At 69.8% G+C, this 56,405-nt stretch carries 52 protein-coding genes (1 of these 52 running past the window's edge); 26 read left to right on the plus strand and 26 right to left on the minus strand.

Annotated elements, in window-relative coordinates; genetic code table 11:
• Positions 1-40: 40 nt before the first annotated feature.
• A complete protein-coding gene (locus tag FHR90_RS10475; protein WP_246330206.1) occupies positions 41-625 on the plus strand; it encodes a transporter in 585 nt (194 codons plus the stop codon).
• Between the two features lie 71 nt (positions 626-696).
• Here FHR90_RS10475 and FHR90_RS10480 read toward each other — a convergent pair whose 3' ends face one another.
• The 4 genes from FHR90_RS10480 to FHR90_RS10495 form a co-directional block, all read right to left on the minus strand.
• Positions 697-1,416 (minus strand): hypothetical protein, encoded by a 720-nt coding sequence (locus FHR90_RS10480; RefSeq protein ID WP_176624775.1) that lies wholly within the window; start codon positions 1,414-1,416, stop codon positions 697-699.
• Between the two features lie 391 nt (positions 1,417-1,807).
• Entirely contained in the window at positions 1,808-3,745 is a 1,938-nt protein-coding gene (gene thrS / locus FHR90_RS10485) for a threonine--tRNA ligase (RefSeq protein WP_176624773.1), read from the minus strand.
• A gap of 72 nt (positions 3,746-3,817) precedes the next feature.
• Positions 3,818-4,777 carry a glycosyltransferase family 9 protein gene (locus FHR90_RS10490; RefSeq protein WP_183275264.1) on the minus strand — a complete coding sequence of 320 codons (960 nt, stop codon included), beginning with the start codon at positions 4,775-4,777 and terminating at the stop codon, positions 3,818-3,820.
• Positions 4,777-5,982, minus strand: a complete 1,206-nt coding sequence (locus FHR90_RS10495) for a glycosyltransferase family 4 protein (RefSeq protein ID WP_183275201.1) — start codon at positions 5,980-5,982, stop codon at positions 4,777-4,779. Before FHR90_RS10495 ends, FHR90_RS10490 begins: the two co-directional genes overlap by 1 nt.
• 75 nt (positions 5,983-6,057) lie before the next feature.
• On the opposite strand from FHR90_RS10495, the gene FHR90_RS10500 reads away from it, so the two are divergent.
• Positions 6,058-6,822: an alpha/beta hydrolase family protein gene (locus FHR90_RS10500; protein ID WP_183275202.1), complete on the plus strand. Its 765-nt coding sequence runs from the start codon at positions 6,058-6,060 to the stop codon at positions 6,820-6,822.
• A complete protein-coding gene (locus FHR90_RS10505; RefSeq protein WP_176626190.1) occupies positions 6,819-7,292 on the plus strand; it encodes a GNAT family N-acetyltransferase in 474 nt (157 codons plus the stop codon). The genes FHR90_RS10500 and FHR90_RS10505 overlap by 4 nt, the downstream gene beginning before the upstream one ends.
• A 7-nt stretch (positions 7,293-7,299) precedes the next feature.
• Here FHR90_RS10505 and FHR90_RS10510 read toward each other — a convergent pair whose 3' ends face one another.
• The 3 genes from FHR90_RS10510 to fzlA form a co-directional block, all read right to left on the minus strand.
• Positions 7,300-8,121: a class I SAM-dependent methyltransferase gene (locus FHR90_RS10510; protein ID WP_176626188.1), complete on the minus strand. Its 822-nt coding sequence runs from the start codon at positions 8,119-8,121 to the stop codon at positions 7,300-7,302.
• Between the two features lie 38 nt (positions 8,122-8,159).
• Complete coding sequence (locus FHR90_RS10515; protein WP_183275203.1) at positions 8,160-8,486, minus strand: hypothetical protein; 327 nt, start codon at positions 8,484-8,486, stop codon at positions 8,160-8,162.
• Between the two features lie 79 nt (positions 8,487-8,565).
• Positions 8,566-9,234: an FtsZ-binding protein FzlA gene (gene fzlA / locus FHR90_RS10520; protein ID WP_176626655.1), complete on the minus strand. Its 669-nt coding sequence runs from the start codon at positions 9,232-9,234 to the stop codon at positions 8,566-8,568.
• A 145-nt stretch (positions 9,235-9,379) separates the two neighbouring features.
• On the opposite strand from fzlA, the gene minC reads away from it, so the two are divergent.
• The 5 genes from minC (at position 9,380) to FHR90_RS10545 (ending at position 13,532) form a co-directional block, all read left to right on the plus strand.
• Positions 9,380-10,060 (plus strand): septum site-determining protein MinC, encoded by a 681-nt coding sequence (gene minC, locus FHR90_RS10525; protein WP_338082155.1) that lies wholly within the window; start codon positions 9,380-9,382, stop codon positions 10,058-10,060.
• A gap of 81 nt (positions 10,061-10,141) precedes the next feature.
• On the plus strand, positions 10,142-10,957 hold the full coding sequence (gene minD, locus FHR90_RS10530) for a septum site-determining protein MinD (protein ID WP_176622574.1): 816 nt from the start codon (positions 10,142-10,144) through the stop codon (positions 10,955-10,957).
• Positions 10,954-11,277 (plus strand): cell division topological specificity factor MinE, encoded by a 324-nt coding sequence (minE, locus tag FHR90_RS10535; RefSeq protein ID WP_176622572.1) that lies wholly within the window; start codon positions 10,954-10,956, stop codon positions 11,275-11,277. Before minD ends, minE begins: the two co-directional genes overlap by 4 nt.
• Before the next feature lie 61 nt (positions 11,278-11,338).
• The gene (locus FHR90_RS10540; protein WP_176622570.1) at positions 11,339-12,541 is read left to right on the plus strand and encodes an MFS transporter; all 1,203 of its coding nucleotides are present in this window, start codon (positions 11,339-11,341) and stop codon (positions 12,539-12,541) included.
• A gap of 31 nt (positions 12,542-12,572) precedes the next feature.
• Positions 12,573-13,532, plus strand: a complete 960-nt coding sequence (locus tag FHR90_RS10545) for an OmpA family protein (protein ID WP_183275205.1) — start codon at positions 12,573-12,575, stop codon at positions 13,530-13,532.
• Here FHR90_RS10545 and FHR90_RS10550 read toward each other — a convergent pair whose 3' ends face one another.
• On the minus strand, positions 13,533-15,611 hold the full coding sequence (locus tag FHR90_RS10550) for an ABC transporter ATP-binding protein (RefSeq protein WP_246330197.1): 2,079 nt from the start codon (positions 15,609-15,611) through the stop codon (positions 13,533-13,535).
• A 164-nt stretch (positions 15,612-15,775) separates the two neighbouring features.
• Between FHR90_RS10550 and FHR90_RS10555 the strand changes: the two genes are divergently transcribed.
• The 5 genes from FHR90_RS10555 (at position 15,776) to rpoH (ending at position 19,899) form a co-directional block, all read left to right on the plus strand.
• On the plus strand, positions 15,776-16,825 hold the full coding sequence (locus FHR90_RS10555; RefSeq protein ID WP_176622566.1) for a glycosyltransferase family 4 protein: 1,050 nt from the start codon (positions 15,776-15,778) through the stop codon (positions 16,823-16,825).
• A 177-nt stretch (positions 16,826-17,002) separates the two neighbouring features.
• Positions 17,003-17,653, plus strand: a complete 651-nt coding sequence (locus FHR90_RS10560) for an epoxyqueuosine reductase QueH (protein ID WP_246330198.1) — start codon at positions 17,003-17,005, stop codon at positions 17,651-17,653.
• Positions 17,637-17,798, plus strand: coding sequence for a hypothetical protein (locus FHR90_RS10565; protein WP_176622564.1), 162 nt, complete (start codon positions 17,637-17,639; stop codon positions 17,796-17,798). The genes FHR90_RS10560 and FHR90_RS10565 overlap by 17 nt, the downstream gene beginning before the upstream one ends.
• On the plus strand, positions 17,795-18,757 hold the full coding sequence (locus tag FHR90_RS10570) for an RluA family pseudouridine synthase (RefSeq protein WP_266152842.1): 963 nt from the start codon (positions 17,795-17,797) through the stop codon (positions 18,755-18,757). The genes FHR90_RS10565 and FHR90_RS10570 overlap by 4 nt, the downstream gene beginning before the upstream one ends.
• A gap of 254 nt (positions 18,758-19,011) precedes the next feature.
• Positions 19,012-19,899, plus strand: a complete 888-nt coding sequence (gene rpoH / locus FHR90_RS10575) for an RNA polymerase sigma factor RpoH (RefSeq protein WP_246330199.1) — start codon at positions 19,012-19,014, stop codon at positions 19,897-19,899.
• Between the two features lie 73 nt (positions 19,900-19,972).
• Here the strand turns inward: rpoH and FHR90_RS10580 are convergent, their stop codons facing one another.
• The 12 genes from FHR90_RS10580 to FHR90_RS10635 form a co-directional block, all read right to left on the minus strand.
• Positions 19,973-20,437 (minus strand): hypothetical protein, encoded by a 465-nt coding sequence (locus FHR90_RS10580; RefSeq protein WP_176622560.1) that lies wholly within the window; start codon positions 20,435-20,437, stop codon positions 19,973-19,975.
• Positions 20,437-22,383, minus strand: coding sequence for a hypothetical protein (locus FHR90_RS10585; RefSeq protein ID WP_183275206.1), 1,947 nt, complete (start codon positions 22,381-22,383; stop codon positions 20,437-20,439). Before FHR90_RS10585 ends, FHR90_RS10580 begins: the two co-directional genes overlap by 1 nt.
• A gap of 69 nt (positions 22,384-22,452) precedes the next feature.
• Entirely contained in the window at positions 22,453-23,742 is a 1,290-nt protein-coding gene (locus tag FHR90_RS10590; protein WP_176626410.1) for an adenylosuccinate synthase, read from the minus strand.
• Positions 23,730-24,953 carry an ATP phosphoribosyltransferase regulatory subunit gene (locus FHR90_RS10595; RefSeq protein ID WP_183275207.1) on the minus strand — a complete coding sequence of 408 codons (1,224 nt, stop codon included), beginning with the start codon at positions 24,951-24,953 and terminating at the stop codon, positions 23,730-23,732. The genes FHR90_RS10590 and FHR90_RS10595 overlap by 13 nt, the downstream gene beginning before the upstream one ends.
• Positions 24,950-26,155, minus strand: coding sequence for a phosphoserine transaminase (locus FHR90_RS10600; protein WP_183275208.1), 1,206 nt, complete (start codon positions 26,153-26,155; stop codon positions 24,950-24,952). Before FHR90_RS10600 ends, FHR90_RS10595 begins: the two co-directional genes overlap by 4 nt.
• A 170-nt stretch (positions 26,156-26,325) precedes the next feature.
• On the minus strand, positions 26,326-27,819 hold the full coding sequence (locus FHR90_RS10605; RefSeq protein WP_183275209.1) for a hypothetical protein: 1,494 nt from the start codon (positions 27,817-27,819) through the stop codon (positions 26,326-26,328).
• Positions 27,816-29,045 carry a hypothetical protein gene (locus tag FHR90_RS10610; protein ID WP_183275210.1) on the minus strand — a complete coding sequence of 410 codons (1,230 nt, stop codon included), beginning with the start codon at positions 29,043-29,045 and terminating at the stop codon, positions 27,816-27,818. The genes FHR90_RS10605 and FHR90_RS10610 overlap by 4 nt, the downstream gene beginning before the upstream one ends.
• Positions 29,042-29,764, minus strand: a complete 723-nt coding sequence (locus tag FHR90_RS10615; protein WP_183275211.1) for a hypothetical protein — start codon at positions 29,762-29,764, stop codon at positions 29,042-29,044. Before FHR90_RS10615 ends, FHR90_RS10610 begins: the two co-directional genes overlap by 4 nt.
• Complete coding sequence (locus tag FHR90_RS10620; protein ID WP_183275212.1) at positions 29,761-30,705, minus strand: hypothetical protein; 945 nt, start codon at positions 30,703-30,705, stop codon at positions 29,761-29,763. Before FHR90_RS10620 ends, FHR90_RS10615 begins: the two co-directional genes overlap by 4 nt.
• Positions 30,702-32,531 carry a hypothetical protein gene (locus tag FHR90_RS10625; RefSeq protein WP_183275213.1) on the minus strand — a complete coding sequence of 610 codons (1,830 nt, stop codon included), beginning with the start codon at positions 32,529-32,531 and terminating at the stop codon, positions 30,702-30,704. Before FHR90_RS10625 ends, FHR90_RS10620 begins: the two co-directional genes overlap by 4 nt.
• A gap of 92 nt (positions 32,532-32,623) precedes the next feature.
• Entirely contained in the window at positions 32,624-33,754 is a 1,131-nt protein-coding gene (locus FHR90_RS10630; protein ID WP_183275214.1) for a DegT/DnrJ/EryC1/StrS family aminotransferase, read from the minus strand.
• Positions 33,751-35,685 carry a polysaccharide biosynthesis protein gene (locus FHR90_RS10635; protein ID WP_183275215.1) on the minus strand — a complete coding sequence of 645 codons (1,935 nt, stop codon included), beginning with the start codon at positions 35,683-35,685 and terminating at the stop codon, positions 33,751-33,753. Before FHR90_RS10635 ends, FHR90_RS10630 begins: the two co-directional genes overlap by 4 nt.
• An 80-nt stretch (positions 35,686-35,765) precedes the next feature.
• Between FHR90_RS10635 and FHR90_RS10640 the strand changes: the two genes are divergently transcribed.
• Entirely contained in the window at positions 35,766-36,761 is a 996-nt protein-coding gene (locus FHR90_RS10640; RefSeq protein WP_183275216.1) for an MraY family glycosyltransferase, read from the plus strand.
• Between the two features lie 13 nt (positions 36,762-36,774).
• Here FHR90_RS10640 and FHR90_RS10645 read toward each other — a convergent pair whose 3' ends face one another.
• The 4 genes from FHR90_RS10645 to FHR90_RS10660 form a co-directional block, all read right to left on the minus strand.
• The gene (locus tag FHR90_RS10645; protein ID WP_176624864.1) at positions 36,775-37,794 is read right to left on the minus strand and encodes an LLM class flavin-dependent oxidoreductase; all 1,020 of its coding nucleotides are present in this window, start codon (positions 37,792-37,794) and stop codon (positions 36,775-36,777) included.
• Positions 37,795-37,932: 138 nt separating this feature from the next.
• Complete coding sequence (locus FHR90_RS10650) at positions 37,933-38,388, minus strand: hypothetical protein (RefSeq protein ID WP_176624857.1); 456 nt, start codon at positions 38,386-38,388, stop codon at positions 37,933-37,935.
• Between the two features lie 113 nt (positions 38,389-38,501).
• Positions 38,502-38,906 carry a MarR family transcriptional regulator gene (locus FHR90_RS10655; RefSeq protein WP_176624859.1) on the minus strand — a complete coding sequence of 135 codons (405 nt, stop codon included), beginning with the start codon at positions 38,904-38,906 and terminating at the stop codon, positions 38,502-38,504.
• 255 nt (positions 38,907-39,161) lie between these two features.
• Complete coding sequence (locus FHR90_RS10660) at positions 39,162-40,616, minus strand: leucyl aminopeptidase family protein (RefSeq protein WP_246330200.1); 1,455 nt, start codon at positions 40,614-40,616, stop codon at positions 39,162-39,164.
• Positions 40,617-40,794: 178 nt separating this feature from the next.
• Between FHR90_RS10660 and FHR90_RS10665 the strand changes: the two genes are divergently transcribed.
• Both FHR90_RS10665 and FHR90_RS10670 read left to right on the plus strand, forming a co-directional pair.
• Entirely contained in the window at positions 40,795-43,491 is a 2,697-nt protein-coding gene (locus tag FHR90_RS10665; protein ID WP_183275217.1) for a helicase-related protein, read from the plus strand.
• A 5-nt stretch (positions 43,492-43,496) separates the two neighbouring features.
• A complete protein-coding gene (locus tag FHR90_RS10670; RefSeq protein ID WP_221188255.1) occupies positions 43,497-43,787 on the plus strand; it encodes an RNA-binding S4 domain-containing protein in 291 nt (96 codons plus the stop codon).
• Here the strand turns inward: FHR90_RS10670 and FHR90_RS10675 are convergent.
• Positions 43,757-44,686, minus strand: coding sequence for a LysR family transcriptional regulator (locus FHR90_RS10675; RefSeq protein ID WP_183275218.1), 930 nt, complete (start codon positions 44,684-44,686; stop codon positions 43,757-43,759). The genes FHR90_RS10670 and FHR90_RS10675 overlap by 31 nt on opposite strands.
• Positions 44,687-44,787: 101 nt before the next feature.
• Here FHR90_RS10675 and FHR90_RS10680 point away from each other — a divergent pair, with 101 nt between their 5' ends.
• The 10 genes from FHR90_RS10680 to FHR90_RS10725 all read left to right on the plus strand — a co-directional run bounded on the left by FHR90_RS10680 (position 44,788) and on the right by FHR90_RS10725 (position 56,243).
• On the plus strand, positions 44,788-45,570 hold the full coding sequence (locus FHR90_RS10680; protein ID WP_176623102.1) for an SDR family oxidoreductase: 783 nt from the start codon (positions 44,788-44,790) through the stop codon (positions 45,568-45,570).
• A 126-nt stretch (positions 45,571-45,696) separates the two neighbouring features.
• Positions 45,697-46,029 carry a ferredoxin FdxA gene (fdxA, locus tag FHR90_RS10685; RefSeq protein ID WP_176623104.1) on the plus strand — a complete coding sequence of 111 codons (333 nt, stop codon included), beginning with the start codon at positions 45,697-45,699 and terminating at the stop codon, positions 46,027-46,029.
• Between the two features lie 150 nt (positions 46,030-46,179).
• Entirely contained in the window at positions 46,180-46,797 is a 618-nt protein-coding gene (locus FHR90_RS10690; RefSeq protein WP_456305515.1) for a CarD family transcriptional regulator, read from the plus strand.
• A gap of 150 nt (positions 46,798-46,947) precedes the next feature.
• Positions 46,948-47,460, plus strand: a complete 513-nt coding sequence (locus tag FHR90_RS10695; RefSeq protein WP_176623108.1) for a hypothetical protein — start codon at positions 46,948-46,950, stop codon at positions 47,458-47,460.
• The gene (locus FHR90_RS10700; RefSeq protein ID WP_176623110.1) at positions 47,457-49,478 is read left to right on the plus strand and encodes a TonB-dependent receptor plug domain-containing protein; all 2,022 of its coding nucleotides are present in this window, start codon (positions 47,457-47,459) and stop codon (positions 49,476-49,478) included. The genes FHR90_RS10695 and FHR90_RS10700 overlap by 4 nt, the downstream gene beginning before the upstream one ends.
• A gap of 197 nt (positions 49,479-49,675) precedes the next feature.
• Positions 49,676-51,955, plus strand: coding sequence for a putative bifunctional diguanylate cyclase/phosphodiesterase (locus FHR90_RS10705; RefSeq protein ID WP_183275219.1), 2,280 nt, complete (start codon positions 49,676-49,678; stop codon positions 51,953-51,955).
• Between the two features lie 172 nt (positions 51,956-52,127).
• Positions 52,128-53,264, plus strand: a complete 1,137-nt coding sequence (locus FHR90_RS10710) for a Rossmann-fold NAD(P)-binding domain-containing protein (RefSeq protein WP_183275220.1) — start codon at positions 52,128-52,130, stop codon at positions 53,262-53,264.
• A 16-nt stretch (positions 53,265-53,280) separates the two neighbouring features.
• Positions 53,281-53,589, plus strand: a complete 309-nt coding sequence (locus tag FHR90_RS10715) for an NAD(P) transhydrogenase subunit alpha (protein WP_176622615.1) — start codon at positions 53,281-53,283, stop codon at positions 53,587-53,589.
• Entirely contained in the window at positions 53,586-54,974 is a 1,389-nt protein-coding gene (locus FHR90_RS10720; protein WP_176622617.1) for an NAD(P)(+) transhydrogenase (Re/Si-specific) subunit beta, read from the plus strand. Before FHR90_RS10715 ends, FHR90_RS10720 begins: the two co-directional genes overlap by 4 nt.
• A gap of 216 nt (positions 54,975-55,190) precedes the next feature.
• Positions 55,191-56,243 (plus strand): hypothetical protein, encoded by a 1,053-nt coding sequence (locus FHR90_RS10725; RefSeq protein ID WP_218061957.1) that lies wholly within the window; start codon positions 55,191-55,193, stop codon positions 56,241-56,243.
• Positions 56,244-56,310: 67 nt separating this feature from the next.
• Here the strand turns inward: FHR90_RS10725 and FHR90_RS10730 are convergent, their stop codons facing one another.
• Positions 56,311-56,405, minus strand: the end of a protein-coding gene (locus FHR90_RS10730) for a Bax inhibitor-1/YccA family protein (protein ID WP_176622619.1). It continues 679 nt past the right edge of the window; 95 of the gene's 774 nt are visible here — the last part of the coding sequence; its start codon lies off the right edge, out of view; it ends in the stop codon at positions 56,311-56,313.

The following is a 56,405-nucleotide window of genomic DNA, read 5'->3' on the forward strand; positions in this document are numbered from 1 at the left end:
CCGGCAATCGTTCCCGTGTTCGTCGTCATCGTCCTCACCCCTGAGGCGGAGACCGTCCGCTAACGGAGTGTCTCAAACAACCGTGGGGCGGAGGACCTCGACATTCTGGTTCCAGCACGACGCGAAGACCGGCCACTTCTTCGGCATCACGCCGTTCATCACCGCACCGACCGGGCAGTACGACCACAACGCCGCGCTGTCGGTGGGCGAGCATCGGTGGAAGTTCGAGCTCCAGGCAGGCTACATCACGCCCGTCGTGACCCCGAGGCTCAAGCTGATGCTCGCGGCGGGGGTGACGTTCTTCACCCGCAACAACGACTACGGCCCCGCCCGGCAGAGCCTCGCGCAGGATCCGCTCGGGGAGACGCAGGAGTGGCTGACCTACGACCTCACGCCAAAGCTTCAACTCCGCGCTGGATCGTTTCAGTATTTCGGCGGCGCGCAGTCATTGGACGACATCAAGTTGAACGTCTCGCACACGGCGACGGTCAATTTCAAGGTCGGACTATCCTATGCCGTCGCACCCGGCTGGAATCTGCTGGCACTCTACGGACGCGACACCGAGGTGCAGAACGGGTTTCGCGAGGCCTACAGACTGAACTTCCGGATCTACAAGGCCTTCTGACGGACCGGAGGCCCATCCCCGAGGATCGGAACGTGTGACCCGCGACAGGTCGCGGGCCACAGGTTTCAGGCTCAGCTCTGCGGAGTGATACCGACGAAAGTGATCTTGGTGCTGTCGGACAGGGTAATGGTGGTGGCCCCGTTCGCATGGACCTGGCTGGCGAGCGCGGTCTGGATCTGGTTGGCGCCGAAACCCTTGATGACCACGGTATCGCCGAACCCGGCGCCGAACGTGCCCAGGGTGATTTCCGTCACACCGGCCGGCGTGCCGAAATCGAGCGTGAAGCCAGTCAGATGCGAGCCGCCGGGCAGCGAGCTGGCGTCGGGAATGAAGACGTCGCCGGCAGCACCCCCCAGCAGGCTGACGCTCACCGAGCCGGCATTGAACACCGCGCCGGTGACCGAGCCGCCATGGGCGGCCGCCTCGCCGTACAGCCCCATCAGCCCGCCGGTGCCGGTGAAGGTCATCGGCGCGGACAACGCGCCGCTCACCGTGATGTGGCCCGTCACCGCCGTGATGGTGTCGCTGCCCGCGGGGAGCGAGGCAGGGTTGTACATCATCGGCAGGCCGGCCTGGGACATGACTTCACCGATTCCGCCGACGATGCTGGCCGCACTGCTGACCGAAACCGCCAGCACACTGCCGCCGCCGCTCAACGCCGGACCGGGCGAGATGGTCGTCGACAGCGACTGGGTCACGCTGGAGGCGAGCAGGTCAGCCACGGTGGCAGGCGGCAGGTATAGGCTGATCGAGCTTCCGGTCGATCCGACGACTGATACATAATCTGTCATGTCTCATCCCTCGCTCAGGCTGGAATCATCATCATCGGTGGCGGCGCCACCAAATGTATCGATCTCGTAACGAAGACCTACGTGCGAGCAGGTCATCGCCAGTCAGCGCATCTTGGTGTTTCCAACGAAGCCGAGTGCCGGCGTCTTTCGCCTGATCGTGGTGTCGATGGGAGGGCGCCTCGCCCGACCGCTTCGATCACGAAGCAATTAGGATTGTGCCGCGCAACAAATGTAAAGCATTTTCGGCATCCTGCGTTCGGAATTTGCCGTTTTTTTGGACTTTAGACGAATGAAAGACCGGGATGTCCCCGGCCTGCGCCCTGAAATTCCCTCGAGTCGATACTGCCGCAGCCGAGGTCACGGCAGCGCTGACGCGCCGATTGCCCGCCGTCTACGCGGCCGACAGACGTCGCAGATCGGGCGGCAGCGCTTCCGCGATCAACGCAGCACCGGCCTCGTCGAGCCCGAACACGGTCTGCGCCTCGCCGCCGAGGCGCCGCATCGCCACCGTGCGCGCCTCGGCCTCCTTGCGACCCACGACGAGGATCACCGGCACGCGGGCGAGGCTGTGCTCGCGGATCTTGGCGTTGATCTTCTCGTTGCGCCCATCCACCTCGACCGCGAGACCGCTGGCGCGAAGCCGCGCGGCCACCTCCTGCGCATAGGGCTCGGCATCGGTGACGATCGACGCCACCACCACCTGCACCGGCGCCAGCCAGAGCGGGAAGCGGCCGGCATAATGCTCGATGAGGATGCCCAGGAAGCGCTCGAAGCTGCCCAGCACCGCGCGGTGCAGCATCACCGGACGATGGCGCGCGCTGTCCTCGCCGATATAGGAGGCGTCCAGACGCTCGGGCAGCACGTAGTCGACCTGCAGCGTGCCGCATTGCCAGTCGCGGCCGATCGCGTCGCGCAGCACGAACTCGAGCTTCGGGCCATAGAATGCGCCCTCGCCCGGATTATGCTCGTAGTCCACGCCGGCAAGGCGGCAGGCCTCGATCAGCGCCGCCTCGGCGCGGTCCCAGGTGGCATCGTCGCCGGCGCGCTGCTCCGGACGGTCGGCAAACTTCACCCGGAAGCTGTCGAAACCGAGATCGCGATAGGTCTCGGCCAGCATGGCGACGAAACGCGCCGTCTCGGGGGCGATCTGCGCCTCGGTGCAGAAGATATGCGCATCGTCCTGTACGAAACCTCGCACGCGCATGATCCCGTGCAGTGCGCCCGACGGCTCGTAGCGGTGGCAGGCGCCGAACTCCGCCATCCGCCACGGCAGCTCGCGATAGCTGCGCAGTCCATGACGGAAGATCTGCACATGGCAGGGGCAGTTCATCGGCTTGAGGGCGAGGGTCTTGTCCTCGTCCTCGACGGTGGCGATGAACATGTGCTCGCGATACTTGTCCCAGTGCCCGGACGCCTCCCACAGCGAACGGTCGACGAGCTGCGGGGTGCGGACTTCCTCATAGCCACCCCGGATCTGCGCACGGCGCATGTAGTCGATCAGCGTCGAATACAGGCGCCAGCCCTTGGGGTGCCAGAAGATCTGTCCGACCGCCTCTTCCTGGATGTGGAACAGGTCCATCTCGCGGCCGATGCGGCGGTGGTCGCGGCGCTCGGCCTCCTCGAGCTGATGCAGATGGGCGGCGAGTTCCTTGTCGTCGCGCCAGGCGGTGGCGTAGATACGGGTCAGCATCGGGTTACGGTGATCGCCGCGCCAATAGGCGCCGGCCACCTTCATCAGCTTGAACGCACCCCCGACATCGCCGGTCGACCGCATGTGCGGACCGCGACACAGATCGAGCCACTCGCCCTGTCGGTAGATCGAGATCGACTCGCTCTCGGGCAGATCGCGGATCAGCTCGGCCTTGAAGCGCTCGCCACGCGCCTCGAAGAAGGCGATCGCGTCGGCGCGCGGCCAGACCTCGCGCTCGAAGCCGGCGTTGCGCGCGATGATCTCGCGCATCTTCGCCTCGATGGCCGGGAAATCCTCCGGCGTGAACGGCGCATTGCGGTAGAAATCGTAATAGAACCCGTTCTCGATCGCCGGACCGATCGTCACCTGGGTACCGGGCCAGAGCTCCTGCACCGCCTCGGCCAGCACATGGGCTGCATCGTGACGGATCATCCCCAGCGCCTCGGGATCGCGCCTGGTGATGAAACGCAGATGCGCGTCATGGTCGATCTCGCTGGCGAGATCGCGCAGTTCGCCATCGACCTCCATCGCCAGTGCTACGCGCGCGAGGCCGGGCCCGATCGCTTCCGCCACCTGCGTGCCGGTGACGCTGCGCTCGAAGCTGCGAACGGCGCCGTCGGGCAGGGTGATGGCGGGCATGAAGGCGATCCTCGGCAACAATGGAGCGCTTCGTATGGCCCTTGCGCCAGGGGCGATCAAGAGACTGGCCGGTCAGGCCGCATGATCCAGCAGACGCGCGACCTCCGCACAAACGCGCCCGACCGGCAGGTCGGCCAGCACCGCCTCGCGCAGAACCGCGAGGCGTGCGGGGTCCGGCCCGACCGGCGCCGACAGGGCCGGATCGGAGGCGGACGAGAACAGCGTCAGGCAGCGCGTGCCCATCTGCGCGGCGAGATGCATCGGTCCGGTATCGTTGCCGACCGCGAGCCGGGCGCCAGCGACCAGGGCGGCAAGCCCCGGCAGCGAGGTGCGCCCCGTCAGATCGACCGCGCCCGGCGTCGCGCCGACGATCGCCTGCGCGAGCCCGCGTTCGGCCTCGGTGCCGACGACGACCGGAACCAGGCCGCGCGCGACCAGCATCTTCGCAACCTCGACATAGCCGCCGCTCGGCCAGCGCTTGACGTTGCGATGCGCCGAGGCGCCCGGGATCAGCACGGCGTAGGCATCGGCCGGCAGCACCGTTTCGCTGCCCAGTTCGGCACCCAGCCGCGCCTGCCCGGCGGCGCGCAGCCAGGACAGATCGGCCAGCGGCACTGCGCCGATGCCGGCATCGCGGAGCTGGCCACGCTGGCGGTCGATGCTGTGGCGGAAGTTGCGGTCGGGGTCGCGGTCGGGATGCGAGGCCAGCGGTGCGATGCCGGACCAGCGCGGCCGGCCGGCGAGCAGGTGATAGAGGCTGGAGCGCGACGAGGTCTGCAGGTCATAGACGAAATCAAAGCCGCGCAACTGTCGGCGCAGCCGCATCGTCGCCACCGGCTGCCACCAGCGCGGCCGGCGATCGATCTCGACACGGTCGAAATACGGGCTCAGCGCACCGAGTTCGGCGAATGGCGCAGTGGTCAGCAGGGTGATCGCAGCGTCGGGATGGGCCCGCCGGATGGCCGCGAACGGGCCGAAGGACAGAACGAAATCACCCAGCGCGCCGAGCCGGATGACCAGCACGCGCCGGATCACGACGCAGCACCCGCCACCACCATCGCATCCTCGTCCTGCGCCGGCGGACAGGCCGCAAGACGTGTGCCGAGCAGCTCGTCATAGACCGCCAGCGTCGCCTGCTGCATCGACGCCGTGGTATAGCCGGCATGCACCGCCCTCCGCCCGGCCTCGCCGACAGCCGCCACATCGTCGGCGGGAAAGCCGAGCACCGCGTCGAGGGTCGCGGCCCAGGCTGCCACATCGCCCGGCGGCACCGTCCAGCCGGTCTGCCCGTCGGTGACGGTCTCCATCGCCGCCCCGTGGCGGGCGACGATGACCGGCCGCGCCATCGCCTGCGCCTCGACCACCACCCGGCCGAACGGCTCCGGCTTCAGCGACGGCACCACCACCAGGTCGGCCAGGGCGAATGCGGCCGGCATGTCGGCACAGTGCCCAGCGAAGCGGACTCGCTCGGCAACGCCGCTCCTGCGCGCCAGATCAAGCAGTTCGCGCACGAAGCGCCGACCGGAGCGGCGGTCGGGCGCGGCGCCGACGAACAACGCGATCGCCCGGCGGTCGCGCATCCGCGCGAGCGCCTCGACCAGCAGCGCGTGGCCCTTCCAGCGGGTGATGCGGCCGGGCAGCATGATCACCGGCGCGTCCTCGGGCAACTGCCAGTCGCGCGCGAGGCGGTGGATACGCTCCCCCCAGACCAGGGCCGGATCGAACTGGCCGATATCGGCGCCGCGCGGGATCACCCGCAGCCGCTCGGGGGGCACGAGGTAGTCCCCGGCCACGCGGGCCGCCACGAAGCGGCTGATCGCGATCACCCGCGCCCCACGCGCCATCACCGCATTGTAGCGCCGCTTGCCGGGCAGATTCTCGCTGTAGACGCCGTGCCAGGTGGTGACGAACGGCGTGCGCGTCAGCTTCGCCGCCAGCCAGGCCGACCAGGCCGGCGCGCGCGAGCGCGCATGCACCAGATCGACCCGCTCCTGCCGGATCAGCCGCGCGAGACGGCGCGCATTGAGCAGGATGGTGACCGGGTCGCGGCTCATCAGCTGCATCCGCGCATGCAGCCCGCCGGCGCGCTCGACCAGCGGCACCAGCCGCCCGCCCGCGCTCGCCACCAGCGCGCGGCCGCCGGCAGCGGTGATCGCCTGTGTCATCTCGATCGTGCCGCGCTCGACGCCGCCGCTTTGCAGGGCCGGCAGCACCTGGAGGATGGTCGGGGCATTCATGGCGTTCCGCCTACAGCATCGGCGCTGGTTGCGGAAGCGACTGGACCATGCGGCCGGCTGTGCTAGCCAGACGGCATGAACCTGTTCGACACCCCCGCCCTGCACCTGCACAGAGACGACGCCCCGCACCTCGCCTGGCGCCATCGCCCGGCCGGTCCGGGGCGCCCGACGGTGCTGTATCTGCACGGGCTCGGCAGCGACATGGCGGGCGACAAGGCACGCGCCATCGCCGCTTGGGCGGAGGCCGGGGATGCGGGGATGCTGGCGCTGGACTACCGCGGTCATGGCCAGAGCGGCGGCCGGTTCGAGGACGGCGGCCCGGGGCTGTGGCTGCGCGATACGCTCGATGTGCTGAAGGCGGCCGCGGTGGCGGGGCCGGTGCGGCTGGTCGGCAGCTCGATCGGCGGCTGGGTGACGCTGCTGGCGGCCCGCGCGCTGGGGCAGCGCTGCGACGGGCTGGTGCTGATCGCCGCCGCCCCCGACATCACCACACAGATGCAGGCCGGGTTCTCCCCCGAGCAGCGTGCCGCCCTCGCCCGCGACGGGGTGGCGGAGGTGCCCACGCCCTGGGGGCCGCCGTTCAGGATCTCGCAGAGCATGCTCGACGACGCGGCGGCGCATTTCGTCATGCGGCAGAAGCTGATGATCACCGCGCCGGTGCGGCTGCTGCATGGCCAGCGCGACGGCGAGGTGCCCTGGCCGCTCTCGCTGGCGATCGCCGAGCATCTCGAGGCCGACGACGTGAGAGTGCTGCTGGTCAAGGACGGCGATCACCGGCTGTCGCGACCCGCCGACCTCGCCCTGCTGTGCGAGGCGCTGGCGTCGCTGCACCCGGCATGACCTCGGAGATTCGCATCGCCGATCTGGAGGCGCCCGAGACGCTGGCGCTGCTGGACCTGCATCTGCGCGGCATGCACGCCTTCTCGCCGCCGGGCAGCGTGCATGCGCTGGATGTGTCGGCGCTGCATCGGCCGGGCGTGACGGTGTGGGGGCTGTATCGGGACGGCAGACTCGCCGGGATCGGCGCGCTGCGTCTGCTCGACTGCTCGCAGGGAGAGGTGAAGTCGATGCGCACGCATCCTGATTTCCTGCGCAGCGGGGTCGGTGCCGCCCTGCTCGAGCACATCATCGGCGAGGCGCGGTCGCGCGGCCTGCGGCGGCTGTCGCTGGAGACGGGCACCGGGAATGCGTTCGATCCGGCACTCGCGCTCTATCGGCGCCGCGGTTTCGAACCGGGTGCGGCGTTCGGTGGCTATGCGGAAAGCGACTTCAACCGCTTCCTGCATCTCGATCTGCCGGCCGAACCATAGCGGCCTCTCATCTGCCGAGCTTGCGGAACTTCAGCACGAAATTGTCAGCCTCCCCGACCGCAGCATAGCGGTCGTGGTCCTGCGTACCGAGGGCGTAGCTCGGCGGCAACGTCCACACACCTTTCGGCCAATGGGTGGTGTCGCGCGGGTTGGCGTCGATCTCCGACGAGCCGACGAGCTTGAACCCGGCGTTCTCGATCAGCGCGATCGCGTAGTCCTGACGGACATAACCGTCGGCGGCCTGCGGATCCTGCTTCTGGTCGGGACGGGCGCGGTGGTCCTCGATGCCAAGGATGCCGCCCGGCTTCAGCGCGGCATGGATCGCGTCCAGCATCTCGGTCGCGTCGTCCGCCGCCATCCAGTTGTGCAGGTTGCGGAAGGTCAGCACGACATCGGCGGTCCCCGGCGGGGCGATGACGTCGTGGCCATGCGCGAGCTCGGTGAACCGGATATGGTCGAACAGGGCGGGCTCGGCCTTGATCTTTTCCGCCAGCCGCGTCGGGATCCTGGCGAACGCCGCCTCGGTTCGATCGCCCTCGGCGTCACCCAGAGCGACATGATAGGTGCCGTGATCGTGCAGATAGGGGGCGAGGATTTCAGTCCAGTAACCGCCGCCCGGCCAGATCTCGACCACGTTCGAGCTGGGGGTGATGCCGAAGAATTCGAGTTCGGCCTGCGGATGGCGCGCCGCGTCGCGCGCAACGAGGCTGGGGCTGCGCACCGGCGAGGCGACAGCCTCGGCGAGGCTGTGCGGCGGCGCGGTCTGCGCCGAGGCCGGGCCTGTCGCGACGAGCAGCAGGGTCGCGAGAGCGGCCGAACGGAACGCCATGCAGCAGATGTCCTTCAGCGGGGGTCGCCGGGCCGGTCTCAGGCCGCCTCCCCGACCAGCTTGACCCGATTGGTCTGCCGGTCAGGCAGGGAGAACGCCGCGGGCGCGCGCCTGCGTTCGCTCGGGGCATCGATATCGACACCGGCGATGACGCGCGCCGCCTGACGCATCAGCCCATGCCAGAGCCCGGTCTGCAGCGGCGTCAGCACGACGCGCGGCCGTGCCGGCGTGACAGCCGCAGCGACGCCGGCGGCGTGCAGACCGGTCACAACGCTGCAGGTGCTGGCCATCGCCGAGGCGGCCAACGGCTGCCCACAGGCCAGGCCCAGCATCACCATGCATCCGGGGCTGAGAAAACGCTTCATCGCTGGGTCATCTTTGCGGACATCTCGACGAGTTTGCCCATGAAGGATCGCCCATACTGATGAAAAAACCGTGAACCGGTCAGAAATCGAGGTCGGCGTAATGTTCCGGCGGACTCATGCCGGTCACCCGGTCGTTGAGCAGGGCGCGGAAGCAGGGGCGCGACTTGACCTTCGCATACCAGTCCTTGGCCGCCGGGTTCAACGACCAGTCGACATCGCCAATGTAGTCAAGGGCGGAGAGATGCGCCGCGGCTGCGAAATCGGCCAGCGACAGCGACCCGCCCGCCAGCCAGCGCCGGCTTTCCGACAGCCAGCCGATATAGTCGAGATGATGGCGCAGATTGGCATAGCCGTTGCGCATCGCGGTGCCGTCGGTGGTGCCGCGACCCATCAGGCGCTTGAAGTATTTCTCGCCAAGCAGGTTGTCGGTCACCTCGCGGGCAAATTTCAGATCGAACCAGGCCACCAGCCGGCGCACCTCCACCCGCTCGCCCAGGGTGCGGCCGAGCAGCGAATTGTCAGGGTAGGCTTCCTCGAGATATTCGCAGATCACCGGCGCCTCCGGGATCGCGAGCCCTGTTTCCTCATGCAGCACCGGCACGGTGCCGGCCGGGTTGAGAGCCAGGAATTCCGGCCGCTGCTCCCAGGTCTTCTCCGCACGCAATTCGAACGGCAGACGCTTCTCGGAGAGGGCGAGCCGCACCTGACGGGCGCCCGGCGAGAGGGGCAGGTGGTAGAGAATCCGCATGTGGCGCAGATTATGGCATCCTCCGCCGCGCCGCCATATGGCTTCCGAGCGGATTCGGAGGCCAAATACCTGACACGAAACCGAAAAGACCGCGCCCTTGCCCCCTCCCGCCGATCGCGACCCTTCCACGAGCCCCACGGCGACGCTGCCGCAGATTCGGGTACGGGGGCGCTCATTCATGGCGCTGGTGCTGTCCCCGGAGCCGATGATCGCCGATTGGCTGACAGCGCTCGACGCACAGATCGCCCGATCGTCGGCGTTTTTCGCCGGCAAACCGGTGATCCTCGATCTCGGCCTGCTCGCCGCCGATGACGAGGGGCTGGACGGGCTGGTGCCGGCGCTGACGGAGCGCGGCATCCGGCTGATCGCGATCGAGGGCGGCAGCCCGGACTGGGAGGCGACGCGCGGCTGGGACTGGCCCGACGCGCTGACCGGCGGCCGTGCGGTCGGCGCGCTCGACATCCCCGAGGAGGAGGCCCCTGCCCCGCCGGCGGCCCCCGGATCGCTGATCCTCGACGAGCCGGTGCGGTCGGGCCAGTCGATCGTCTATCCGGAGGGCGACATCATCGTCATGGGTTCGGTCGCCTCGGGCGCGGAGGTGGTCGCCGGCGGGTCGATCCATGTCTACGGCGCGCTGCGCGGACGAGCGGTGGCGGGGCTGTCGGGGCGGCCCGAATCGCGCATCCTGTGCCGACGGATGGAGGCCGAACTGATCGCGATCGACGGCTATTATCTCACAGCGGAAGATATTCCCGCAGCCCTGACCGGGCAGCCGGCGCAGGCGAGGCTGCACGACGAGAACGTTCTGGTGACGCGACTCGACTGACGGGTTTCCAACTGCCTCCGCTTCTGCGTAAGCAGGACGAATCGGGCAAATAGACTACCGCCGACGGGGAGGCGCAAACGCATGGCCAAGGTTCTGGTCGTTACATCAGGCAAGGGCGGCGTCGGCAAGACCACCTCGACGGCGGCCATCGGTGCGGCGCTGGCAAAGGCCGGGCAGAACGTGGTGGTGGTCGATTTCGATGTCGGCCTGCGCAATCTCGACCTGATCCTGGGTGCGGAGCGCCGGGTGGTGTTCGACCTGATCAACGTCGTCAACGGCGACGCGAAGCTCAACCAGGCGCTGATCCGCGACAAGCGCGTCGACACGCTGAGCCTGCTGCCGGCCTCGCAGACCCGCGACAAGGATGCGCTGACCCCCGACGGGGTCGAGCGGGTGATCGGCGAACTGCGCGAGAAGTTCGACTGGGTGGTCTGCGACAGCCCCGCGGGCATCGAGAAGGGCGCGCAGATGGCGATGCACCACGCCGACGTGGCGGTGGTGGTCACCAACCCCGAGGTCAGCTCGGTGCGCGACAGCGACCGCATCATCGGCATGCTCGATTCGACCACCGAGAAGGCGGTCAAGGGCGAGAAGATCGACAAGCACCTGCTGCTGACCCGCTACGACCCGGCCCGGGCGGCGCGCGGCGAGATGCTCAAGACCGAGGACGTGCTGGAGATCCTGTCGATCCCGCTGCTGGGCATCATCCCGGAGAGCGAGGAGGTGCTGCGCGCCTCGAATCTCGGTGCGCCGGTCACCCTCAACAACCCCGACAGCGCGCCTGCGCGGGCCTATTTCGATGCCGCCAAGCGCCTGCAGGGCGAGAGCCTCGAGATGGTGGTGCCGACCGACCGCAAGGGCTTCCTCGACCGGCTGTTCAAGCGGAGGGTGGCATGAGCCTGCTGAGCTTCTTCACCCGCAAATCCTCGTCCGCCCCCGTCGCGCGCGACCGGCTGCAGATCCTGCTCGCCCATGAGCGCGGCGGCGGTGGTCTCGCCGGACAGAGCGATCTCGTGGCGAAGCTGCAGGAAGAGATCCTCGCGGTGATCGCCAAGCACGTTGCCGTCGATCGCGACAAGGTGCTGATCAAGCTCGATCGCGGTGCGCAGGTCTCCACGCTTGAGATCGACATCGAGGTGCCGGATCTGATCAAGACGGCGGGCAAGTCCGCCGAGGCGCCGAAGCCCGACCCCAAGACGGTGCTGCGCGCTGGCTGAGCCGGCCCGTTCGCGGCTGGGCTGGTCGCCGGTCGTCATCGGGCTGCTCGGGCTGGCCGGCATGCTCGACTATATCGACCGGCTGGTGTTCTCCACCGCCAACGATGCGATCAAACACGAACTGGGCCTGTCCGATGCCACCATCGGCCTGCTGGGCGGCACCTCGTTCGCGCTGCTCTATGCGGTGATGGTGATCCCGTTCGCGCTCGTCGCCGATCGCGGCTTCGCGGCCCGACTGGCCAGTGCGGGGATTGCGATCTGGAGCATCGCCACCGCCCTGGTCGGCCGCGCGCATGGCGTCGCCGGCATCGCCTGCGGCCGGATCGGGGTCGGACTCGGCCAGGCGGCGTTCTCACCCACCTCGTCCTCGCTCACCGCCGCCTACTCGACCGAGGCAAGCCGGGCGACGGCCTTCTCGGTGACCTACGGCATCTCGACCCTGGGCTATGTGATCGGGCTGGCCGGCGGCGGCTGGATGGTCGGCCATCTCGGCTGGCGTAAGACCTTTATCCTGCTTGGGCTGGCCGGACTGCCGGTAGCGCTGCTGATGGCGCTGTTCGTGCGCGAGCCGCAGGCCGCGTCAGGCGGGCTGCAACCCGGCTCCTGGCGCGAGCTGCTCGCCAATCGCGACCTGCGCGACCTGCTGCTCTATGGCCTGACCAGCCAGATCGTGAATTATGGCATCACGCTATGGAGCGTGTCGTTCTACATGCGCTCGTTCGGCCTGAGTGCGGCGCAGGCCGGGCTGTGGTTCGGGCTCGGCATCGGTCTCGCCTACATGGCCGGCAGCTTCGCCGGCGGTCCGCTGGCCGAGCGGATGACGCGCGGCCGCGGCATGGGCGGCATTCTCCGCTTCGCCTTCTGGGCCTACCTGCTCGCGCAGCCGCTGGGAGTGGTGCAGATGGCGACGCACTCCCTGGCACTGTCACTGACGATGCTGGTGGGGACTGCCACGATTTCCTCGCTTGCCGTGGGTCCGGCCTATGGCGCCGTGCCCTCCGTGGTGCCCCCCGAGCGCCGCGCCACCGCTTCCGCCCTGTTCAGCCTGGCCTGCAATGCCGCCGGTATCGCCATCGGACCGCCGCTGTTCGGCTGGATCAGCGATCTGCTCACCCCGCATTTCGGCGAGGGCGCGCTGCGGGTGTCACTGCTGGTCGCCTCCATCCTCAGCTTCTGGCCGGCGGTGCATCTGTTCGTCCTGCAGCGACGGCTGAACGCCGGTTCGGGTGCGTCTCGACCGGCGCTGGAGAATGTGCTGCGCTGAAAGACCTCAATCGCAGGAAGTGCAGGTCGGGATGTGGTGGCGTTCGGGACGGACGGTAGCGGTCTCGCTGCTCGCTGGATGGTTCAGCATCGTGCCGATGGCCCTGGCGGAAGACGTCAAGGGCAGCAGCGACCACGCCTTGCTGCCGCGCTTTCCCGGGGCCACGATCAAGGCCTACAAGGCCGCCAATTACGACGAGGCAGAGCTTCCCAACAGCCGGATCGACAGCCGGGACGCACCGTTGCTGCAACTCGCCGGCAGGGTGACGCAGATCGGCTACGAGGTGCCCGCGACGACTTCGGTCGCCGAACTCGCGGCGAACTATGCCAGCCTTCTCGACAGGGAACACTTCACCAAGGTCTTCTCCTGCCGGGGCGATGCGTGCGGAGAACAGTTCGCCTCCGTCGTCGTCAATAGCGGCAAGGTGATGCCGGATGCCTTTCCGGTCGCCTTCAACGACAAGGCACGCGCCTATCTCGGCAAACGCAGCGATGCTGCGGGCGACACCTGGGTGTTTCTCTACCTCACCGATGGTTCGAGCTCGAACGAGCGCAACAACATCTACGAGGAGATCGTCGAGCCGAAGGCGCTCGATACCAACCAGATCAGGACGATCGATGCCGCGACGCTGAAGGGCGACATCGCGCGTGACGGTCGCGTGGCGCTCTATGGCCTGTATTTCGACACCGACCGCAGCGAGGTTCGCGCCGATTCGAAGCCGCAGCTCGACCAGATGATCGCCGTGCTGCACGACAATCCGGGCTGGCGGGTCTATATCGTCGGCCATACCGACAATCGCGGCGGCCTCGCCCACAATCTCGCCTTGTCGCAGGCCCGCGCCGATGCCGTGACCAAGGCACTGGTCGAACAGGGCAAGATCGGCGCGGACCGGATCGTCGCGCGCGGCGTGGCCTCGCTCGCGCCGGTCGCCTCCAATGCCGACGAGGCCGGACAGGCTCGCAACCGGCGCGTCGAGATGGTGCTCCAGTAACTACTCGACGGCCTCGAGATTCATCGCCTGACGCGACAGCAGGTCGCGATAGGGGCCCGGGGTGCGCTCCAGCACCTCGGGCGGACCGTCCTGGAGGATCTTGCCCGACTGCATCACCACGATGCGGTCGAAATCGCGCAGGGTGGAGAGGCGATGGGCGACGGCGATCACCGTGCGACCCTGCATCAGCCGGTTGAGCGCTTCCTGGACCTTGAACTCGCTCTCGCTGTCGAGTGCGGAGGTGGCCTCGTCGAGCAGCAGGATCGGCGAGTTGCGCAGGAAGGCGCGCGCGATGGCGAGGCGCTGGCGCTGGCCGCCGGAGAGCTTCACCCCGCGATCGCCGACCTCGGTGTCGAAGCCCTCGCTCATCGCCTCGATGAACTCGCGGCAGCCGGCGGCCTCGGCGGCGGCCATCACTTCGGCATCGGTCGCCTCGGGCTTGCCGTAGCGGATGTTGTCCATCACCGAGCGGTGGAACATCGACACGTCCTGCGGCACCACCGAGATCGCGCTGCGCAGCGCATCCTCGGTGAGCCTGGCGATGTCCTGGCCGTCGATACGGATCGCGCCGCCCTGGATGAAGCGCATACGCTGCAGCAGCTGCAGCACGGTGGTCTTGCCCGAGCCCGAGCGGCCGACCAGCCCGACGCGGGTGCCGGGACGGATGTCGAGGTCGAATTCCTCCAGCACCGGCTTCGGCGCGCCGGGGTAGCTGTAGGTGACGTGGTCGAACACCACCGAGCCGTTCGGCACATGATCGAAGCCGACCGCGTCCGTCGCGTCGACCATGTCGTGCGGGGTGAGCAGCGTGGTCAGCGCCTCGGACAGGCGCGCGACGTACTGGATGGTCTCGACCAGGGCGACGGCCAGATCTCGGGTCCCGTGCAGGATGTTGAAGCCGAGCGTGGTGACCATCACCACATCGCCGACCGTCGCCTGGCCGGACTGCCACAGCAGCACCGCCCAGGCCAGCAGCCCGGCGGTGAGCAGCGCGGTCAGCACGGCATGGATCAGGCGCAGGCGCTCGAGATAGCGCAGCGAACGCGACCGCGAGGTCATCTCGCCCTCGAGCCGTGCGGCGAAGCGGTTGCGCTCGCGGCGGAAGGCGCCGAACACGCGCACCAGCGGCATGTTGTTGATCACGTCCAGCAGCTCGCCGTCGACCTGGGCGGCTTCGGTCGCATAGGCGTGGTGCAGCGGCCGGCCGGCAGCGGCGAGGCGGAACATCAGGAACGACAGGGCTGCGGCGAGGACCACCAGCGTGCCGGCCATCAGCGGGCTGACGGTGATCATCAGCAGGATCGAGAAGCCGACGTTCAGGCAGGGCGGCATCACGTTCCAGGTGATGAGGTTCTCGACCGTGAACATCGACTGAGCGGTGGCCGAGATGCGCGAGGCCAGCGTGCCGGGCATGCGCTCGGCGAAATAGGACGGCGCATGGCCAAGCAGGTGGCGGAACAGGTCGCGGCGGACATCGCCCGTCACCTGAACGAAGGTGCGGGTGGAGATGAAGCCGCCGACGCGCCAGGAGAGGTTGTCGAGCGTGATCAGCAGGGCGAGGAAGGCGGTGGTGGACCACACGCCGAACATCGCGCCGTGCAGCGCGCCCTGCACCGAGCGCGCCTCGGGCGAACCCTGGGCGCCATAGTTCTGGGCGATCTTGAGCGTGTCGACCAGCCGGTTGACGGCATAGGACGAGCCTACCGCGCAGCCGACCGCACACAGCACCGACAGCAGGATACAGAAATGTGCCAGGGGCCGGCGGCGGACATAGGCCCACATGAACGAGATCGGCCGGCCGGCGATCGCCACCAGCTCGGCGGAGCTCAGCGTGATGCGGTCGGTCTCGCTGCGTGACTCGGGCGCGGGCGGCGGAGTATCGGGCGGAAGCGGGACCGCGGGCCCCTGCACGATGGGCGGCGGGTCGCCCGGATCCGGCTCGCGGTGATGGCCGTCGGTGACCATGCCCTGTCCGGGCATCAGCCCCGGCGGCGGCGAGGAGCCGGCATCGGGCTCGTGCGCACGCGGTGTGTCGTCATGCGATGCGGCCATCGAGGATTCCTGGGTCGGGCTGGTCATGCAGTCTGGCACTTTATGCGTCGGTGGACGAACGACCAAATCGCCCCATCCGCGTTAACGCGGCGATAAAGAGCCGCGACCACCGCGAAACGGTCGCGCGGATGCCCATAAATCGCCAAGATCACGGTGTTGAACAGGGTCATATCCTGCGGGAGATTGAATAGATGCGTATTGCCCAGATTGCACCGCTCCACGAGGCGGTTCCGCCGAAACTCTACGGTGGCACGGAACGCGTGGTCTCGTTCCTGACCGAGGAGCTGGTCGCACTCGGCCATGATGTGACGCTGTTCGCCTCGGGCGACAGCAAGACCTCGGCGAAGCTCAACGCGAGTTGGCCGCGCGCCCTGCGTCTGGATCCGGCGATCCGCGATCCGATTGCCCCGCACATGCTGATGTTCGAACACGTCGCCCGCATGGCCGACCAGTTCGACATCTTGCATTTCCATATGGATTACTGGCCGTTCACCCATTTCTCGCGCCAGCCCACGCCGATGGTCACCACCCTGCACGGCCGCCTGGACCTGCCCGAGCTCAAGCCGGTGTTCCAGACCTTCTCCACCGTGCCGGTGATCTCGATTTCCGACAGCCAGCGCCGCCCGCTGCCGGAGGCGAATTTCGTCCGCACCGTGCTGCATGGCCTGCCGACCAACCTGCTCACTCCGCAGGACGGCCCGCGCGACTACCTCGCCTTCCTCGGCCGCATCTGCCCCGAGAAGGGTTTCGACAAGGCGATCCGCATCGCCAAGGCCGCCGGCATGAAGCTCAAGGTCGCCGCCAAGGTCGATCGTGCCGATGCCGAATACTATGAGCAGGTGATCAAGCCGATGCTCGGCGAGGGTGATGTCGAGCTGATCGGCGAGATCAACGACACCCAGAAGCCCGGCTTCCTGTCGGGCGCCAAGGCACTACTCATGCCGATCGACTGGCCGGAGCCGTTCGGCCTGGTGATGATCGAGGCGATGGCCTGCGGCACCCCGGTGCTCGCGCTGAACCGCGGCTCCGTGCCGGAGGTGCTAGAAGACGGTTTGACCGGCATCATCGTCGAGGACGAGACCAGCGCGATCGGCGCGATTGACCGCATCCACGCGATGGACCCGAAGAAGATCCGTCAGCGCTTCGAGGAACGCTTCACCGCCAAGCGGATGGCGGAAGACTACCTCGCGGTCTACCGGCAGATGATCAACAAGGGCCAGCCCGCGCTACGGGCGGTGTAAGGCTACCCCGGGGCTCTGCCCCGGACCCCGGCAGGAGGCGCGGCTTCCTGCACCTGCGGTTTTTTGCCAGAGCGTAGCCTTATCGGATCGCGGGTGCAGGGGCCCGAGGCCCCTGCCGGGGTGCGGGGCATCGCCCCGCATGCTACAGACCCACCCGAAACCGCGAGGGAGGCCCGCATGATGACGCAGCGACCGGTATTGACGCCCCCCGGCGGCGAGAAGCGTGTGCTGCTGCATTCGTGCTGCGCGCCGTGTTCGGGCGAGGTGATGGAGGCGATGACGGCCTCGGGGATCGATTACACGATCTTCTTCTACAATCCGAACATCCATCCCGAACGCGAGTACCTGCTGCGCAAGGACGAGAACATCCGCTTTGCGGAAACGCATGGCGTGCCGTTCGTCGATGCGGATTACGACAAGGACAACTGGTTCGCACGCGCGAAGGGTATGGAGTGGGAGCCGGAGCGCGGCATTCGCTGCACGATGTGCTTCGACATGCGCTTCGAGCGGACCGCACTCTATGCGCACGAGCACGCCTTCCCGGTGATGACCTCGTCGCTGGGTATCTCGCGTTGGAAGAACATGTCGCAGATCAACGATTGCGGCGTGCGGGCGGCAGCGCCCTATGAGGGCCTCAGCTACTGGGAGTTCAACTGGCGCAAGGGCGGCGGGTCGGACCGGATGATCGAGATTTCCAAGCGCGAGCAGTTCTACCAGCAGGAATATTGCGGCTGTGCCTATTCGCTGCGCGATACCAATGCGCATCGGCGCAGCCAGGGGCGGCCGGCGATCGAGCTGGGCAAGGTGTATTATGGACGAGAGGACTGACCCGCTGGCGCCTCGGGGCGTCGCGGCGGTCACGCCGGTCGGGTCGCGCTTCGTCTGCCGGGCGGTCACCGACGATGCGGACGAGCCGGAGTTCGAGTTCGACGACGAGGATGGGCCGGGCTGCCCGTGCTGCCGGGTCAGGTGATCGAGATCGTTGCCGACGCCTCCGCCTCGGGACAGCGGCTGGATCGGTTTCTGGCCGAGTTGAGCGGACTGTCCCGCTCCCGGGTGAAGACGCTGATCGAGGCCGGATATACCAGTGTCGATGCGGTGACGGTGCGCGAGCCGGCGGCTTCGGTGCGGGCCGGCGCATGCTACCGGCTGGACCCGCCGCCACCTGTGGCCGCGACCCCCGAACCACAGGCGATCGGGCTGAACATCCTGTTCGAGGATGACGATCTGATCGTGCTCGACAAGCCGGCCGGGCTGGTGGTGCATCCGGCACCGGGCAACGAGGACGGCACGCTGGTCAACGCGCTGCTGGCACATTGCGGCGACAGCCTGCCGGGCCTGGGGGGCGAGAAGCGGCCGGGCATCGTGCATAGGTTGGACCGCGACACCTCCGGGGTCATGGTGGTGGCCAAGAGCGAGATGGCGCTGGCGGCACTCGGTCGGGCGTTTGCCGAGCGGAGCATCGCGCGGCATTATCTCGCCTTGGCCTGGGGCGTGCCCTCGCCTACCACCGGCGAGATCGAGGGCGATATCGGGCGCGACCCGCGCGACCGCAAGCGCATGGCGGTGGTCACGCGCAACGGCAAGCCGGCGCTGACCCGGTATCGGACGCTCGCGAGCTATGCGGGTGCGGCAAGCCTGCTGGAATGCCGACTGGCGACGGGGCGGACGCATCAGATCCGGGTGCATCTGTCGGCGCGCGGGCACCCGCTGCTGGGCGATCCGGTCTATCTGCGACGCACGCCCGCCGCGGCTCGGATGCTGCCCGCACCGATTCGTGATGCCTGCCTCGATTTTCCGCGCCAGGCGCTGCATGCGGCCAGCCTGGGCTTCATTCACCCGCGCAGCGGGGCCGAGCTGCTGTTCGAAACCGAGCCGCCGGAGGATTTCAAGTCCTTGAAAGAGCTGATTTCTGCTCCGTCAGACACGTGATCTCGATATGACCGGCCGATTTCCGGAAGGCTCGTTCCGGAATTCTTGACAGGACCGTGCTGGTCCTGTATCAACGTCGAGGGCGGAGTTCGTGCTGCAGCCCGCCCTGCCACAGAGGGAACCGACGCCGCTTCGGGGCGTGATTTTCCAAACGTGACACCGACCGATGCACACAAGGGGCCGTTCTCACGCCTGCGCTTGCCGATCTGCGGGAGCGCATCAGGCGGGCGGAGCGCCCGAAAGGAGCCGTCAACATGGCCGCACTCGGCATCAACATGGCACCGGAAGGCAACCTCACCCGTTACCTTCAGGACATTCGCAAGTTTCCGATGCTCGCCCCGGAGGAGGAGTTCGACCTGTCACGTCGCTGGCGTGACAAGGGCGACACCGAGGCAGCACACCGTCTGGTGACCTCTCATTTGAGGTTGGTTGCCAAGATTGCAATGGGTTATCGCGGCTACGGGCTGCCGCTCGGCGAGATGATCAGCGAGGGCAATGTCGGGATGATGCAGGCGGTCCGCCGCTTCGATCCCGAGCGTGGCTTCCGTCTGGCGACCTACGCAATGTGGTGGATCCGCGCCTCGATCCAGGAATATATCCTGCACAGCTGGTCGATGGTGAAGATGGGCACCACCGCGGCGCAGAAGAAGCTGTTCTTCAACCTGCGCCGGCTGAAGGGCCAGATGCAGGCGATCGAGGACGGTGACCTGCATCCCGAACAGGTCAGCAAGATCGCCACCACGCTGGACGTGCCGGAAGCCGACGTGATCAGCATGAACCGTCGCCTCACCGCGCCGGACCACAGCCTCAATGCGCCCGTACGCGCCGATGGCGATGGCGAGTGGCAGGACTGGCTGGTCGATGACGCCGAGAGCCAGGAAGAGACCTTCGCGGAACGCGAGGAACTCAGCGGGCGGCAGGCGATGCTGGGCGAGGCGCTCAAGACGCTGAAGGATCGCGAGCGCCACATCTTCACCGAGCGCCGGCTGAGGGAGGAGCCCACCACGCTCGAGGAGCTGTCGCAGGAATTCGGCATCTCGCGCGAGCGCGTGCGGCAGATCGAGGTGCGCGCCTTCGAGAAAGTTCAAAAGCACATGAAGGCACAGGTCACCAGCCGCAGGGTCGAGCAGATCGCCGCCTGACCACCTGCGCCGATGTGCAACGACGCCCGCCCGGCCCTGCCGCGGCGGGCGTCGGCGTCGGTGGCCGGCTGGCTCATTCGCCCCATTCTGCCAGAAGCGTCTCTATTTCCGAGCGATGACGTGTCTCCGCCATCCGGGCGGAAATCTCGAAGGCCAGACGCAGCACGATCGATATCACCTCCAGCAGCAGCCAGGCGGCGCCGATGGCGAGCCAGCCGCACAGCAGGCTGCGCGGATCACGTGCCATGGCGATCGCTGTGGCGACGTCGCCACCCGACGACCACAGTGAAACCAGCAATCGCAGGCTGGCGGCCAGGGCGAACAGGATGGCCGTGCGTGTGGTGGCTCTCGATGGGCTGGCGTCGGTCGCGACGATGGCGACCAGCGGTGCGAACAGCGCGGCGATGACGATCATCGTCGCCGGCGAGACCATCAGCACCGCGCCGCACAACACGCCCTTCAGCCACAGGAAGGCCGGCAGACGTCTGGCACCAGGTGCCGGGGCGGTTCGGGCGCGAGGCGATGCAGCGCGGGCCATCAGGTGATGAACACGACAAAGGCGGTGGCGGCGAGGGCGAGCAGCCCGGTCCCGATGCCGATCTCGCCGGCCAGGCGCTGGGCCCGCGCCGCGAAACCGGCACGCCCGTCGCGCAGCAGTTCCAGCTTCCGGCGCAGCTCTGCGACCCGCTCACGCGCTGCGTCCTGCGCCGCCGTGTCGAGCTGGACGCGCCGCTTGTCGGCCATCGCCGACATCATGCGGGGCAGATCGCCTCTGGCGGCATGCTGCTCGACCTCCGCGATGATCGCCGCACGGCGCGTGCGGCCGGGACGGCCCTGCAATGTCTCGCGCAGGGGTGGCAGCAGCGTGCGCGCGAGCTGGGGGCAGGCGACGCCGCGATGACGCGCCTGCAGGCCGGCGAGCAGCGCGAGATCGGCACCGCCCGCCACGTGACGGGCGGCATCGACATCGCTGCGCAGCGCGGCGACATCGTCGCGCGCGGCCAGGAAGGCCGCGACATGGCCGTCGATCCAGCCTCGGCCCGCGTCCACCGGCAGCCGGCCGTCGGCCAGCCCGGCCTCGATGGCGGCGATCATCTCCGTCGGCGACACGATGCGCAGCACCTCCAGCACCGGCGACAGGCAGGGCAGCCTGGGATTGAGCGTGTAGAACAGCCGCAGGATCGGATCTGCGACCCCTTCGCCGCGCCAGCTTCGAGCCCGCTGCAGCCAGCCACCGAGATCGACCTGCGAGGCGGGTCGGCCCGTGGCGTGGCCCCAGCGACCGATCGCATCCGCCCTGAGGGCGCGACGCACGCTCTCGATCGCGGCGGTATCGCGCGACAGCACGGCGGCATAGAGGATCGCACCCATGGCGTCGGGCCACAGGAAGCGGCCCTCCCACAGCAACGGCGCCTTGGGATCGAGAATGACGGCGGCGCGCAGGGCGAGCAGGCTGTCCGCGCCGTCATGGTCGGCGTCGGGCGCAGCATTGATCAGTTCGTCAAGGCGCGCGGCGATGGCCGGCGATTCCATGGCACGACGCAGCCACTGACTCACGGCGCCTGAGCGCAGCAGTCGAACCCCGTCATGCGGCGAGCGGCCGATGGCGAGGACGAGCATCGGCAGGTTCCACGCCGCGCACTCGCCGATCTCGAGCGGGCGCAAGGCTCTCGCGGCGACCCGGCGCACGCCGCGCCGCTCCCGCCGCACCGCCAGATCGGCGAGCGTCGCCGCCGCGGGCCGCTGGTCCGGATCGTCGGCAAGCATGCTGCGGAGCAGGTCGGCAAGGCCTGGCACGATGCGTTCATCGGCCGTCATGGCGCCGAAGCTGCCGAATTCGAGCTTGCGCTCGATGATGACGGAATCGGGCAGGCCGGGCATCGGCTGATGACCGAGGTGAAGCGCGAGCGCGAGGGCACCGAGGGCGTAGACGTCATCGGCAATGGTGCCTTCGCCGCGTGCCTGCGGCGGACAGACGGCAACCCAGGGCGATTCGGCACGGGCGTCCTGCCCCGACGCAGCGCTGCTGGTCCAGCACGGCCCCAGGACCGCCGGCTGGTCGGCACCGCCGAACACGTTGTCGGGCCGGATGGCGCGATGGGTCAGTCCCTGCGCCTGGAGGGTGACCAGGCACGCGGCCACGGGCCGGATCAGATGGGTGATGATCTGCGCCTCGCTCCAGGGCGCCGTCTGGGCACCGAGCGCCGGCGAGGCCGGCTGCCCGACCACGAACCAGGACGCCGCGGCCGAGACATGCTGGGCGGCGGGCGCAATCAGCCCGGCCCCTGCGCCTGTGAACGCCGCGGCGCGCCCGCGGGGCGGAACCCCGTTGCCGACGCGCAGGGCGACGAACCGGCCGCTGCCGCCGCGGTGCGTGACCTCGACGGCATCGACGCCGCCGATGGAGGGCGCCGGCCGCCGGGTGGCGACGACGAAGCGCTCATCGATGACGAGTTCGGCCGGATCCTCTGCTGCCTGGCTCATGCGGGCAGCATGGCAGCAGAGGGTTAATGGAAGGTTATGTCGGCAGCAGCGGCCCCTGCCCGCGCGGGATCAGTCGGCGAACGGATCGCGCATCAGGATGGTGTCGTCGCGCTCCGGGCTGGTGGAGAGCAGCGTGACCGGCGCCTCGACGAGTTCCTCGATGCGGCGGACATACTTGATGGCCTGCGCCGGCAGCTCGGCCCAGGACCGCGCCCCGCGCGTGGTCTCGCTCCAGCCGGGGATCTCCTCGTAGACGGGCGTGACCCGTGCCTGCGCCGCCTGGCCGGCAGGGAAATGCGACAGATGCGCGCCGTCGAGCTCGTAGCCGGTGCAGATGCGCAGGGTATCGAAACCGTCAAGCACGTCGAGCTTGGTCAGCGCGAGCCCGTGCACGCCACCGACCTTGACCGCCTGGCGTACGAGCGTGGCGTCGAACCACCCGCAACGGCGCGGACGGCCGGTGACGGTGCCGAACTCGTGGCCACGCTCGCCGATCAGGCGCCCCGTCTCGTCGAACAGCTCGGTCGGGAACGGACCGGAGCCGACGCGGGTGGAATAGGCCTTGGCGATACCGAGCACGAAGCCGGCGCCGGACGGTCCGGTGCCGCTGCCGGTGGCGGCCTGGGCGGCGACGGTGTTGGACGAGGTCACGAACGGATAGGTGCCATGATCGACATCGAGCATCACCGCCTGCGCGCCCTCGAACAGGATCCGCCGCCCCTGGCGGCGCTGCTCGTCGAGCAGCTCCCAGACCGGGGCGACATAGGGCAGCACCTGCGGGGCGAGCTCGAGCAGCTCGGCCTTGAGTGCCGCCTTGTCGAAGGTCTCCGCGCCGAGGGCGGCGAGCAGGGTATTGTGGTGCAGCAGCAGCTCGTCGAGCTTGTGGTCGAGCGTGTCGGGCTCGGCGAGATCGCACACGCGGATGGCGCGCCGGGCGACCTTGTCCTCGTAGGCCGGCCCGATGCCGCGTCCGGTGGTGCCGATCTTGCGCTCGCCCCGGGCGGCCTCGCGGGCGCGGTCGATCGCACCGTGCACCGGCAGGATCAGTACCGCGTTCTCGGCGATCTTCAACGTCTCGGGACCGACCTCGAGCCCCTGGCTGCGCACGCGGGCGATCTCCGACAGCAGGGCGGTCGGGTCGACCACCACGCCATTGCCGATCACGCCGAGCTTGCCGCGCACCAGACCGCTGGGCAGCAGCGACAGCTTGTAGACCTGATCGCCGACGACCAGCGTATGGCCGGCATTGTGGCCACCCTGGAAGCGCACCACCACATCGGCGCGGCTGGCCAGCCAGTCGACGATCTTGCCCTTGCCCTCGTCGCCCCACTGGGCGCCGATCACCGTCACATTGGCCATGCTTGTCCGTCCCGCAGAATATGGGTGCAGCCGAGACGCGCAGCCTCGGCGATGTCGTCGCCGGGGGCGTCGCTGCAGGCAGCGCCCGAGTCGAAGCCGGCAATGGTCACGAAGCCCTGCGCGCGCAGCGCCTCGGCCTGGCCGATGGCGGAAGCCGGCACCCAGACCCGCGGACGCGCCGGCCGTGCGGGTGCCGCGCGCAATAGCGCCTCGGGGCGAAGGGTGAGGCCGCAGGCAGGCTCGTCGGCGCCGCCGACATACTGGCCGCCGCGGCCGACCTGCTCGCGCCCGGCATAGACCGTGACACTGACGCCGGTATGGTACTGCCAGCCGCGGAAATCGACCGGATCGAGGGTGAGGGTCGCCAGTGGAAGACGGGCGCGGATGGCCTGCACGCTGGCTTCCAGCCGCTCGGCGAGCCGGCGCGCCTCGCCCGCGAGCGGGGCTGCCATCAGCATCGCCAGCGCGCGCGGCACCGGACCGGCGGAGAGCAGCAGGTCGCCGAGCACCCCGGCCAGCGGACCGCCCTCCCGGGCGACGATGGCGGCATCCTTGCGGTCGAGCGCATGCAGCAGGCGGCGGCGCTGGTCCAGACCCAGCTCGGCCTGCTCGATCATGACCGCGGCAAGGCGCGGCAGGGTGAGATCGAAGCTCACGCGCGGCACGTTGAGCGCGTCCAGCGCCTCGGCGGCCACCGCGACGATCTCGGCATCGGCGCGCGGATCGTCGATGCCGATCAGCTCGATTCCGGCCTGGCTGACCTGGCGTTCCGGATCGAGGGTGGCGCCATGCAGCAGCACGCAGGGCCCGGCATAGGCCAGACGCAGCGGGCGCGGGGCGCGCCGTAGCCTGGTCGCGGCGATGCGCGCGACCTGCGGCGTCATGTCGGGGCGCAGGCCCATCATGCGATGCGTGTCGGGATCCATCAGCCGGAAGGCCTGGCCGGCGACCGCGGCACCTGAGCCGCCGAACAGGCTGTCCTCGAACTCCAGCAGCGGCGGCTTGACGCGGTCGTAGCCATGGGCGGCGAAGATGCCCATCATCGTCTCGATGGCCCGCGCCTCGGTCTCGGCCTCGGGCGGCAGTACGTCGCGCAGGCCGGACGGCAGCAGCGCCGCACTCGGCGGCGGCTCGCCACCGCCATCGGTGGCGCGGTCGAACTCGACGAGGGACTCAGGCAGGGAGTCGGGAAGCTGTCCGGGCCGGGTCATGCGTGCTGGCCTTCGATCGCGTCGATCGCCCAGTCGATCCAGGGCAGCAGGGCCGCGATGTCGGAGGCCTCAACCGTCGCCCCGCCCCAGATGCGCAGGCCGGGCGGCGCGTCGCGGTAGGAGGCGATGTCGTAGGCGACACCCTCCGCCTCCAGCAGTGCTGCGACCGCCTTGGCCGCCCTGCCCTGCCCCGCCGCATCGAGGACGACGAACCACGGCGCGGTGATGCGCAGGCAGATCGAGGTGCAGGAGCGCGTGGCTTCGGTGGCGGCGAGGAAGCCGACGCGGCCGGAACGCGCCACCCAGTCGGCGACCAGAGCGAGATTGCCTTCCGCGCGGCCCTTGAGCGCCGGCAGACCGCCGATCCGCTCGGCCCAGGCGAGACTGTCGAGCGCGTCCTCGACGCAGAGCATCGACGGCGTGTTGATCGTGTCACCGGAGAAGATGCCGCCGATCAGCGCGCCAGCAGCCTCGGTCGTGGCGGTGGTGAGGCGGAAGATGCGCGGCAGCGGACGCGGCGCGGGTGCGGCCTCGAGCCGGGCCAGCGCGCGGGGCGACAGCGCGATCATGCCGTGCGCCGCCTCGCCGCCGAGCGCCTTCTGCCACGACCAGGTCACCACATCGAGCCGGTCCCAGGGCAGCTCCATCGCGAAGGCGGCGGAGGTGGCGTCGCAGATGGCGAGGCCGCCGCGATCGGGATCGATCCAGCCGCCATCGGGGATGCGAACGCCCGAGGTGGTGCCGTTGAAGGCGAACACCACGTCACGCGACCAGTCGAGCCCCGACAGATCCGGCAGCGCGCCATAGGCGGCCTTGTGGATACGCGTGTTCGGCAGGGCGAGATGGCGGGCGACGTCCTGCGCCCAGGCGGCACCGAAGCTCTCGAAAGCGATCATCTCCGCGCCGCGCGCATCCAGCAGCGCCCACAGCGCGAGTTCGACCGCCCCGGTATCGGAGGCCGGCACGATGGCGGTCTTCCAGCCTTCGGGAATGCCGAGCAGGGCGGCCGATCGCTCGATCACCGCACGCAGCTTCGCGCGTCCCTCGGCAGAGCGATGCGAGCGGCCGACCAGCGCATCCGACAGCGCGTCGAGGCGCCAGCCGGGGCGCTTCGCGCAGGGGCCGGAGGAGAAGTTCGGATTGGCTGGGCGCTGCGCGGGGCGGATCGGAGCGGGTCGGGGCGGGGCGGAGGGCGTCGGCAACGTCTCGATCTGTGAAATCTGGGGCTGGGACAGGTGAGCCCGCTCGCGGGCGGCGCACCCTAGCAGGGTGCCGCAAGGCTGGACAGGCCGGGCAGGCCACGCCGACGCGCATCTCTCTCATGCGCCGGGAGGATCGACCTGTGAAATCTGGGACCGGGCCTGCCGGAGCCTCACCGATCGGCGGCGGTGATCGCCGCAGAGAGCGACGCGATCGCCGGCGACAGCCGCTCGCCCGGCAGCCCGGCGAGCAGCCCCGGCAACGCCGACCACAGCGGCAACGACGGCTCGGCGAACCACACCGAGGCCACCAGACCGGCCTCCAGGCGCACCCACGCCCAGACCGGTCCGTCCGGCCCTTCCGCCACGCCGAGCCCCTCGCCGCCAATGCCGGCGAAGGCCGGCTTGAGCGGCAGGGTCGCCTGACCGGCCGGGCGCAGGCCCGCTTGCGGATCGAGCCGGTCGAGCGATGCGCCGATCTCGTCGAGGCGCAGCCGCGCGCGCGCCAGCGCATCGCCGCAGGACAGCGCCGCCCCGAGCTGTCGTCCGCCGAGGCGACGCGCATCGAATGCCTGGCCGGAGGCGCGGCCGGCCACGCCGAGGACGCCATGGTCGCGCGCCTCCGACGGGGCGAGCCGGGCGAGACCGCACAGCGCGCCCGACAGGGACGCGTCGAAGCGGCGCGCAAGCCGGGCCCAGCCGGTCCGCCACGCCGCGGCGTGTGCGCCCAGCGACGGCATCGCCGGCGCCGCATCGCCCGGCGAGATCGTGTCGTAGAGCAGCCGGTGGTCCCAGCCATCGGCGCAGGTGGCGCGCAGGCCTTCCAGCGCCTCGGCGAAATCCTCCGCCAGTGCCGCCGCGCCGAGGCTTGCGGCCAGGCGCCCGAGCGCATGCAGATGCCCCGCGCAGCGCTCCAGCTCCAGCAGCGCATCCCGACGCGAGGCCAGTTCGCCGCTGCCTGCCTCGCTGAACCCCGCCACATCCTCGATCGCCCGCGCCAGGGCGAGTGCATGGGTGACGGACGAGCCGGCGTCGATCCGGCCGGCCAGACGCACCGCGGCCCCGACCGGACGGCCCGACAGCAGCGAATCGATGCCGCGATGCGCGAATCCGAGCCTTGGCTCGACCGCCAGCACCCGGCCGCCGGCGACGCTGACGGCCGCCATCCAGGGCGGCTCCGGCGCCTCGCTGCGCGCCGGCCCGTCGATGCGCAGCACGCCGCCGGCGCGCTCGCGCCCCGCGACGGCGGCGAATTCGATCGGTTCCGGCGGGTAGATCGCCGGTCCGGGCCGGGCGGCGCGCGGCGCGGTCAGCCCCCAGGCGCCGTGATCGAGCCAGGGACGCAGGTCGCGCGCACCCATCGCCTCGTGCCCCCACAGGTCGCGCAGGATGCGCTCGTTCAGCACCGCGCCCGGACGGGCCGGCGACAGCGCCTGGTAGCGCTGCCGCTCGATCGCGGTGCTCGCGACCAGAGGCTGCCCGGCTTCGTCGAGAAACAGCGCATGCACCTCCGGCCCATCCGACCACACCGACAGCAGCAGCAGCGGATCATCGGCCAGCGCCGCGACGAGATCGCCCCAGCCGGCCTCGCCGAGCCGATGGCGGCGCAGCAGCCCGGTCGAGGACAGGGCCGGGACCGCGCGGATCAGGGCGGCGGCGCGGCTCATGACGGCCCGCCCGTGGCCGCGATATCGGCCAGCAGCCGCGCCAGCGGGGCCGGCAGCGCCAGCGCTCCGCCCAGCAGCAGGATCAGCACGCACCAGCGCTGCGGATCGCGCCCCGCCGCACCCTCCGGCAGGGACGCGAACGCTGCGAACAGAAGCCCGCCTGCCCCCGCCAGCACCCCGACGAGAGCCGCGGCCGGCACGGCGGCACCGACCAGCAGCGCCGGAGCGAGGGAGGCCGCGATGACCGCCAGCGCCTCACCCCGGCCCAGGCTGGCGGGCAGACAGGCGAGCAGGATCTGCACCATGAGCGCCAGCGCCGCGCCGGACAGGCCGGACGGTCCACCCGCACCGAGCCCGGCGGCGATCAGTCCCGACAGCGCCAGCCAGAGCGCATCGCGCCGCGTGGCCCCGCCGCGCAGGGCCGCCCAGCCGGCCAGGGCGACGGAGGCCGCACCGCAGCACAGCAGCACCACCGCCCCCGGCCCCGGAGCACACGCCGTGTCGAGCAGCAGCACGACCGCGGGCCCGACGGTGCCGGCGGTGATCGCACCGGCAAGCCAGGGCGGGGCGGCGGCCAGCCAGGCGCGGGCCAGCCCGTGCACCGGCGCGACGCCGATCGCCACCGATGCGCCGGCCGCGAGCAGCACCTGCGCCAGCGGCGGCAGGCCCGCCGCATCGCCACCGGCCGGGCCGCCGGCCAGCACCGCCAGCAGGCCGACCCCGGACAGGGCGAAGCCGACCGACGCTCCGAGCGCGACACGCACGCCGCCAAGACGGGTCTGCAGCAGGTCGAACGGCCCGGCGACGGCGGCGCGGGCGCGCCAGGCGACCATCGACAGGCCGGCGAGCAGCAGCACCGCGAAGCCGGAGGCCGGGCGGGCGAGATCGGCCTGCGGACCCAGCCCGGCGAGGGTGACCGCGCAGAAGGCCGGTGCGGCGGCCATCGCGAGACGGCCGCGCAAACCGCCCGGCAGCAGCCCGGCGCGTCCGGCCAGCAGCCGCATTTGGCCGAGCAGGGCGGCGAGGAGAGCCAGGACGGCGAGGCTGGCGGCAGCAGCACCGGAAGCGGGCACGGACTCGACCATCAGCGGCCCAGCGGCGAGCGCCAGTGCAACTCCGCCAAGCCCGCAGCCCACGGCCGACCAGCCGCCGCGTGGCGGCGCCAGCGCGGCGGCGAGCGCGCCGGCGGCGCAGATCGCCGCCCCCTGGAAGCAGGCGAGGGTCATCGCGGCGGGCCCTGGGGCGGAACGGACGGATGGACGCCGTCCCGGAGCCAGTCGCGCAGCACCGCGCTGAGCGCGCACATGGCCAGCATGCAGGCCAGCAGCAGGCCGGCCGGCAGCCCCGCCAGCGCGCAGAGCGGCCACGCGCCCTCCGGCCGCAGCCCGAGACGCAGGCTCACCCAGCCCAGCGCCGCCAGCGCGAGGGCCGCGCCGGCCATCTGCACCAGTCCCGGCCGGCTGGCCTGTGCGGCGATCGCCGCCCCGGCCAGCAGCACGGTCAGTCCGATCGCCAGCACGCCGCGCGGATGCAGCCCGTCGGCGCGGATCCCCTGCACCGCTCCCACGCAGAGCAGCAGCAGGACGAGGAACCCCGCCGCACGCAGCGTCGAGGCGAGGCTGGGGTCGAGACCCGGCTCGCCGGTCGACGGACGGTCAGTCCAGCGCGGCCAGGCGGAGGCGGGCCGGTCCGGGTCGGCCGCCTCGGGCGTCCCGGTGCGAAACAGCGCCTCCACCAGCGCGGCCGACAGCGCGGCGACGGCGAGCGCCGCGACACGCGGCCACACACCCGGCCCGGTCGCGGCACCGCCCAGCCCGACCAGGGCGACCACCACCAGCAGCACCGGACGCGCCACTGCCAGGCGCGGCCAGACCAGCAGCGCCAGCGCCGACAGCAGCAGCACGCCATCCGCCAGATCGGCGAGGGCGAGTTCAGGGGCGCTCATGCGATCCGGCCCGAGATGAACACGAGCAGCGCGGACAGGACGCAGAACAGCAGGCAGGCCCCCTGTCGTCGCAGACCGGAGCGCGCATCGGACCGGCCCGGCGCGACGGCGAGCATCAGCGCCAGCAGGGCCACGGCCAGCTTGACCAGCCAGATCGCGATCGCCACCGGCCAGCCCGCCAGCGACGACCACGTCTGAACCGGCAGCGGCGCCGGCGGCAGCAGCAGCGCGACCAGCACCACCCAGCCCGAGACGCGGATCGCGCGGGCCAGACGCGCACAAGCGAGATCGGGGCCGGAGAGCTGGCGATCGGCCGACGGCGCGGCGAGCTCGGAGGCGGCCAGCAGCACCGCGGCGGCGATCGCGCAGGCCAGCGCCAGTGGCAGCGTCGCCGGGGCTGGGCCGCCGAGCCGGGCAAGTCCGGGCAACGAACCGGGCTGGCTGCCGCCGGCGGCCTGGGCGATCGCGAAGGCCAGCACGGCGGCCAGCACCAGATCGCGCAGGCCCGAGGCGAGTCCGGCCTGTGCGGGCAGCGCGTCGGCGGCGATGCCGGCGCCGAAGGCCGGCACCAGGGCGGCGAGGCGCGAGACGATCAGCAATCCCATCAGCGTCAGCAGGTCGGGCGCGACGGCGGCCGGCCAGAGCCGCACGAAGCCCGGGGTGAGGAGGATGGCGGCGATGGCAGCCACCAGCGAGACGCAGAGCGACGCCACCACCAGCCCGCCACCCGGCTCGGCGCGCGCCGGACTTTTGCGCCACAGCGCCGACCAGCCCTGAAACGGGGCCAGCAGCGTCTGCGAACCGCGCTGGCCGGCGAGCCAGGCCGACAGCCGCCCCGGCAGCCCCGCGCCGGCAACCAGCAGGGCGGCGCATAATCCCAGATGCAGCGCCAGGCCGAGGCCGATGCGCAGCGCATCGGCCAGCAGCGCCCACCCGCTCACAGCGCGACCGCCAGCAGCGACAGGCAGGCCAGCGCGAACAGGCCCGCACCGGCAAGCCCGCGCGGATCGGTCAGGATGGAGGCGCGGCCGTGCATGAGCACACGCAACGCCGTGCGCAGCCGTCGCGACAGCAGGCGCATGGCCGCGACCGGCCCCGGCCCATCCGGCCACGGCGGGCCGGGCCGCAGGAAATCTGGCCCCGGCTGGGTCTGCGGATCGCCGAACGGGAGCCAGGGCGGGGGCGGCGGGGCGCCGTCCTGCCACGCCGCGACGTCGCGTGCCGGGGCGAGCCGCCGCCAGCCGAGCCAGGCCGCGGCCGCCAGCAGCAGCGCCGGCACGACGATGACGGGCGGGGCGAGAACTCCTCCGGCGGGCGAGACGAGGACCGCGCCTCCGCGCCGCACCAGCCCGGGCCACAGCCCGCAGAGCGCCAGCAGGCCGAGCGGCAGCCCCGGCAGCCACAGCGCGATGCCGCCGCGATCCTCCGCCCCGGCGGTGCGTGGCGTGCGCGGGCGGCCGAGCAGCGCCAGCACGACCCCACGCCAGGCGATCGCGGCAAGCCCGGCCAGCGCCGCCGCGACGGCGACCGTGCTGGCCAGCACCACGCAGCGCAGGCCGAGATCACCGATCGCCGGGCTCGCCTCCAGCACCTGCATCAGCGACCAGGCGGCGGCGAAGCCGGCCAGCGGCGGCAGCGCGAGTGGCTGGGCGAGGCTGGCGGCGAGGACCGCCGATTGCCGCGGCATCAGCCAGGCCAGGCCGCCGAGACGGTCGAATCCGTCATGTCCGGCGCCGGCGGTGAGTGTTTCGAGCGCGCACAGCCCGGCGATCCGGGCCAGCATCGCCACCACAGCCCCCAGCCAGGCCGCATCGCGGGCGGCGGCGGCGAGCGCCGGCAGCGAGGCGCCGGCAGCGAGGGCCGCCAGCCCGACCGTCACCCAGACCAGCCCGAGCTGCACCAGGCCGGACTCCGCCAGCGCATCCCGCAGCCCGCCGGCGCGCAGCCCGTGCCAGACCGCGACGGCCGCGACCAGCACACCCGCCCCCAGCATCACCGCGCCATCGAGTCCGGCCGCGCCGCGCAGCGCGATCGCGGCGGGGCTGGCATAGGGCAGCGCGTCGGCCGCCTCCGGCGCGGCCAGGCTCCGGCCCAGCGCCCGCCAGGCAAGCGCCAGCCCGGCGATCAGGCCGATGCCCCCGGCCCAGCCTGCCGCGCGGTCGCCTGAGGCGCGGTCGCCGGCAGCCGGGAGCCAGCCGGCCGTCGCACCGGAGCGCGCCAGAGCGACGGAGAGGATCGTCGCGCAGCCGGTCGCGACCCAGGGTGCGCGGCCGGCACCCAGGCCGAGCGCCGCCAGCCCGGCCGCGACCGGCCAGACCGCGGGGCGCCAGTGCCGCCCGGGCCGCTTGCGGCGGCGTCCCGCCGACCACAGTGCGGCGGCCAGCACCGCGAGCATCGGCGCGAGATGGTCGCGATCGAGGCAGAGCAGTGCTGCGCCGGCGAGGGCGACGGGTGCGGCGAGCGCGGGCTGGCGCGACGGCCGCAACAGGCCGCCGGAGAGCGCGAGCCAGAACAGGGCGAGCAGGAACGGCGCCTGGGCGGGACCGAAGGCGACCACCAGCGTCGCCCCCGGCGCGATCTCGGCATCCGGGCCGAAGGGCAGGTTCAGCGAGGCGACCGGCAGACCGGCCAGCACCACGGCCGCGCAGGCGGCGACGCCGGCGCCGCAGGCGGCCAGGAACAGCGGGCCGCCCCGGCGCAATGCCGCCACCACCGCCAGGCCGCACAGCGCCGCGACCAGCAGGAGCAGTGCGAAATAGCTGGTCATCGCCCTCCCCTTCCCGGCCGGCGCGGCCCACGCCCGTCACGAGGATAGAGAGGTGCTGCCGAGTCGCGAAGCGGCGCCGCGCGGCGCTCCGGTCAGGCGGTGCAGGCGGCGATCACGCGGGCCACCTGGGCATCCGTCAGGTCGGGATGGATCGGCAGGGCGAGGATGCGGGTGGCGAGATCCTCGGACACCGGCAGCGCCGCTCCGTCATGATGCGGGGCATAGGCGGGCTGCAGATGCAGCGGACGCGGATAGTAGATCGCACTCGGCACGCCGGCCTCGCGCAGCCTCGCCGCGAGCCCGTCGCGCGCCGCCTGGTCGGCGAGCAGGATCGCATACACCGCCCAGGCACTGGTGGAGTCAGGCACCCGTCGCGGCGGGGTGATGGCGGGCATGCGGGCGAAGGCGGCGTCGTACTGGCGCGCAATGGCCTCGCGGCGGGCGAGCTCGTCGTCGAAGACGTCGAGCTTGGCGAGCAGCACCGCCGCCTGGAGCGTGTCGAGCCGGCCGTTCATGCCGGTCCGCAACACCTCGTAGCGCGTGGTGCCCTCGCCATGCGTGCGCAGGCTGCGATACAGCGCCGCGCAATCGGCATCGTCGGTCAGCAGCGCACCGCCATCGCCGTAGCCGCCGAGCGGCTTGGAGGGGAAGAAGCTGATGGCGGTGGCGTCCGCCTCGCGGCCCAGACGGCGTCCCGAGAGCGCGCCCCCGAAGCTCTGCGCGCAGTCATCGAGGCTGAACAGCCCTTCCGCGGCGGCGATGGCGCGCAGTGCGGGCCAGTCGGCGGGCTGGCCGAACAGGTCGACGCCGACGATGGCGCGCGGGCGCAGCCGGCCGGCGACACGGGTCTCGGCGATGCGGGCGCGCAGATGGTCGGTGTCGATCTGGAAGGTGTCGGGGCGGACATCGACAAAAACCGGCGTCGCCCCCAGCACCAGCGGCACCTCGGCGGTGGCGGTGTAGGTGAAGGCGGGCAGGAACACCGCGTCGCCGCGGCCGATGCCCTCGGCCATCATCGCGATCTGCAGCGCATCGGTGCCGGAGCTGACGGCGACGCAGTGCCCCGCCCCGCAATAGGCGGCGAGGCGGGATTCGAGCTCGGCGACCTCGGGGCCCATGACGAAGGCGCAGTGATCGAACACCGCGTCGACACGGGCGCGCAGCGCGGGCCCGAGCCGCGCCTGCTGGGCGGCGAGATCGAGGAAGCGGATCGGGTCGGTCATGTCGGGCTTTCGATCGGGTCGGCGACCGCGAGGAGGGGTGCGGCCGCCACGGCGGGAACGGTCTCCGGCGGCCGGTATTCCGGCACCAGCCGGGCAACCAGGACGCGGGCGCGATGGGTATCGCCGGCGCGGCAGGCCTCCTCGAGACGATCGGCGACGATCGCCACCGCCTCGGCATCGGCGATCCGCGGACGGGCGAGCAGCAGGCCGGGATGGCCGGTCGGCACCGGCGGTTCGGCGCCGTGGAACAGCTCCTCATGCAGCTTCTCGCCCGGGCGCGGGCCGGTGAACACGATCGGGATGTCGATCTCCGGGCGCAGGCCGGCGAGCCGGATCAGCTGGCGGGCGAGGTCGACGATCCGCACCGGCGCGCCCATGTCGAGCACGAAGATCGCGCCCGCCGTGGTCTCGGTGCGGGTGCCCAGCGCGCTCGCCTGCAGCACCAGCGACACCGCTTCCGGCACGGTCATGAAATAGCGGGTCATGTCGGGATGGGTGACGGTGAGCGGCCCGCCGCGGGCAAGCTGGCGGCGGAACAGCGGCACCACCGAGCCGGACGAGCCGAGCACGTTGCCGAACCGCACGGTGACGATCCGCATCCCCGGCACCGTCTCGGACATCGAGACCCCGTCCAGCGCCTGGCAGTAGATCTCCGCAAGGCGCTTGGTCGCCCCCATCAGCGAGCTCGGATAGACGGCCTTGTCGGTCGAGATCAGCACCATCGCCCGCGCCCCGGCCCGGCGCGCGGCATCGACGACGTTGCGGGTGCCGCAGACATTGGTGAGGATGCCCTCGAGCGGGTTCGCCTCCACGATCGGCACGTGCTTGAGGGCGGCCGCATGCACCACGAGTTCGGGCGCGAAGTCGCGAAACAGCGTGTCGATGCGGGCCGCGTCGCGGATGTCGGCGATCACCTCGCGGCGCTCGACCAGCGGGGCGGCTTCCCCCGTCTCGATGCTGATCTGCCACAGCGCGTATTCGCTCTGGTCGAGCAGCAGCATCGCCGACGGGCCGAGGGCGGCGATCTGGCGGGTGAGTTCCGAGCCGATGGTGCCGCCGGCGCCAGTGATCAGCACGCGCCGGCCGGCAACCAGCCTGGACAGGCCGGCGCGGTCGAGCACCACCTCGGGCCGGTTGAGCAGGTCCTCGATCGCCACCGGATGCAGCTCGACCGGATCGGCGGGACCGAGCATGGTCGGGTGCGGGGCACGCTGCACCGCCACCCCGGCGGCGGCGGCGCGCTCGATCAGGGCAGCCAGCGGCGCGCCGCGCAGGTCGGGATCGGTGATGACCAGCGCATCGGGGCGTCGCCCCTCGGCGGCAAGGCGCTCCAGCACGGTCTCGACCTCGTCCACCATGCCGAGGATCGGGAAGCCGTGGATCCGCCGGCCCGGCTGGTTGGTGCCCATCGCCAGCAGCCCGTCGATGCGCAGCGGCACCGCCCGGCTGCCCACCGCACGCAGGAACAGGTCGGCGATCTCGTCCGCACCCACCAGCAGCACATGGCGGGTCTCGGCCGGATCGGCGGCCTGACGCGCGCCGGCACGGCTGAGCCGGATGCGCCAGGCAAGGCGCGGACCGCCGAGAAACACCAGCAGGGTCAGCATGTGGATGATCGGGAAGGTCGGGCTCGGCCAGCGCGTGCCGGTCAGCAACAGCCCGGCGGCAAACGCGATCGCGGCGGCCGCGGAACCCTTCGTCACCGCGATCAGGTCGGCGACCGAGGAGAAACGCCAGTAATGCTGCGGCAGCCGGAACGGTGCGCCGGCCAGCACCAGGGTGATGCCGCCGCCGGCAAGAAACCACAGCGGATGCAGCCAGCCACCCCGCGGATCGGCGAGCCAGTGCGCGACGATCGCGGCCATCGCGGCCAGGCCGCCATCCAGCGCGATATTGACGGCAATGCGTTTGACCGAGCGTTGCGAGGGCATCACCGCGCCCCTATAGCCCACGGCGGAGTGCGGGCGATAGCGTCCGGGGGTTGTTGGCGTGATGAAGGATCGGTGAGGCGATGGGCTGGGCGCTGATCACCTGCACGGTCGCGATGGCGCTGGCCTCGGCAGCGATGGTGCGGGCGATGATCGGCCGCGGCGCGCTCGACGTGCCCGGCGCGCGCAGCAGTCACGACACGCCCACCCCGCGCGGCGGCGGCATCGGGCCGGTGGCGACCCTCTGCACGGGGCTGGTCGCGGCGATGGTGATCCTGCCGGGTGCGATACGGCCGGCGGCGGGGTTGCTGCTCGCCTGCCTGGTACTGGCCGCGGTGTCGCATCGCGACGACGTCCGGCAGGGCGATTTCCGCGTCAAGCTCGCGGGTCAGCTCGCGGCAGCGCTCATCGTGGTGACCTGCGGCCTCACCTGGCCGCACCCGCAAGGTGGGCTCGCGGTCGCCATGGCAGCGGTGATGGGTGTGGCGTGGCTGATCTTCGCCACCAACGCGATGAACTTCATCGACGGGCTGAACGGGCTGGCAGCCGGATCGATGCTGCTCGGCAGCCTTGCCATCGCCTCGGTGGCGGGGCCGGGATGGATCGGCTGCGCCGCGCTGGCGCTCGCCGCCGGGCTGGCGGGGTTCCTGCCGTTCAACTACCCGAAAGCCCGCATCTTCCTCGGCGATGTCGGCAGCCAGCCCTGCGGCTTCGCCGTGGCCGCGCTCGGGCTGGCGCTGGGCTCAGGCGGATGGAGCGCGCACGCCGTCCACGCAGCCCTGCTCGCACCGTTTCTGTTCTTCGGCATCTATGCGGACGTGTTCTTCACCCTGCTGCGCCGCGCCCGCGCGGGAGAGCGACTGACACAGGCACATCGCGGGCATCTGTATCAGCTCGCCCAGCGCAGTTTCCTGCCGGCCTGGGCGGTGGCGCTGGTCGAGTTCGGCTTCGTCGGCATCGGCTGGGCGGCGTGGCATCTGTGGCCGGCGAACCCGCTCGCCTCGGTGGCGGTGCTGGTTGTGCCGCAGGTGATCTGGGCGGTGGCGGTGCTCCGTCGCGCAGCCCCGCTGCTGCGCTGAGCCGGAGGCTCGCTCAGCGCCAGCCGAGCGCCGGTGCCACGTGCGTCAGCACCGACTCGATCACATGGGCGTTGTAGTCGACGCCGAGCTGGTTCGGCACCGTCAGCAGCAGCGTGTCGGCCTCGGCGATCGCCTCGTCGCCGCGCAGCTGCTCGACCAGCCGCTCGGGCACGTCGGCATAGGAGCGCCCGAAGACCGCCCGCATGTTGTCGATGTCGCCGATCTGGTCGCCCTCACGGCCACCCCGGCCGAAATAGGCCCGGTCGGTGTCGTTCATCAGCGGGAAGATCGAGCGGCTGACCGACACGCGCGGGGTGCGGGCATGGCCGGCCTTTGCCCAGGCGGCGCGATAGGCACGGATCTGCCTGGCCTGCTGGATGTGGAAGGCCTCGCCGGTCTCGTCCTGCTTTAGGGTCGAGCTCTGCAGGTTCATGCCCTGCTCGGCGGCCCAGATCGCAGTGGCATCCGAGGCAGCACCCCACCAGATACGCTCGCGCAGGCCCTCTGAATACGGCTCGATGCGCAGCAGGCCGGGCGGGTTGGCGAACATCGGACGCGGATTGGGCGCGGCGAACCCCTCGCCGCGCAGCACGTCGAGCAATGCGAGCGCATGCCGCCGGCCCATCTCGGCGTCGGTCTCGCCCTCTTGCGGCTGATAGCCGAAATAGCGCCAGCCCTCGATCACCTGCTCGGGCGAGCCGCGCGAGATGCCGAGCTGGAGACGGCCGCCGGCGATGAGGTCGGCGGACCCGGCATCCTCGGCCATGTACAGAGGGTTCTCGTAGCGCATGTCGATCACGCCGGTGCCGATCTCAATGCGCGAGGTGCGCGCACCCACTGCGGCCAGCAGCGGAAACGGTGAGGAAAGCTGGCGTGCGAAATGATGGACGCGGAAATAGGCACCATCCGCACCAAGCTGCTCGGCGGCGACGGCGAGGTCGATCGACTGCAGCAGGACATCGCTCGCCGAGCGGGTGCCCGATTGCGGCGACGCCGTCCAGTGCCCGAAAGAGAGAAAGCCGATCTTCTTCATCGCCCGTGCCGATCCATCCAGTTGCGTCATGGCGGCAGATATGACGATGGAGGCCCCGACCGGACAGACCGGCGGGTGGCAACCTGTGGTTTCCTCAACACAGCAGCGGGGGGCCAGAGCCCCTCCGCGCAGGTGTGACTACTTCTTGAGTTCGAGGCGGATGCCGCCAGCAGCCGCCTTGAGCTGCGCCCCCTTGGTGACGCCGTCGATATGGATCTCGACGCCTTTCTCATTGGTCAGCCACTGACCGGACACACCGTTGCCAAGCGTCGCCTCGCCGGTGCCCGCGACATAGGTGCCGTCGAAATCGGCGAGATCCTTGAGGTGGAACACCTTGCCGTGGCCGATGACCTCGGAATAGCCGACGGCCACCACATCCACGCCCTTGACGCTGAACGGATAGGCCACGCCCTTGTAGGTCAGGGTGCCGTCGCCCCAGCTGAACCCGACACCGGCATTGGCCGACTTGGCGTCGATCGTGACGGTGCCGGTCGGCGCGCCGTGATGGGAGGCGGCGAAAGCCGGCGCCGCGGCGAGCGAGGCAGAGGCGAAGGAGGCGGCGGCAATGACGCCGGCGAAAGACTTGAGACGCATCTTATGTTCCGTTTCCACGCAATTGCGACTGGAGGCGGAACAACGCAATCAGTTACCGTAAAGTTCGCGACGCGGGCTGGACAAGCCATCCCGCGCACGCATTGCAGCCGTGTTCAGCCCGCCGAGGCGCGGCGCGACACGGGCGCACGCACGATCTCGGCGCTCTTCTCGGTGCGTGCCACCGTCGCGGCCTCACCCATGATCGAGCGCAGCTCGCGCAGGAAGGCCGCGCCCTTGAGCGTGCGCTGCACGAGAACCGAACGCCGATCGAGCGGATCGACCTTGCGGCGGGCGAGATCGAGCTCGCCGAGACGGTCGAGGGCACGGGTGATGGCCGGCTTCGACACGTTGAGATGGGCGGCGAGACCACGCACGGTGTGCGCGCCGTCCTGCAGGTAGCAGGTCAGGAACACGCCGAGCTGACGCGCCGACAGGTCGGGCCCGTCACGACGGACCATGGCGACGACCGTATCGCGCAGGAGCGAGACCTGCTGGTCGGACTGGGTGGTGTTCGCCATCGAAAAAACTCCTCATACTGAGACCCGGTGATCGAAAGCCTGCCACGCTGAGATCAGCCGCAGCATCCGGATCGGCTTGACCCGGATCTGGTCGGGTCGGCAGGCACGCAGTTCGACGTTCGCGTCCCGCCGCCGGCGGTGTCGAAGGCGGATCGTTGCCAACCCGTCCCTGCACCCGGCGACTAAACCAGACACCAAAGAGGAAGTTGCGTCCCCGGGCCGAAATTACAATCGGTCACGTATCTGTCTTCGTGTTTATTCCCGTTCCGCCATCAATGTCCTGACCCTTGCATTAACAAGCCGCAATATTCCGCCTGCGAGTGCAAAAAGCCCCTGGCAGTCTCCGCCCTCCGGGTGCCCGGGCCGGGTGCTGTCGGACCACGCATAGGTGTCGAGATGCGCCCAGGACACCGATTCGGCGACGAATCGGTTGAGATAGAGCGCGGCGGTGATGGCGCCCGCCATCGGTTTCGATGACGCATTGTTGATGTCGGCGACGCGGCTCGACAGCCAGTCGTCATAGCCCGGCCACAGCGGCAGGCGCCACACCGGGTCGCCGCACTCGTGGCCGGCGGCGAGCAGCGCCTCGGCGAGGGTGTCGTCGTTGCCGAACAGCGCCGGCAGGTCCGGCCCGAGGGCGACCCGCGCGGCACCGGTCAGGGTGGCGGCGTCGATCAGCCAGTCGGGCGACAGATCCGACGCCTCGGCGAGCAGGTCGCACAGCACCAGCCGGCCTTCCGCATCGGTATTGCCGATCTCCACCGACAGGCCGCGCCGGGTCGCCAGCACGTCGGACGGGCGCATGGCATGGCCGGAGACGCTGTTCTCCACGCAGCCGAGCCGGAGCTCGATCCGGCACGGTGCGCCTTGCGCGATCAGCAGCGCGGCGACCCCGAGCATGATCGCCGCGCCGCCCATGTCCTTCTTCATCCGCAGCATCGCCGCCGACGGCTTGAGGTCGTAGCCGCCGGTATCGAAGCACACGCCCTTGCCGACCAGGCTGACCAGCGGCAGCTCGTCACCACCCTCGGGCGGCGCCCAGCGCAGGATCGCCACCGCCGGAGGCCGGTCCGAGCCCGCACCGACCGCAGCGATGGCCGGATAGGCCTGCGCCAGCGCCTCGCCACTGATGATCTCCGCCTCCGCGCCGAGCACGCGGCCGAGGCTGACGGCCGACTGGGCGAGTTCGGCCGGACCGAGATGATTGGCTGGCCGGTTAATGAGGTCGCGCGCGATCCAGGCGGCCTGGGCGCGCGCGATGCCGCCGGCCATCGCCTCGGTGGCCAGCAGCCGCGCCGGCGGCCGCCGCGGCGGCACATAGGCGTCGAAATGATAGGCGCCGAGACAGAAACCACAGGCCAGCCCCGCCTCGTCACGGCTCTCCGGCGCCTCCCAGACCACCTCCCACACCCCCTGCGGCAGCCCGCCCGGCAGCAATCCGTAAAGCGCACCCGGTGCACCACGCGGCGCGGCGGCGGCGCCGAGGCAGAGGATCGCCGCAGCCACCCCACCCTCCCCCGGGACCAGCGCCAGCGCCCCGGCCACCGGCCTGAAACCGCTCTGCGACAGCCAGCCGGACGCGCCGAGACGCTCCGCCAGCGCATCGAGCCCCTCGACATGCACGGCATGCACCTGGCGCACCGGCTCCGCTGTCGGCTCCATCTGCATCGCCACCGAAGCGGGATGCCGCCACCACTGGACCATGGTCATCGTCTCCGATCGACTCGCACTCAAGGGCCCGTCCGCCCCCGCCTGCGCAACTGCTATCGCGCTTGCGCCGCGAAGCGAAATCCGACCCGTCCGGGAAGGTCGCGCAGAGACGATCTCGACGGCGTGCCTTGCATTTGGTTGTGGGACTGCCACCATTCATCCCATGTGTGCCTCCCAGATGTTCGATGCCCGCGTCCGCGCGGTGCTCGGACCGACCAACACCGGCAAGACGCATCTCGCAATGACGCGACTGCTCGGCCATCGCTCCGGCATCATCGGCTTCCCGCTGCGCCTGCTGGCGCGCGAGAACTATGACCGCATGGTCGCCGAAAAGGGCGCGCATCTGGTGGCGCTGGTCACCGGCGAGGAGAAGATCGTCCCGCCCGGCGCGCGGTATTTCTCCTGCACGGTGGAGGCGATGCCGCTGGAGCGCGGCGTCGAGTTCGTCGCCGTCGACGAGATCCAGCTCTGCGCCGATCCCGATCGCGGCCACATCTTCACCGACCGGCTGCTGCATGCGCGCGGGCTGGTGGAGACGATGTTCCTCGGCGCGGAGACCATCCGCCCGCTGCTGCAGCGACTGATCCCGGGGGCCGAAATCGAGACGCGGCCGCGTCTGTCGCAATTGACCTATACGGGGGCGACGCGGCTGACCAAGCTGCCGCCGCGTTCGGCCGTGGTCGCGTTCTCGGCGGCCGAGGTCTATGCGATCGCCGAGGCCATCCGCACCCGTCGCGGCGGCTGCGCGGTGGTGATGGGCCGACTGTCGCCACGCACCCGCAACGCCCAGGTGGCGCTGTACCAGAACAAGGAGGTCGATTTCCTCGTCGCCACCGATGCGATCGGCATGGGGCTGAACATGGATGTCGGCCATGTCGCCTTCGCCTCGCTGGGCAAGTTCGACGGCAGCCGGCCGCGCAAGCTGACCCCGCCCGAGATCGCCCAGATCGCCGGACGTGCGGGGCGCGGCATGCGCGACGGCAGCTTCGGCACCACCGGCACCTGCCCGCCCCTGCCCGACGAGGTGGTCGAGGCGGTGGAGGCGCATCGCTTCGACCCGATCGCGCAGATCTACTGGCGCAATTCGGAGCTGGATTTCGCCGCGCCCGACGCGCTGCTCGCCTCGCTGTCGCGCGCAGCACCACTGCCCGGGCTGGTGCCGGGCAACGAGGCGAGCGATGTCGAGACGCTGGCGGCGCTGGCCCGTGAGCCGGCGATCGGCAATCTGGCGCGGGGACTCAGCCGCACCCGGCTGCTGTGGGACGTCTGCCAGATCCCCGATTTCCGCAAGATCGGCGACGACAGCCACACAAGACTGTGCGCGCGCATCTTCGAGCATCTCGCCCGCGACGCGCGCCTGCCCGCCGACTGGCTGGCCGGCAGCCTCGACGCGCTCGATCGCGACGACGGCGACATCGACACGCTGATGCAGCGCCTGTCGGGGGTCCGCATCTGGGCCTATGTCGCCGCGCGCCCCGACTGGACCTCCGATGGCACCGAGTGGCAGGAGCGGGCCCGCGCGATCGAGGACAAGGTGTCGGATGCGCTGCACGAGCGGCTGACCGCGCGCTTCGTCGACCGCCGCGCCGCGCAGCTGATGCGCACGCTCGAGGGCGGCGACGGCGAGGAGATGCTGTCTGCGGTGCGTCCGTCGGGCGAGGTGGTGGTGGAGGGCCATTCGGTGGGCCATGCCAGCGGTTTCGCCTTCATCCCCGACCCGCTGGCCGAGGGGCCGGAGAAGCGGCTGGTGCTGCGCGCCGCCCGCCGCGCCCTGCGCGAGGAGATGCCGCGCAGGGTGGCCGAGGTGGAGGCGGCGGCCGACACCGCCTTCCGTTTTGCCGAGGACCGCCGCCAGATCCTGTGGAACGGCGCACCGATCGCACGGCTGCGGGCGGGTGCGGAGCTGCTGCACCCGCAGGTCGAGGTGCTGGGCAGCGAATTCCTCGACGAGGCGCAGCGAGGCCGCATCCGCACCCGTCTGACCGGCTTCGTCGCCGCCGAGCTGGCACGGGTGTTCGCACCGCTGCATGCCGCGATCGCCGCCGGGGCGCAGGACGCCGCCCTGCGCGGGCCGCTGCATGTGCTGGGCGAGCATTCGGGCATCGCCCCCGGCACGACCGCGACGCTGGACCGCGAGGCGAAGGCGCGGCTGCGCGCCCTGGGCGTGCGCGCCGGCCGGTTCGCCCTGTTCATGCCGGCAATGCTGCGCCCGCAGGCCGCCGCCTGGCGCGCGACGCTGCTGGCCCTGCGCGCAGGGATGAAGGGTGCGCCGAAACTGCCGCGCGAGGGGCTGGTCAGCCTGCCCCGCCAGGACGAGGCGCGCGATGCGGCGCTGTCCGGCGATCCGGCCCGCGCGCCGGCGATGCTGCGCGCACTGGGCTGGGTGGCGGCGGGACCGGTGCTGCTGCGGCTCGACGTGCTGGAGCTGGTGGCGGGCGAGCTGGCCTGGCGGACCCGGCGCCGGCCGGTGGCGCTGCCCGTGCAGCTCGCCTCGCGGCTGGGACTGAAAGGGCCGATGCTCGCCCCGGTGCTGGCCGCGATCGGCTTCCGTCTCATCGAGCCCGCGCCGCTGCCCGAGGGGATGTTCGGCCCGCCCGGCCTGCCGATGCTGAGCGCGCGGCGCCATCCCGGCCCTGCGCGCCCCGCGCAGGTGACGCCGGCCGAACCGGCCGCCGACGCCGGCACGGCGCGCAGGCCGCGCCGTCCCAAGCCGCCCCGCCCTGCCGCCCCTGTGGCGGCGGCCTCGCCGGCAAAGGCCAAACCCGCCCGCCGCCCGCCACCGGTGCGTCCACCGGTCGAGCGAAAGCCATTTGTGCCGTCGCCCGACCATCCGTTCGCCGCCCTGATGAAGCTGCGCGAGCGGCAGGGGGGCTGAGCGGCTTGACGGCACCGGCGCAGGAGTGGCTGCGGCTCGACACCTGGCTGTGGCAGGCGCGATTTCTCAGATCACGCGCCGATTGCGCCCGTCTCGCGGAGGCGGGCGGCGTGCGCATCAACCGGCAGCCGACCGAAAAACCGCATGCGCGGGTGCGGGTCGGCGACGTGCTGACCATCGCTCCGCCCGGCGGTCATGACGTGCGCGTCATCACCATCCGCGCCCTCGGCAGCAGGCGGGGGCCGGCGAGCGAGGCGCGCACGCTCTACGAGGACATTCCCGCCGCCCCGGGCTGAGGGCAGGCCACCGCGCCCCGCACCAGCGCGCCGAGCCAGTCGGCAAAGACCGCGACCCGCCGGGTCATGTGGTCGCGGGCCGGGAACAGCAGATGCACCGGCCACGCCTCCGCCCGCCATTGCGGCAGGATCTCGACCAGCGCGCCGCGGGCGAGGTCGTCGCGCACGTCGTAGGCGGGGATCTGGATCAGCCCCAGCCCGGCCAGCGCGCAGGCGATCTGCGCCTCGGCGGAATCGACCAGAACGCGGCCGGGCACCTCGAGATGACGCGGCCCCGCCGGCTCCTGCCATTCGAACCGCTCGGGACGGCCGCCCGATGGCGGGACGAACCGCACCATCCGATGCGCACCGAGATCGCGCGGATGCAGCGGCGTACCATGCTCTGCGAGATAGGCGGGGCTGGCAACGTTGATGAACTCGATCCTGCCGAGCCGGCGCGCCACCAGGGTGGAACCGGCCAGTTCGCCCACGCGTACCGTGCAATCGACCCCCGATCCAACCAGGTCGATCGAGCGATCGGCCAGGCGGAGCTCCACGTCGACGCCCGGGTGGCGGTCGAGGAACTCGCCCAGGCACGGTGCGACGACGCGACGCCCGAGCCGGCCGGGCATGCCGGCACGGACCAGCCCGTGGGGGCTGCCCGACGGACGGAACATCGCCTCCGCCTCGTCGGCGTCGTTGAGCAGCCGGCGGCAGCGCTCGGCAAGCGCCCGTCCCTCCTCGGTCACGCTGACGCGCCGCGTGGAGCGGTTGAGCAGACGGGTGCCGAGACGTGCCTCGAGTGCCGCGATCGCCATCGATGCCGCCGAACGAGAGATCCCGGCCGCTTCTGCCGCCTTCGTGAAGCTGCCGCATTCGGCGATGCGGACGAACAGCGCGTAGAGGTCGAGCCGGTCCATATTGTTCAGCCTGACTGACGAAAGATGTCACTCGCAAGGGATTTATCCGAAATCACAGACGAATACCCTGCCTCCCGACCTCATTTGCAGGAGATATCGCCATGTCTGGACCCAACAAGCGCTCGATCGAGGGCAAGCACGTCCTCATCGCCGGCGGTGGCAAGAATCTCGGTGGCCTGCTGGCCCGCGATCTCGCCGCCCATGGCGCGGCCCAGGTCGCCATCCACTACAATTCGCCCGCCACGCGCGCCGAGGCGGAAGCGACGGCCGATGCCGTGCGCCAGTCCGGTGCCGGCGCGCATCTGATCGCCGCCGACCTCACCTCCGCCGCGGCGGTCGGTGCGCTGTTCGACGACGCGCGCAACGCGATGGGTCGGATCGACGCCGCGGTCAACACGGTCGGCAAGGTGCTCAAGAAGCCGATCGCCGAGATCGGCGAGGCCGAGTTCGACGAGATGAGCGCGGTCAATTCCAAGGTCGCGTTCTTCTTCATCCGCGAGGCCGGACGCACGCTCGCCGAACGCGGCAGCATCTGCACGCTGGTGACGTCGCTGCTGGGTGCCTACACGCCGTTCTATGCCGCCTATGCGGGCACCAAGGCGCCGGTCGAGCACTACACGCGCGCGGCATCGAAGGAATTCGGCGCACGCGGCATCTCGGTCACCGCCATCGGCCCTGGCCCGATGGACACGCCCTTCTTCTACCCGGCCGAGGGCGCGGACGCCGTCGCCTATCACCGGACAGCCGCGGCGCTGTCGCCGTTCACGGCCACCGGCCTGACCGACATCGCCGACATCGTCCCCTGGATCCGCTTCCTGCTGACCGAGGGGTGGTGGATGACCGGCCAGACCATTCTGGTCAACGGCGGCTACACGACCAAATAGCCTTCCGCGCGCCCCTCGGCCGCCGGTCGGGACAAGATGGTTGCGCTTGATCCCAAACCCCCTCATATCTCCCGCCGCCCGGCGGGAGACGGCCGGGTGGTGGCGCCGGGACTTTGGGAGATTGCGATGACCTACGTGGTCACCGAGAACTGCATTCGCTGCAAATACATGGACTGCGTCGAGGTCTGCCCCGTCGACTGCTTCTATGTCGGCGAGAACATGCTGGTCATCAATCCCGACGAATGCATCGATTGCGGCGTGTGCGAGCCGGAGTGCCCGGCCGAGGCGATCTTCCCCGACTCCGACAGCCGCGCCGCGGCCTGGGCGGAGAAGAACGCCACCTTCGCCGCGAGCTGGCCGAACATCACCCGCAAGGGCACCGCGCCGGCCGACGCCGACGAGTGGAACAACAAGCCCGGCAAGGCCGAGCTGTTCTCCCCCGAACCCGGGACGCCCTGAACCTTTCGGATCAATAAGGCTCGCCTGGGTTTCGCCCGGACCGGTTCTGTGCTAGCGCTGGCCGACACAGATCACATGCGTCGGACATGACCGACTGGCCCGGAGGGGCCAGCCTGTCCGGCGCGACCGGACCGGAGAACGAGACTGCCCGTGTTGAGCAAAGCTGCGGCCCCCGAGGGCACCGCCCGGCCCTCCGCCGCCGACAAGGTTGCCGACAGGGCGCCCGAGATCGCGGCCGAGGCCAAGGCGCCGGCCCGCAAGGCGAAAAAGATCGATGCCGACGGGTTCGCCGAGGGCGACCATGTCGTGTACCCGACGCACGGCGTCGGCAAGGTCGACCGGATCGCCATCGAGGAGATTGCCGGCCATCGTCTCGAGCTGATCCACATCACCTTCGAGGAAAACCGCATGACGCTGCGCGTGCCGGTGGCGAAGGCCAAGAGTGCCGGTCTGCGCAAGCTTGCCACCCGCAAGATGTTCGACGAGGCGCTGGCCGTGCTCAAGGGCCGCGCGCGGGTCAAGCGGACCATGTGGTCGCGCCGCGCACAGGAATACGAGGCGAAGATCAATTCCGGCGATCCGTTGGCGATCGCCGAGGTGGTGCGCGACCTGCACCGCAATGCCGGCCAGCCCGACCAGAGCTTCTCCGAACGTCAGATCTATGAGGCGGCGATGGATCGCCTCGCCTCCGAACTCGGCGCACTGGACAAGATCGACAAGGCGGCCGCGGCAGCGAAGCTGGCTGCCTACCTCAAGACGCTGACCTGACCCGTCCCTGACGAGCCGCGTGGCGCGACCGACTCGAACCCGTGTCGGTCACCGTTCACGCTAAATTAAGTTCTTGATTGCATAACGAACGGATCGCTTCGGCAGTGTCCCGTTCATCGAATGCAATCTCGTATCAGAATCTTCTGCTGGTTGCCGCTCCTCGGCGTCGTCTGCCTGCTGGCGCCCCTGCAGGCGGACGCGACGGAACCGCCCTCGTTGCGGGATATCGAGATCGCCGGCCAGGTTCTGGCCTTCCAGAGCGATCACACCGGCGGGGGCATGACCCTCGGGGTCGTCTTCAACCCTGACAGTTCCGCATCTCGAAGCGAGGCCGAGGCCATCCTCGGCCTGATCGGCCGCGGCCTGAACGTTGGCAAGATCTTCCTCACCGCCCGCGCCATACCACAGGGCGCGCTTCGCGACAGGCCGGATGTCGGCGCGCTCCTTGTCACAGGCGATGTGGACCAGGCGCTGTTACGGACCGTTCTGGCCGGACATCATCTGCTCTGCCTGACGCGGCACCTCGACGAGGTTGCTCACGGCGCGTGCACGGTTGCCATCTGTTCCAAGCCGGCTGTCGACATCGTCATCAACGATGCCAACGCAACGGCCGCAGACGTCCATTTCGCGACTGCCTTCCGCATGATGGTGAGGGAGATATGAGCAGCTCGTCGCATCGCTGCGCCGTCCTCATCGCCGCCGCATTCGCGCTTGCCGCGCCCGCTGCGAGCGCCCAGGTCATCGATTACGACACTTTCCAGCAGATGTTCGGCGAGCCGGTGACCGCCGCCGCAACGGGCAAGCCGCAACGCGTCAGCCAGGCACCGGTCGATATCAGCATCGTCACCCATGACGACATCCTGAACTCCGGCCTCGACAACATTCCCGATATCCTGCGCTTTGTCGCCGGGCTCGATGTGCGATCCTACGGACAGGGAGACGCCGCGGTCGGTATCCGCGGCCTCAACAGCGCCCTCAACCCCAATGTTCTGGTACTGCTCGACGGGCGCCAGGTCTATTCGGACGATTACGGACTGACGATCTGGAGCGCCATCCCGGTCGCCCTGTCCGAGATCCAGCAGATCGAGGTGATCAAGGGCCCGAACGCAGCGCTTTACGGTTTCAACGCGGTGTCCGGCGTCATCAATATCGTCACCCGCAATCCCCTGCTCGTCCGGCAGGACAGCCTCGTCGTGGAGGCGGGCACCCAGAATCAGGCGCTGGGTGAGGCCGTCGCGACTGTCGGACGACCTGGCGCGTGGGGTGTGCGTCTGACCGCGACCGGTTTCGATGCCCAGCAGTTCCGCTCCACCTCCCCCATGCCCGACGGCCGGGTGCAGAACGGTCATCTGGCTCTGGACGGACGCTTCAAGCTCTCCGACCGGATCGAACTCGATCTGTCCGGCAGCCTTGGCACGCTGCGGATGCCATACGAGGTCGATGTCTCCAATCCAAGCAGGTATCTGAACCAGATCAACAGCGTGCGCGGCATCCTGCAGGCAGATCTGCGGCGGTCGGGCCTGTGGCGGCTCGATGCCTACCGCAACGAGCAGCGCACAAACCTCGACGTTCTCGGCACCACGTTTCACTGGCGTCAGGCCACCAACGTCATGGCGCTGAGCGATCTGCTCGCGCTGGGCAAGAATCACACCCTGCGTCCCTCACTTGAATACCGCGACGTCTCGATCAGCTCTCTGGCGACCTTCGAGGGTCGGCTCGGCTACCGGGTCGCCTCCGGCTCGCTGATGTGGAACTGGCACATCTCGCCGAACCTGTCCCTGACCAACGCCCTGCGCATCGATTCCCTGGCGCTCTATCGCGATCGCCCGCTCTCCGATGTCTTCGACAAGATCGCGCCCTTCCGCAACCGCGACATCACCGTACCCAGTTTCAACTCGGGCCTGGTAGCCTCGCTCTCCGCAAACGACATCGTCCGGCTGGGCGCCGCCCGTGCCACGCGCCTGCCCAGCCTGATCGATTTCGGCCTCGCGGCCGAAATCCCGCAAGGCCCCATCACAACACTTCGAACCGACGTCAGCGGCGACAGCATGGTCGAACCCACGACGCTCGATTCCCTCGACCTGGGTTATGACCATCGCATCCCGGCCATCGATGGCGCCCTGCATGCCAGCGTCTTCGCAAACTTCATCCACGACCTCATCGGCTCGCCATTGTCGTCCGGATCACTGCGGGCCGAGGCGGACGGATACGTATTGCAGACGCGAAATTTCGGCAGCACCTCGAATTACGGCACCGAGGTCACGATCGGTGGTCAGATCGCACCAAATCTGCACGGAAAGCTCGGCTACGCCTTCAACATTCTCGACAACGGCAATGGCGACGGTGCCGACCATGATGCCATCGCCCTGAACCCGAGGCAGACGCCCCAACACGTCGTCATCGGCGGACTCGACTACCATCATGGTCGATGGAGCACGGGCTTCGACCTGCGCTGGCAGTCCTCATATGAAGACAGAACGCTCAACGCCGTCACCGGTGGGGTGATCTCCCGGCAGATCGAAAACTACGTGACGGCGAATCTCCACGCTGCCGTCAGCATCGGGCCGCATTTCAACCTCAGCGGCATCGTCGAACAGCTCAACGCGAGTCACATCATCGAAACCGGGGGTAGTCGCGCGGTCGAGCGACGCGCCCTGCTCAGCGCGAGGCTGAGCCTGTGACACAGCTTCTGGCGCAGATCCTGCACCTCAAGGACCCGGCGTCGTTGCCGCTGCTGCTCGTTGTCTGTCTCGTCGGTGCGGCAGCATCCCTGCTGGCGCTGAAATCCACGCGCAGGGCATTGCTGCTGTCGAATCTCGGCTTCGCCAGCATCCTGACGCTGGCGCTATGGATCGGCACGCATCTCGGTCTGCAGGCGATGTTTCCGAAACTCGTCCTCGACGTCCCGGCGCGCTGGCTGGCCGGCAGCCTCGTCTTCTCGCTGGTCGGTGCGTCCGCAAGCGGAACCGTCCTGCGCGGCGGTCAGCATTCTGCACGCAATGCCATGCTGGCAGGATCGATCCTGGCGTGCGGCATCTCCTGCATGATCCTGACCGCCCTGGCCGGGCTGGTTCGACCGTTCGCGCTCGCCTACGACCTGCGCAGTGTCCTGCTGGTCATGCTGATCGGTTCCACGCTGTGTTGCTTCTCGTTGTGGGAGGCCACGCGACCGCTCGCGGGCGTGCGCAGGGTCCTGCCCTGCCTGTTGCTTGGACTGGCGATTTTCGTCCTCATTCTTGGCTCTCTCGGCTCCATCCTGCCATTCGAGCAATGGATGACGGCCGCGTTGCGACCCGACCAGATCGCCACGATGCCGGTGGCGATCGTTGCTGGCGCCGAGGCGATCGTGGTGTTGCTGCTCAGTCTGACCGGCTCCCTGATCGACAACCGCGCCGCGGCGCGCGACAGACGTGAAGCCGATCGCCTGCGACAATTGGCCGACAGCACCTTCGAGGGGATCCTGGTCGTCTCGCGAGGCAGGATCCTCGATGCCAATCGCGCCCTTGGTGCCCTGCTCGGCATCGATATCGCCACCCTGCGCGAACAACCGATCAGCCGATTGCTGCCCGACAGCATCGATCCGGCGACGTGGCAGCAAGCCGCCAACGAGCTTTCTCCGGTCGCGACCAGTCTTCGGTCGTCGAACGACACGACGATTCCGGTCGAGATCCTGGGCCGCAACATCGTCTACGGCCATATCGATGCGCAGGTCATCGCCGTGCGCGATATCCGCGAACGTACCGAATCCGAGGCCCGCATCCGCTTTCTCGCCGAGCACGATGCGCTGACCGGTCTGCCCAATCGAAGACTGTTCAACGAGAAACTCCAGAGCTCCTTGACCGGCGCGGCCGTGTCGGGAACGCGGTTCGCGCTTTTTCGTCTGGACCTCGACAGCTTCAAGACCATCAACGACACGCTCGGCCACAACGCAGGCGATGAGCTGCTCAGTCACGTGGCCCGCACCCTGCGCGCCTGCGTCGGCAGCAGCGACTTCATTGCCCGTATCGGCGGTGACGAATTCGTCGCCTTGCGTGCACCTCTGTCCGACACGAAGGATGCCCTCGACCTCGCCCAACAATTCCTCGGCGGGCTGGCCGAGCCGCTCATCCTCAACCAGAAGCGCGTCCAGATCAGCACGAGCATCGGTGTCTCGATCTACCCGGTGCACGGGATGGATGCAGAGAGCCTGCTCAGCACCGCCGACATCGCACTCTACCGGGCCAAGTCGAACGGCCGCGGGCGCGTCTGCGTCTTCGAGGTCGGCATGAACGCCGAGCAGGACCGGTGCCGCGAACTCGAGCGCGAACTGCACGGGGCGATCGCTGCGGGCGGGCTGAGCCTGCTGTTCCAGCCCCTCTTCCGCCCCGACGGTGATCTGGTGTGTTTCGAAGCGCTCCTGCGCTGGACACACATGGTGCATGGAGCGATCAGCCCCGCCGAGTTCATTCCCCTCGCCGAAAGCAGCGAGTTGATCGTCCCCATAGGTGCCTGGGTGCTGCAGACGGCCTGTCAGGAAGCGGTGGCCTGGCCGTGCGATCAACGGGTGGCGGTGAACATCTCGGCCGTTCAGCTGCTCAGCGAGGATTTCGTCACCACCGTCAGCCAGGCGCTGAGCACGACCGGGCTGGCGCCAGAGCGTCTCGAACTCGAGGTGACGGAAAGCGTGCTGATCGAGAACACCGACCAGACACTGACCGTCCTCAGTGCCCTGCGCGCCCTCGGACTCCGCCTCGTTCTCGACGATTTCGGCACAGGATACTCAAGCCTGTCCTATCTGCACCGCTTCCGCTTCGACAAGCTCAAGCTCGATCGCTCCTTCGTCCAGCGCCTCGACACGGACGAAGACGCACGAACCATCGTTCGCGCGATGATTTCCATGAGCAAGGATCTGGGACTCGAAGTCACCGCCGAGGGCGTGGAGACTCCCGCGCAGCTCGCGGCACTGCGCGAGCTGGGTTGCGACGAGCTGCAAGGCTTTCTCCTTGGGCGTCCGATGCCGAAATCACGCATTCGCATGCTGATCATGCGGCATCACACGGCTAGGGCCGCAGATGACCTCACCCCGCTGCTTGTGATGGAAACGGGGGATGAGGCGCCCGACGCCCCGGCGGACGGAGCGAACTCCGTGGACCACACACCCCAGGCCCTCGGCGTCTGACACCAACGTCGTCTGGCGCGACCCCGACCGCCCAAGCCCGGGTAATTTTATGACCGGAAATTTGGTTTGACACGAGGTAAAGTTTTTCTCTAGCTGTGAGCTGGATGTTTTGCTGATTTTTTCAGTTATGACATTCGGTAAATGGCCAAACGCCAAGCAGGTGGAGAGAAACATGTCCAGCCCGGCCCATGCCGTCACCGTCGGCGTGCTGCGCGAGCGTGTCGAGCGCGAGCGCCGCGTCGCCCTCGTTCCAAACGATGTCGGCAAGCTCGCCACGCGGATGCGCGTGGTCGTCGAGACCGGTGCCGGCGCACAGGCCGGCCATGACGATGCCGCCTATGCTGCCGCCGGCGCGAGCGTGCTGCCCCGCGCCGACGTGCTGGGCGGCGCCGACATCGCCCTGGCGATCCGGCCGCTCGCCGACCTGCCGCGCGAGGGCTGCACGCTGATCGGTTTCGGTGGCCATGATCCCGGCTACCGGGCCCGGCTTGAGGCTCACGGCGTGCTGCATCTGGCCCTCGAGCGGATGCCGCGCATCACCCGTGCGCAGGCGATGGACGCGCTGTCGTCGCAGGCCTCCTGCGCCGGCTACGCGGCGGTGCTGGAAGGCGCGCGCCATCTCGACGTCATGCTGCCGATGCTGACCACCGCCGCCGGCATCGTCCGGCCGGCGAAGATGATCGCGCTCGGCGCCGGTGTGGCCGGGCTGCAGGCGCTGGCCACCGCGCGGCGGCTGGGCGCGCAGACCTGGGGCTTCGACGTGCGCGCCGCCGCTGCCGAACAGGTGGAGAGTCTGGGTGCGAAGTTCGTCGGCGTCGAGACCGCTCCCTCCGCCGAGGCTGCCGGCGGCTATGCGGTCGCGCAGTCCGATGACGAGCAGGTGCGGCTGCGCCGCGCGCTCGCGCCGCATCTCGATGGCATGCAGCTCATCGTCACCACCGCGCAGATCCCCGGCCGGGCAGCACCGCTGCTGGTCGACGACGACATGATCGCCCGCCTCGCCCCCGGCACGGTGATCGTCGATCTCGCCGCCGAGACGGGCGGCAACACCTCCGCCACACGCGCCGACGAGGTGGTCGAGTGCGGCGGGGTCATCATCCTCGGCCCGACCGACCTGCCGAGCCGGGTGGCGCGCGACGCCTCGATGCTGCTGAGCGGCAACATGCGCGCGCTGCTTGCCCACCTGGTCGGCAGCGACGGCGCGCTTCGGCTCGACCGCGAAGACGCGATCCTCGGCCCGATGATCGGCGCACAGGCGCTGCCCGCCCCAGCCGAGGCCGCCGCACCCCCGCAACCGGTCGCCGCCTGAACGGAGTTTCGGCATCATGTCCGACACCACCATCATCCAGCTGTTCGTCTTCATGCTCGCCGGCTTCGTCGGCATCCAGACGATCCATCGCATCCCGCCGCTGCTGCATACGCCGCTGATGGCCGCCACCAACGCGATCTCCGGCATCTCGCTGGTCGCCGCCCTCGTGCTCGCCGGCAGCGGCGAAGGCTGGCTCGCCGGCCTGCTCGGGGCGATCGCGGTCGCCTGCGCGACGGCCAACATCGTCGGCGGCTTCCTCATCACCGACCGCATGCTGGCGATGTTCAACCGCCGGCCGAACCCGAAGAACGGCGCCACGCCATGACCCACACGATCATCCAGCTCGCCTATCTCGGCGCAGCCCTGCTGTTCATCTCCGCCCTGCGCGCGCTCGGCCATCCCGACACCGCGCGACGCGGCATGCAGTTCGCCGCCTTCGGCATGGCGGTGGCGGTCGCCGCCACGCTCCTCGATGCACGCATCGTCTCGTGGCAGTGGATCGTCGCCGGGCTGATCGTCGGCACCGTCGCCGGCTATCCGCTGGGCATGCACATCAAGATGACGGCGATGCCGCAGCGCATCGCGCTCAGTCACGCGTTCGGCGCGCTCGCCGCCAGCCTGGTCGGCATCGGCGAGTATGCGCACGGCCTCGTCCACGGCACGCTGACCTCGTTCCAGACCGCCTCCCTCGGCTTCGAGGTATTGTTCGGCAGCCTGACCGTCACCGGCAGCCTGATGGCTTTCGGCAAGCTCCAGGAGATCCTGCCCGGCCGGCCGCTGCTGTTCCGCGGGCAGAACTGGCTCAATCTCGGCCTGATCGTGCTCGCCGCCGCCGCCTTGGTGGCCGAGATCGTCACGCCTGGGCACCCGCTGGTGTTCGGCTCCATGGCGGTGCTCGCCGCTCTGGTCGGCGTGCTGTTCGTGCTGCCGATCGGAGGGGCCGACATGCCGGTGGTGGTGTCGCTGCTGAACTCCTATGCGGGGCTGGCGGCGGTGGCGACCGGGTTCGCGCTCGACAACACGATCCTGATCGTCGTCGGCGCGCTCGACGGATTGTCCGGCTTCATCCTGTCGATGGCGATGAGCCGGGCGATGAACCGTTCCTTCGCCAACGTGCTGTTCGGCGCGTTCGGGGCGGCGCCCACCGTCGATGCCGCGGCCGCCGGCGGCGCGTCGGGCGAGATGGTGGCGACCAGCGCGGAGGATGCCGCCCTGCGCCTCGCCTATGCCAGCCGGGTGGTGATGGTGCCGGGCTACGGCCTCGCCGTCAGCCAGGCACAGCATCAGATCCGCGAGCTGGGCGAGCTGATCGAGAAGCGCGGCGGCGAGGTCAGATACGCGATCCATCCGGTCGCGGGTCGCATGCCTGGACACATGAACGTGCTGCTCGCCGAGGCCGGCGTGCCCTACGACAAGCTGATCGACATGGAGGAGATCAACGAGAAGTTCGCCGATACCGACATCTCGGTGGTGGTGGGCGCCAACGACGTGGTCAATCCCGCCGCGCGCACCAATGCCGCCTCGCCGATCTATGGGATGCCGATCCTCAAGGTCGCCGACAGCAAGGCGGTGCTGGTCCTCAAGCGCGGCCGTGGCACCGGGTTCTCGGGAGTCGAGAACGACCTGTTCGTCGATCCCAAGACCAGCATGCTGTTCGGCGATGCCCGCGCCTCGCTCGCCGAACTGGGCTCGGAGGTGAAGATCGCCTGAGCGGAGCGGTTGCTGACAATCCGTCAGCAACCGAACCGATACATCACGTCACGCATCGGAAAAACACGTTACCAAAACAGTGGGCCCGCGGCGTTGACAGTCGGCACACCTCTTTCGCTACGGTCATTGTGTTACCTGGAGTTCATCCTTCAGTGACATTTTCTGCGGCTGGAACGAGGTGGATCGATGTCTTCGTCACATGCGATGAGAATTTTGTTGCCTTGTCTGCTCGGCGCCGGCGCGCTGTGGAGTGCCGACGCGGCCCGGGCGGCGGACGCGGCCGCCGCCATTCCCGAATCAGCCCTGGCGAGCTGGCATGCGCAGATCGCCAGCACCGCCAAGCCCGGCATCGGCTGCTTCTCGGCGACCTATCCTTCGCTCGCCTGGCAGCGTGAGGTCTGCGACGAGCCCGCACAGATCCCGTTCGGCCATCCGGCGATCTTGACGCAGACCCGCAACGGACACACCACCATCCAGGCCGAGAGCAGCGGCGGATCGGGGCTGACGGTCGGCAACGGCGCCGATTATGCCGCCCAGAGCGCGGGGATTACGAAGACGGCGGTCGGGTCGTTTCCGACCGTGTCGGGGGTCACCGTCACCGCGTATGACTATTCGCTCCAGCTCAACACCAACATCACCGCCTCGTCGCCGGCCTGTGCGGCGGACGGGTATTCGAGCTGCTATGTCTGGCAGCAGTTCATCTATGTGACGACCTACTATCCGACCAGCGGCGGCAGCCAGGGGCCGCACGCCTTCATCCAGAACTGGTTCTTCGCCGACAGTTCGGATTTCAATTCGCTCGGCTGCCCGTCGGGATTCGAGGACAGCGGCTACAGCTACACCTTCAATGGCGGCAGCTATGAGGGCTGCTTCGGCAACAGCTCGGCAGTGTCGGCGCCCAAGGTGCCGGCGACTTCCCTCGCCTCGGCCAAGCTGACCGGCGCGTCGGTGGCCAATGGCAAGGATACGGTCACCTTCACCTACAGCAACAAGGCCTATACGGTCACGCAGTCCGACAACACGCTCGACATCGCGTCGGTGTGGAAGCAGTCGGAGTTCAACATCGTGGGCGATGGCGGCGGTTCGGCGGCGACGTTCAACAAGGGGTCGTCGCTGACGGTGAAGATCGCGCTCACCGACGGGACCACGACGGCGCCGACCTGCCTGTCGAATGCCGGCACCACGGGGGAGACCAACAACCTCACCCTGGGCAAGTGCACCGCCTCGGGCGGGTCGACGCCGTCGATCTCGTTTACCGAGAGCCGCTGAGGCGGGGCGTGTACACGGGGTGTACACGCAGAAACGGGGCGCGTGAGGTCACGCGCCCCGTTTCGGGTCAGTCGCGGCGGCTGCCGGTGAACTGCAGCAGCAGGGTGAAGAGGTTGATGAAGTTGAGATAAAGGCTCAGCGAATCATACACCGCCGCCTTGG

Source organism: Endobacter medicaginis, from assembly GCF_014192375.1.
GTDB classification, from domain to species: Bacteria; Pseudomonadota; Alphaproteobacteria; order Acetobacterales; family Acetobacteraceae; genus Endobacter; species Endobacter medicaginis.

What these genes read in the sequence shown, in the direction of transcription:
- FHR90_RS10595 (WP_183275207.1), bottom strand. Translation starts at nt 24,953, where the DNA reads ATGACCCGGCCCGGACAGCTTCCCGACTCCCTGCCTGAGTCCCTCGTC.
- FHR90_RS10565 (WP_176622564.1), top strand. Translation starts at nt 17,637, where the DNA reads ATGGACGAGAGGACTGACCCGCTGGCGCCTCGGGGCGTCGCGGCGGTC.
- FHR90_RS10700 (WP_176623110.1), top strand. Translation starts at nt 47,457, where the DNA reads ATGAGCAGCTCGTCGCATCGCTGCGCCGTCCTCATCGCCGCCGCATTC.
- FHR90_RS10660 (WP_246330200.1), bottom strand. Translation starts at nt 40,616, where the DNA reads ATGACCATGGTCCAGTGGTGGCGGCATCCCGCTTCGGTGGCGATGCAG.
- FHR90_RS10550 (WP_246330197.1), bottom strand. Translation starts at nt 15,611, where the DNA reads ATGACCAGCCCGACCCAGGAATCCTCGATGGCCGCATCGCATGACGAC.
- FHR90_RS10545 (WP_183275205.1), top strand. Translation starts at nt 12,573, where the DNA reads ATGTGGTGGCGTTCGGGACGGACGGTAGCGGTCTCGCTGCTCGCTGGA.
- fdxA (WP_176623104.1), top strand. Translation starts at nt 45,697, where the DNA reads ATGACCTACGTGGTCACCGAGAACTGCATTCGCTGCAAATACATGGAC.
- FHR90_RS10585 (WP_183275206.1), bottom strand. Translation starts at nt 22,383, where the DNA reads ATGAGCCAGGCAGCAGAGGATCCGGCCGAACTCGTCATCGATGAGCGC.
- FHR90_RS10590 (WP_176626410.1), bottom strand. Translation starts at nt 23,742, where the DNA reads ATGGCCAATGTGACGGTGATCGGCGCCCAGTGGGGCGACGAGGGCAAG.
- FHR90_RS10510 (WP_176626188.1), bottom strand. Translation starts at nt 8,121, where the DNA reads ATGGCGTTCCGTTCGGCCGCTCTCGCGACCCTGCTGCTCGTCGCGACA.
- FHR90_RS10560 (WP_246330198.1), top strand. Translation starts at nt 17,003, where the DNA reads ATGATGACGCAGCGACCGGTATTGACGCCCCCCGGCGGCGAGAAGCGT.
- FHR90_RS10630 (WP_183275214.1), bottom strand. Translation starts at nt 33,754, where the DNA reads ATGACCGACCCGATCCGCTTCCTCGATCTCGCCGCCCAGCAGGCGCGG.
- FHR90_RS10705 (WP_183275219.1), top strand. Translation starts at nt 49,676, where the DNA reads ATGTTTCCGAAACTCGTCCTCGACGTCCCGGCGCGCTGGCTGGCCGGC.
- FHR90_RS10515 (WP_183275203.1), bottom strand. Translation starts at nt 8,486, where the DNA reads ATGAAGCGTTTTCTCAGCCCCGGATGCATGGTGATGCTGGGCCTGGCC.
- FHR90_RS10640 (WP_183275216.1), top strand. Translation starts at nt 35,766, where the DNA reads ATGGGCTGGGCGCTGATCACCTGCACGGTCGCGATGGCGCTGGCCTCG.
- fzlA (WP_176626655.1), bottom strand. Translation starts at nt 9,234, where the DNA reads ATGCGGATTCTCTACCACCTGCCCCTCTCGCCGGGCGCCCGTCAGGTG.
- FHR90_RS10540 (WP_176622570.1), top strand. Translation starts at nt 11,339, where the DNA reads ATGCTCGACTATATCGACCGGCTGGTGTTCTCCACCGCCAACGATGCG.
- FHR90_RS10500 (WP_183275202.1), top strand. Translation starts at nt 6,058, where the DNA reads ATGAACCTGTTCGACACCCCCGCCCTGCACCTGCACAGAGACGACGCC.
- FHR90_RS10480 (WP_176624775.1), bottom strand. Translation starts at nt 1,416, where the DNA reads ATGACAGATTATGTATCAGTCGTCGGATCGACCGGAAGCTCGATCAGC.
- FHR90_RS10505 (WP_176626190.1), top strand. Translation starts at nt 6,819, where the DNA reads ATGACCTCGGAGATTCGCATCGCCGATCTGGAGGCGCCCGAGACGCTG.
- thrS (WP_176624773.1), bottom strand. Translation starts at nt 3,745, where the DNA reads ATGCCCGCCATCACCCTGCCCGACGGCGCCGTTCGCAGCTTCGAGCGC.
- FHR90_RS10665 (WP_183275217.1), top strand. Translation starts at nt 40,795, where the DNA reads ATGTTCGATGCCCGCGTCCGCGCGGTGCTCGGACCGACCAACACCGGC.
- FHR90_RS10720 (WP_176622617.1), top strand. Translation starts at nt 53,586, where the DNA reads ATGACCCACACGATCATCCAGCTCGCCTATCTCGGCGCAGCCCTGCTG.
- FHR90_RS10615 (WP_183275211.1), bottom strand. Translation starts at nt 29,764, where the DNA reads ATGAGCGCCCCTGAACTCGCCCTCGCCGATCTGGCGGATGGCGTGCTG.
- FHR90_RS10605 (WP_183275209.1), bottom strand. Translation starts at nt 27,819, where the DNA reads ATGAGCCGCGCCGCCGCCCTGATCCGCGCGGTCCCGGCCCTGTCCTCG.
- FHR90_RS10650 (WP_176624857.1), bottom strand. Translation starts at nt 38,388, where the DNA reads ATGCGTCTCAAGTCTTTCGCCGGCGTCATTGCCGCCGCCTCCTTCGCC.
- FHR90_RS10675 (WP_183275218.1), bottom strand. Translation starts at nt 44,686, where the DNA reads ATGGACCGGCTCGACCTCTACGCGCTGTTCGTCCGCATCGCCGAATGC.
- minD (WP_176622574.1), top strand. Translation starts at nt 10,142, where the DNA reads ATGGCCAAGGTTCTGGTCGTTACATCAGGCAAGGGCGGCGTCGGCAAG.
- FHR90_RS10625 (WP_183275213.1), bottom strand. Translation starts at nt 32,531, where the DNA reads ATGACCAGCTATTTCGCACTGCTCCTGCTGGTCGCGGCGCTGTGCGGC.
- FHR90_RS10680 (WP_176623102.1), top strand. Translation starts at nt 44,788, where the DNA reads ATGTCTGGACCCAACAAGCGCTCGATCGAGGGCAAGCACGTCCTCATC.
- FHR90_RS10555 (WP_176622566.1), top strand. Translation starts at nt 15,776, where the DNA reads ATGCGTATTGCCCAGATTGCACCGCTCCACGAGGCGGTTCCGCCGAAA.
- FHR90_RS10580 (WP_176622560.1), bottom strand. Translation starts at nt 20,437, where the DNA reads ATGGCCCGCGCTGCATCGCCTCGCGCCCGAACCGCCCCGGCACCTGGT.
- minE (WP_176622572.1), top strand. Translation starts at nt 10,954, where the DNA reads ATGAGCCTGCTGAGCTTCTTCACCCGCAAATCCTCGTCCGCCCCCGTC.
- FHR90_RS10495 (WP_183275201.1), bottom strand. Translation starts at nt 5,982, where the DNA reads ATGAATGCCCCGACCATCCTCCAGGTGCTGCCGGCCCTGCAAAGCGGC.
- FHR90_RS10635 (WP_183275215.1), bottom strand. Translation starts at nt 35,685, where the DNA reads ATGCCCTCGCAACGCTCGGTCAAACGCATTGCCGTCAATATCGCGCTG.
- FHR90_RS10715 (WP_176622615.1), top strand. Translation starts at nt 53,281, where the DNA reads ATGTCCGACACCACCATCATCCAGCTGTTCGTCTTCATGCTCGCCGGC.
- FHR90_RS10710 (WP_183275220.1), top strand. Translation starts at nt 52,128, where the DNA reads ATGTCCAGCCCGGCCCATGCCGTCACCGTCGGCGTGCTGCGCGAGCGT.
- FHR90_RS10645 (WP_176624864.1), bottom strand. Translation starts at nt 37,794, where the DNA reads ATGAAGAAGATCGGCTTTCTCTCTTTCGGGCACTGGACGGCGTCGCCG.
- FHR90_RS10655 (WP_176624859.1), bottom strand. Translation starts at nt 38,906, where the DNA reads ATGGCGAACACCACCCAGTCCGACCAGCAGGTCTCGCTCCTGCGCGAT.
- FHR90_RS10610 (WP_183275210.1), bottom strand. Translation starts at nt 29,045, where the DNA reads ATGACCCTCGCCTGCTTCCAGGGGGCGGCGATCTGCGCCGCCGGCGCG.
- rpoH (WP_246330199.1), top strand. Translation starts at nt 19,012, where the DNA reads ATGGCCGCACTCGGCATCAACATGGCACCGGAAGGCAACCTCACCCGT.